The organism is Streptomyces roseus (assembly GCF_001044425.1).
GTDB lineage: Bacteria > Actinomycetota > Actinomycetes > Streptomycetales > Streptomycetaceae > Streptomyces > Streptomyces roseus.
The window spans coordinates 111,540-152,056 of record NZ_LFML01000016.1 but is presented as its reverse complement, the minus strand read 5'-3'; the positions used below and the strand labels follow the sequence as shown (position 1 = coordinate 152,056).

The 40,517-nt window shown below is 72.2% G+C and carries 33 protein-coding genes (1 of these 33 only partly in view); 29 read left to right on the top strand and 4 right to left on the bottom strand.

From position 1 onward, the window contains the following. Positions 1-915: DMT family transporter (locus ACS04_RS04880; RefSeq protein ID WP_078864417.1), on the bottom strand; the 915-nt coding region annotated here is incomplete at its 3' end. Positions 916-1,063: 148 nt separating this feature from the next. On the opposite strand from ACS04_RS04880, the gene ACS04_RS04875 reads away from it, so the two are divergent. The 6 genes from ACS04_RS04875 (at position 1,064) to ACS04_RS04850 (ending at position 8,962) form a co-directional block, all read left to right on the top strand. Then, entirely contained in the window at positions 1,064-1,522 is a 459-nt protein-coding gene (locus tag ACS04_RS04875) for an Lrp/AsnC family transcriptional regulator (protein WP_048475228.1), read from the top strand. Between the two features lie 249 nt (positions 1,523-1,771). Continuing rightward, positions 1,772-3,280: an aldehyde dehydrogenase family protein gene (locus ACS04_RS04870; RefSeq protein WP_048475227.1), complete on the top strand. Its 1,509-nt coding sequence runs from the start codon at positions 1,772-1,774 to the stop codon at positions 3,278-3,280. Then, positions 3,277-4,803 carry a GMC family oxidoreductase gene (locus ACS04_RS04865; protein ID WP_048475226.1) on the top strand — a complete coding sequence of 509 codons (1,527 nt, stop codon included), beginning with the start codon at positions 3,277-3,279 and terminating at the stop codon, positions 4,801-4,803. The genes ACS04_RS04870 and ACS04_RS04865 overlap by 4 nt, the downstream gene beginning before the upstream one ends. Then, positions 4,800-5,876: a quaternary amine ABC transporter ATP-binding protein gene (locus ACS04_RS04860; protein WP_048475225.1), complete on the top strand. Its 1,077-nt coding sequence runs from the start codon at positions 4,800-4,802 to the stop codon at positions 5,874-5,876. Before ACS04_RS04865 ends, ACS04_RS04860 begins: the two co-directional genes overlap by 4 nt. A gap of 73 nt (positions 5,877-5,949) precedes the next feature. Further along, positions 5,950-7,995, top strand: coding sequence for an ABC transporter permease subunit (locus ACS04_RS04855; RefSeq protein ID WP_048475224.1), 2,046 nt, complete (start codon positions 5,950-5,952; stop codon positions 7,993-7,995). A gap of 1 nt (position 7,996) precedes the next feature. Next, positions 7,997-8,962 (top strand): ABC transporter substrate-binding protein, encoded by a 966-nt coding sequence (locus ACS04_RS04850; protein ID WP_048475223.1) that lies wholly within the window; start codon positions 7,997-7,999, stop codon positions 8,960-8,962. Positions 8,963-9,010: 48 nt separating this feature from the next. Here ACS04_RS04850 and proC read toward each other — a convergent pair whose 3' ends face one another. Continuing rightward, on the bottom strand, positions 9,011-9,820 hold the full coding sequence (gene proC / locus ACS04_RS04845) for a pyrroline-5-carboxylate reductase (protein WP_048475222.1): 810 nt from the start codon (positions 9,818-9,820) through the stop codon (positions 9,011-9,013). Between the two features lie 55 nt (positions 9,821-9,875). Further along, the gene (proB, locus tag ACS04_RS04840) at positions 9,876-11,003 is read right to left on the bottom strand and encodes a glutamate 5-kinase (protein WP_048475251.1); all 1,128 of its coding nucleotides are present in this window, start codon (positions 11,001-11,003) and stop codon (positions 9,876-9,878) included. 259 nt (positions 11,004-11,262) lie between these two features. Here proB and ACS04_RS04835 point away from each other — a divergent pair, with 259 nt between their 5' ends. The 13 genes from ACS04_RS04835 to ACS04_RS04775 all read left to right on the top strand — a co-directional run bounded on the left by ACS04_RS04835 (position 11,263) and on the right by ACS04_RS04775 (position 26,734). Further along, positions 11,263-12,276 carry a pyridoxal-phosphate dependent enzyme gene (locus ACS04_RS04835; RefSeq protein WP_048475221.1) on the top strand — a complete coding sequence of 338 codons (1,014 nt, stop codon included), beginning with the start codon at positions 11,263-11,265 and terminating at the stop codon, positions 12,274-12,276. Positions 12,277-12,337: 61 nt separating this feature from the next. Then, positions 12,338-13,537, top strand: a complete 1,200-nt coding sequence (locus ACS04_RS35215; RefSeq protein WP_053080695.1) for an ATP-grasp domain-containing protein — start codon at positions 12,338-12,340, stop codon at positions 13,535-13,537. Then, positions 13,534-14,730: an MFS transporter gene (locus ACS04_RS04825; protein ID WP_048475220.1), complete on the top strand. Its 1,197-nt coding sequence runs from the start codon at positions 13,534-13,536 to the stop codon at positions 14,728-14,730. Before ACS04_RS35215 ends, ACS04_RS04825 begins: the two co-directional genes overlap by 4 nt. Next, on the top strand, positions 14,723-15,907 hold the full coding sequence (locus ACS04_RS35210; RefSeq protein ID WP_053080694.1) for an ATP-grasp domain-containing protein: 1,185 nt from the start codon (positions 14,723-14,725) through the stop codon (positions 15,905-15,907). The genes ACS04_RS04825 and ACS04_RS35210 overlap by 8 nt, the downstream gene beginning before the upstream one ends. Before the next feature lie 108 nt (positions 15,908-16,015). Further along, positions 16,016-17,023 (top strand): ATP-grasp domain-containing protein, encoded by a 1,008-nt coding sequence (locus tag ACS04_RS04815; protein WP_048475219.1) that lies wholly within the window; start codon positions 16,016-16,018, stop codon positions 17,021-17,023. Further along, positions 17,020-18,402: a hypothetical protein gene (locus ACS04_RS04810; protein ID WP_048475218.1), complete on the top strand. Its 1,383-nt coding sequence runs from the start codon at positions 17,020-17,022 to the stop codon at positions 18,400-18,402. Before ACS04_RS04815 ends, ACS04_RS04810 begins: the two co-directional genes overlap by 4 nt. Before the next feature lie 2 nt (positions 18,403-18,404). Next, the gene (gene hisG, locus ACS04_RS04805) at positions 18,405-19,247 is read left to right on the top strand and encodes an ATP phosphoribosyltransferase (protein WP_048475217.1); all 843 of its coding nucleotides are present in this window, start codon (positions 18,405-18,407) and stop codon (positions 19,245-19,247) included. A gap of 497 nt (positions 19,248-19,744) precedes the next feature. After that, positions 19,745-20,794, top strand: coding sequence for a substrate-binding domain-containing protein (locus ACS04_RS04800; RefSeq protein ID WP_107438533.1), 1,050 nt, complete (start codon positions 19,745-19,747; stop codon positions 20,792-20,794). A 129-nt stretch (positions 20,795-20,923) separates the two neighbouring features. After that, complete coding sequence (locus tag ACS04_RS04795; RefSeq protein ID WP_048475216.1) at positions 20,924-22,513, top strand: sugar ABC transporter ATP-binding protein; 1,590 nt, start codon at positions 20,924-20,926, stop codon at positions 22,511-22,513. Further along, positions 22,510-23,541: an ABC transporter permease gene (locus ACS04_RS04790; RefSeq protein ID WP_048475215.1), complete on the top strand. Its 1,032-nt coding sequence runs from the start codon at positions 22,510-22,512 to the stop codon at positions 23,539-23,541. Before ACS04_RS04795 ends, ACS04_RS04790 begins: the two co-directional genes overlap by 4 nt. 91 nt (positions 23,542-23,632) lie before the next feature. Continuing rightward, complete coding sequence (gene galT, locus ACS04_RS04785; RefSeq protein ID WP_048475214.1) at positions 23,633-24,682, top strand: galactose-1-phosphate uridylyltransferase; 1,050 nt, start codon at positions 23,633-23,635, stop codon at positions 24,680-24,682. Next, the gene (gene galK, locus ACS04_RS04780; RefSeq protein ID WP_048475213.1) at positions 24,679-25,821 is read left to right on the top strand and encodes a galactokinase; all 1,143 of its coding nucleotides are present in this window, start codon (positions 24,679-24,681) and stop codon (positions 25,819-25,821) included. Before galT ends, galK begins: the two co-directional genes overlap by 4 nt. A gap of 109 nt (positions 25,822-25,930) precedes the next feature. Beyond that, the gene (locus ACS04_RS04775; RefSeq protein WP_048475212.1) at positions 25,931-26,734 is read left to right on the top strand and encodes a DeoR/GlpR family DNA-binding transcription regulator; all 804 of its coding nucleotides are present in this window, start codon (positions 25,931-25,933) and stop codon (positions 26,732-26,734) included. A gap of 48 nt (positions 26,735-26,782) precedes the next feature. On the opposite strand, the gene ACS04_RS04770 is transcribed toward ACS04_RS04775, so the two are convergent. Next, positions 26,783-28,567, bottom strand: coding sequence for a PucR family transcriptional regulator (locus ACS04_RS04770; RefSeq protein WP_167352569.1), 1,785 nt, complete (start codon positions 28,565-28,567; stop codon positions 26,783-26,785). A 308-nt stretch (positions 28,568-28,875) separates the two neighbouring features. Between ACS04_RS04770 and dnaK the strand changes: the two genes are divergently transcribed. The 10 genes from dnaK to ACS04_RS04720 all read left to right on the top strand — a co-directional run. Further along, positions 28,876-30,792: a molecular chaperone DnaK gene (gene dnaK / locus ACS04_RS04765; RefSeq protein WP_048475211.1), complete on the top strand. Its 1,917-nt coding sequence runs from the start codon at positions 28,876-28,878 to the stop codon at positions 30,790-30,792. A 10-nt stretch (positions 30,793-30,802) separates the two neighbouring features. Next, on the top strand, positions 30,803-31,387 hold the full coding sequence (locus ACS04_RS04760; RefSeq protein WP_048475246.1) for a nucleotide exchange factor GrpE: 585 nt from the start codon (positions 30,803-30,805) through the stop codon (positions 31,385-31,387). 6 nt (positions 31,388-31,393) lie between these two features. Then, positions 31,394-32,323 carry a DnaJ C-terminal domain-containing protein gene (locus tag ACS04_RS04755; RefSeq protein ID WP_048475210.1) on the top strand — a complete coding sequence of 310 codons (930 nt, stop codon included), beginning with the start codon at positions 31,394-31,396 and terminating at the stop codon, positions 32,321-32,323. Then, the gene (locus ACS04_RS04750; protein ID WP_078864414.1) at positions 32,323-32,691 is read left to right on the top strand and encodes a chaperone modulator CbpM; all 369 of its coding nucleotides are present in this window, start codon (positions 32,323-32,325) and stop codon (positions 32,689-32,691) included. Before ACS04_RS04755 ends, ACS04_RS04750 begins: the two co-directional genes overlap by 1 nt. Continuing rightward, positions 32,682-35,321 carry an ATP-dependent chaperone ClpB gene (clpB, locus tag ACS04_RS04745; RefSeq protein ID WP_048475209.1) on the top strand — a complete coding sequence of 880 codons (2,640 nt, stop codon included), beginning with the start codon at positions 32,682-32,684 and terminating at the stop codon, positions 35,319-35,321. The genes ACS04_RS04750 and clpB overlap by 10 nt, the downstream gene beginning before the upstream one ends. Further along, positions 35,318-35,776 (top strand): thioredoxin, encoded by a 459-nt coding sequence (trxA, locus tag ACS04_RS04740; protein ID WP_048475208.1) that lies wholly within the window; start codon positions 35,318-35,320, stop codon positions 35,774-35,776. The genes clpB and trxA overlap by 4 nt, the downstream gene beginning before the upstream one ends. A 121-nt stretch (positions 35,777-35,897) precedes the next feature. Then, a complete protein-coding gene (locus tag ACS04_RS04735) occupies positions 35,898-36,161 on the top strand; it encodes a UBP-type zinc finger domain-containing protein (protein WP_048475207.1) in 264 nt (87 codons plus the stop codon). Beyond that, positions 36,161-37,915: an FAD-dependent oxidoreductase gene (locus ACS04_RS04730; RefSeq protein ID WP_048475206.1), complete on the top strand. Its 1,755-nt coding sequence runs from the start codon at positions 36,161-36,163 to the stop codon at positions 37,913-37,915. Before ACS04_RS04735 ends, ACS04_RS04730 begins: the two co-directional genes overlap by 1 nt. A gap of 11 nt (positions 37,916-37,926) precedes the next feature. After that, positions 37,927-39,060 (top strand): hypothetical protein, encoded by a 1,134-nt coding sequence (locus tag ACS04_RS04725; protein ID WP_048475205.1) that lies wholly within the window; start codon positions 37,927-37,929, stop codon positions 39,058-39,060. A gap of 51 nt (positions 39,061-39,111) precedes the next feature. Continuing rightward, positions 39,112-40,517, top strand: the 5' portion of a protein-coding gene (locus ACS04_RS04720) for an FUSC family protein (RefSeq protein WP_048475204.1). Its footprint extends 769 nt past the window's final position; the window shows 1,406 of its 2,175 coding nt (coding positions 1-1,406); the start codon lies at positions 39,112-39,114; its stop codon lies beyond the right edge, outside the window.

Here is a 40,517-nt window from a genome sequence, read left to right as displayed (position 1 = left end):
GGCGAGGGCCACGCCCGCGGTGATCAGGGGGACGCCGACGAGTACGGCCGCCGTCGGCGACTCGCCCAGCAGGGGGACGGCGAGCAGGACCACCGCGACCGGGCTCAGGCTGCCCATGGTGGAGCTGCGCTCGGCGCCGAGGCTGCGGATGGCGTACGCGTACAGCAGGCCGGCGCACAGGCCGACCCCCAGTCCCTGCACCACCAGGAACAGGGCGATGTCGCTCCCCGCGGCCGAGGCCATACCGGTGGGCAGCACGCCGGTCAGGACGAGGAGCGCCATCACCGTGAACGAGGGCAGGCACAGCAGGCCGATCGATCCGATCGGATCGAGGTCCATTTCCTTCAGCCCGACGGTGTACAGGGCCCACAGCCCGCTCGCGACGAGCAGGATCCCGGCCCCGGCCAGCACCTGCGCGTTCAGCGGGACGACGAAGCGCCAGACCAGGGCGACCACGCCGACCGCGATCAGCGCCAGTCCGACCGCCTGCGTGCCCCGGGGCAGGCCCTTGCCCGCGGCGGCCATCAGCGCGGAGACGAAGAGCGGGACCATTCCCGGGACGATGGAGCCGACGAAGGCCGCCGAGGTCAGGGAGCCGCCGTACATCGCGGCCAGGAAGAACGGCACCCCGGCTCCGCAGGCGATCTTGAGCGCGGTGGCCGGGCGGACGGCGGCGATCCGCCGCCGCCGGCGCCACAGCGCGGGAGCCAGGACGAGCAGCGGGACGCCGAAGCGCAGCAGGGCCGCGTCGGCCGGAAGCAGGGAGGAGGAGCTGAGCGCCCGGGCGCTGAGCGCGAAGGCGGCCCAGATGAGCACGGTCACGACCAGTGCCGCGGTGCCCTTCGCCCGGGCCGAGAGCCGTGGGCGGACCGCGGGCGGCAGTGCCGTCGCGGGTCCGGCGTTCGTGGTGACCAAGGGGCTCCTCCAGCCTCGGGGGCCGGATCCGGCCAAGGAGCAACGCTAGGGCTTCTGCCGGGGCAGCCGATTGCCAGTTCTGCCGCCCGGACATACGTTTGAGGCAGGATCTGCCAAGGATCTGCCCGACGAGAGCCGAGGAGCGGTGATGGACGCAGTCGATCTCCAGATCATCCGCGAATTGCAGGCCGACGGGCGGCTCTCCAACCAGGACCTCGCCGACCGGGTCCGGCTGTCCCCCTCGCCCTGCCTGCGGCGGGTGCGGCGGCTGGAGGAGGCCGGTCTGATCCGCGGCTACACGGCCATGGTCGACCAGGTCGCCTTCGGCCTGCCGATCACGGTGTTCGTACGGATCCGCCTGGACCGGCACACGAAGGAGGCGGTCGGCGTCTTCGAGGGGCACGTCGCGCTCATCGAGCACATCCAGGACTGCTACCTGATGGCCGGAAGCAGTGACTACCTGCTCCGCGTGGTCATCGAGAGCCTGGAGGCGTACGAATCCCTCGTGCGCAACCGGATCCACGCCATTCCCGGCATCGCCTCGATCGAGTCCAGCTTCGCCTTCGGCAGCGTGAAGCAGTCCCGGGTCTACCCCACCCCCACGTAACGGGCGCCCGCCGCCCCGTCGTCGCCGAAGGATCGGCGAGCACGCGCCCGAACTCCGCGCCGCCGTGGACCCTCTGTGCCCTCCCTCCGAGCGGCCTGCGTCACATGTACCTGTTTGTACCGCCTTTGAGCGTGAACAAGAACACTCTCCGCAATGCATTGCGCATGGATTTCGGGAGCCGGGGCAACCGGGCTGTTCGTGTCGGTGCCACCGGCAAGGGGGACCAGAGGACGAAAGGCAATACGCAACGTGACCGCAGCACAACAGAGCATCCATGTGGGCGGAGAGTGGCGCGCAGCCCTCTCCGGTGCCACGCGCGAGATCATCGACCCCGTCGACGCGACCGCCTTCGCGATCGTGGCCGAGGGCGGTGTCCAGGACACCGACGAAGCCGTGGCCGCGGCGCGTGCCGCGTTCGACGCCGGTGCCTGGCCGCGTACACCGGTTGCCGAGCGGGCTGCCCTGCTGCGCCGCGTCGCCGCCCTGCTGGAGCGCGACCGCGAGCGGATCGGCGCCCTGGAGAGCCAGGACGCGGGCAAGACGCTGGAAGAGGGCCGCGTCGACGTCGACTGCGTCCGCGACGCCTTCCTCTACTTCGCGGACCTCGTGGCCGGCGAGAGCGGCGGCCGCGTCGTCGACGCCGGTTCGGACGAGATCCGCAGCGTCGTCGTGCACGAGCCGGTCGGGGTCTGCGCCTTGATCACGCCGTGGAACTACCCGCTGCTCCAGGCCAGCTGGAAGATCGCGCCCGCCCTCGCCGCCGGCAACACGTTCGTGATCAAGCCCAGCGAGATCACCCCGCTGACCACCGTCGCGCTGATCGAGCTGCTCCTGGAGGCCGGACTGCCGCTCGGCGCAGCCAACATCGTCACCGGCCCCGGCGGCACGGTCGGCGCCCGGCTCGCCGAACACCCCGACGTCGACCTCATCTCGTTCACGGGCGGTCTCGTCAGCGGCACCAAGGTGGCGAAGGCGGCTGCCGACAGCGTGAAGAAGGTCGCCCTCGAACTGGGCGGCAAGAACCCCAACGTCGTCTTCGCCGACGCCTGTTCCACGCCCGAGGCGTTCGACACCGCCGTCGACCAGGCACTCAACGCCGCCTTCATCCACAGCGGCCAGGTCTGCTCCGCCGGGTCCCGCCTCATCGTCGAGGAGCCCCTGCGCGACCGGTTCGTCGCCGAGCTCGCCCGCCGGGCCCAGCTGATCCGGCTGGGGCGCGGCACCGACGAGGGCGTCGAGTGCGGACCGCTGGTCTCCGCCGCCCAGCTGGCGCGCACCGAGGAGTACGTGGCCTCCGCCCTTGCCGAGGGCGCGGTCCTGCGCGCGGGCGGCGAGAAGCCGGACGGTCCCGGCTATTTCTACCGGCCCACGGTCCTGGACCGCTGCCACCGCGGCATGCGCGTCGTCCGCGAGGAGGTCTTCGGCCCGGTCCTCACCGTGGAGACCTTCCGGACCGAGGAGGAGGCCGTCGCCCTCGCCAACGACACCGAGTTCGGCCTCGCCGGTGCGGTGTGGACCTCCGACGGCGACCGGGCCCGGCGGGTCGCGGCCGCGCTGCGCCACGGCACCGTCTGGATCAACGACTTCCACCCCTACCTGCCGCAGGCGGAGTGGGGCGGCTTCGGAAAGTCCGGCATCGGCCGCGAACTGGGCCCCGGCGGCCTCGGCGAGTACCGCGAGGCCAAGCACATCTACCAGAACCTCGCCCCGCGCCCCGTGCGTTGGTTCGCGGGCGAGGCGCAGAAGGACCAGGCATGAACGACCCGTACCTGTACGACTACGTCGTCGTCGGCGGCGGTACCGCCGGCTCCGTGATCGCCTCCCGGCTGACCGAGGACCCGGACGTCAGCGTCGCCGTCATCGAGGGCGGCCCCAGCGACGTCGGCCGCGACGACGTCCTCACCCTGCGCCGCTGGATGGGCCTGCTCGGCGGTGAGCTGGACTACGACTACCCCACCACCGAGCAGCCCCGGGGCAACTCGTTCATCCGGCACAGCCGTGCGCGCGTGCTGGGCGGCTGTTCCTCGCACAACACCCTCATCGCCTTCAAGCCGCTGCCCTCCGACTGGGACGAGTGGGCACAGGCGGGCGCCGAGGGATGGGACGCGGCGGCCATGGACCCGTACTTCGCCCGGCTGCGCAACAACATCGTCCCCGTGGACCAGGCCGACCGGAACGCCATCGCCCGGGACTTCGTCGACGCGGCGCAGCACGCGCTCGGCGTCCCGCGCGTCGAGGGCTTCAACAAGAGCCCCTTCCACGAGGGCGCCGGCTTCTTCGACCTGGCCTACCACCCGGAGAACAACAAGCGCTCCTCCGCCTCCGTCGCCTACCTGCACCCGTTCCTGGACCGGCCGAACCTGCACATAGCCCTGGAGACCTGGGCGTTCCGGCTGGAGCTGGAGGGCACCCGCGCCACCGGCGTGCACGTCCGCACCAAGGAGGGCGAGGAGCACGTCGTACGCGCCCGGCGCGAGGTCCTGGTGTGCGCCGGGGCCGTGGACACCCCGCGCCTGCTGCTGCACTCGGGCATCGGGCCGCGCGCCGACCTGGAGAAGCTGGGCATCCCCGTCGTGCACGACCTGCCGGGCGTGGGGGAGAACCTGCTCGACCACCCCGAGTCGGTCATCGTCTGGGAGACGCACGGACCGATCCCGGAGAACTCCGCGATGGACTCCGACGCCGGGCTGTTCGTCCGCCGGGACCCGGCCTCCGAGGGGCCTGACCTGATGTTCCACTTCTACCAGATCCCCTTCACCGACAACCCCGAGCGCCTGGGCTACGAACGGCCCGCGCACGGCGTGTCGATGACCCCGAACATCCCCAAGCCGCGCAGCCGCGGCCGGCTCTACCTGACGAGCGCCGACCCCCGGGACAAGCCCGCACTCGACTTCCGGTACTTCACCGACGAGGACGACTACGACGGCAGGACCCTCGTCGACGGCATCCGCATCGCCCGGAAGATAGCCCAGAGCGAGCCGCTGGCCGGATGGCTGAAGCGCGAGGTGTGCCCCGGGCCCGAGGTGACCTCCGACGAGGAGCTCAGCGCGTACGCGCGCCACGTCGCGCATACCGTCTACCACCCCGCCGGCACCTGCAAGATGGGCGCCGCCGACGACGAACTCGCCGTCGTCGCACCCGACCTGCGGATCCGGGGCCTCGACGGCATCCGGATCGCCGACGCGTCCGTTTTCCCCACCATGACCGCCGTGAACCCGATGATCGGCGTCCTCATGGTCGGCGAGAAATGCGCCGACCTGCTGGGAGGCACCACCCGATGAACGCTCCGCACACCCCCACCACCCCCGCGCAGTCCGTCTTCTCCGTACGGGACCTGTGGAAGGTCTTCGGCCCGAAGGCCGACCTCGTGCCCGCCGACCCGGAGCTCGCGGCCCTCGGCGCCGCCGAGCTGCGCGAGCGCACCGGCTGCACGGCCGCCGTCCGCGACGTCTCCTTCGACGTCAAGAAGGGCGAGGTCTTCGTCGTCATGGGCCTGTCGGGCTCGGGCAAGTCCACCCTCGTCCGCTGCCTGACCCGGCTCATCGAGCCGACCTCGGGCACGATCTCCATCGACGGCGAGGACGTCCTCTCCATGGACGGCGGCCGCCTGCGCGAGCTGCGCCGCCACCGGGCGTCGATGGTCTTCCAGCACTTCGGGCTGCTGCCGCACCGCACCGTGCTCGACAACATCGCGTACGGACTGGAGATCCAGGGCGTCGGGCGCGGTGAACGCCGCGAGCGGGCCGCCGAGTTCGCCGCCAAGGTCGGCCTGGACGGCATGGAGCAGCGCAGGCCGGGCCAGTTGTCCGGCGGTCAGCAGCAGCGCGTGGGTCTCGCCCGCGCCCTCGCCGTCGACCCCGAAGTCCTGCTGTTCGACGAGCCGTTCAGCGCGCTGGACCCGCTGATCCGGCGAGACATGCAGGAGGAGGTCGTACGCCTGCACCGGGAGGAGGGGCGCACGATGGTCTTCATCACGCACGACCTGAGCGAGGCCCTGAAGCTCGGCGACCGGATCGCGCTGATGCGCGACGGCCGGATCGTGCAGCTCGGGACGCCGGAGGAGATCGTGGGCGCCCCCGCCGACGACTACGTCAGGGACTTCGTCCGGGACGTGCCGCGCGAGCAGGTGCTGACCGTCCGCTCGGCGATGCGCCCCGCGCTCGGCGACGAGCACGAGAGCGGTCCCGCGCTCGGCCCCGGGGCCACCGTCCACGAGGCCATCGAGGCCGTCGCCCGTACGGGCGAGAACGCGCGGGTCGTCGAGGACGGCCGCTGCCTCGGCGTCGTCGACCAGGCCGGACTCCTCGGTGTCGTCGCCGGGGTACCGGTCGCGACCCGGAAGGCGGTGGCCTGATGTACGCCCATACCACCTGGCCGCCGCCGGGCGGCGCGAACGTCACCGCAGCCACCGCGGGACGGTGGGGCCGATGACCGCCACCGCCACCCCCACCCCTGCCACTTCCTCCACCACCCCCGACACGTCCGCCGCCCCGGCCACCGCCACCACCCCCGACACGTCCGCCGCCCCGGGCTCCGGCACCGCCGGCGACGCACGCCCCGGAACGCCGCGCGCCCTCGCGCGCCACCGCGGCCGGCTGATCGGCGCGGGCGTGGTCCTCGGCCTCGTCCTCGGATCCGTGCTCCTGGGCGGCGGCAGCTGGCCGGCCGCCCTCGGCGTCGACCTGTCCGGACCGCTGGAGCGCGTCGGCGACTGGATCGTCGACAACCGTGACGGCCACCCGCTCTTCCTCTACTTCCTCGGCCACGTCAGCAACGCGGTGGTCGTGTCCGTCCGCGCGGTGTACCTGCTGCTGCTCGCTCTCGGCTGGGCCGGCGTCACCGCCGCCGCCGGGCTGGTGGCCTGGCGCCTCGCGGGCGCCCGCCTGGCCCTGACCTCCGTCGCCGCGTTCGCCGTGTGCGCTGTGCTGGGCATGTGGGTGCCCACCATGCAGACGCTCGCCCTGATGGTGGTCGCCGTCGCCGCGTCCGTGCTCGTCGGAGGCCTCCTCGGGCTGGCCGCGGGCCTGTCGGACCGTATGCACCGCGTCCTGCGGCCGGTCCTGGACACCATGCAGGTGCTGCCGGCCTTCGCGTACCTCCTGCCCGTCGTGCTGGTCTTCGGCATCGGCGTGCCCGCCGCCGTCCTCGCGACCGTCGTCTACGCCGCTCCGCCGATGGCGCGCCTGACCGCCCTGGGACTGCGCGGCGCCGACGCCGGCGTCGTGGAGGCCGCCACCTCCCTCGGCGCCACCGGCCGCCAGCGGCTGCTGACGGCCCGGCTGCCCCTGGCCCGCAAGGAACTGCTGCTCGGCCTGAACCAGACGATCATGATGGCGCTGGGCATGGCCGTGATCGCGTCCGTCATCGGCGCGGGCGGCCTCGGCGACCGCGTCTACCAGGCGCTGGCCTCCGTCGACGTCGGCGCCGCGCTCGCCGCCGGTGTACCGATCGTGCTGCTGGCCATCGTCCTGGACCGGGTCACCGCCGCCGCAGGGGAGCGGCTCGGTGCGGCACCGGCCGCCCGGTCCCGGCTCGGCTGGACCCTCGCGCTCGCGGTGACCGCCGCCGTCGCCATCGCGGGACGCCTCGCCGACCGGCTTTCGTGGCCCGACGGGTGGACGGTGGACACCGCCGAACCCGTCAACCGCGCGGTCGACTGGATGACCGCCCACCTCTACTCCGGCGTGCCCGTCGTCGGCGGCACCGCCGACTGGGCCGCGCGGTTCACCGCATGGGTCCTCAACCCCCTGCGCGACGGACTCCAGTGGCTGCCCTGGTGGGCGGTCCTGCTGACCGTGGGCGCCCTCGCCCTGCTCATCGGCACCTGGCGCACCGCCGCGACGGCCGTCCTCGCCATGGCCGCCATCGGCGTGCTCGGCGTCTGGGGCCCGGCCCTCGACACGCTCTCCCAGGTACTGGCCGCCGTCGCCGTGACCCTGCTGCTCGGCTTCGCGCTCGGTGTCGCCGCCGCCCGCAGCACCCGCCTGGGACGCGCCCTGCGCCCGGTCCTCGACGTCTTCCAGACCATGCCGCAGTTCGTCTACCTCATCCCCGTGGTCGCCCTGTTCGGCGTGGGCCGCGCCCCGGCGGTCGCGGCCGCCGTGGTCTACGCGCTGCCCGCGGTGGTGCGGATCACCGCCCAGGGCGTGCGCGCGGTGGATCCCGCCGCCCTGGAGTCCTCGCGCTCGCTGGGCGCGACCGGACGCCAGCAACTGCTCCAGGTCCAGCTTCCGCTGGCCCGGCCCGCGCTGCTGCTGGCCGTCAACCAGGGCGTGGTGCTGGTCCTCGCCGTGGTCGTCATCGGCGGCCTCGTGGGCGGCGGTGCGCTCGGCTACGACGCGGTCTTCGGCCTCGCCCAGGGCGACCTGGCGACCGGTCTGGTCGCGGGCGCCGCGATCGTCTGCCTCGGCCTGATGCTCGACCGCGTCACCCAGCCCACGCAACGCCGCGACCCCGCCGGAAAGGGGGCCTGACATGGCTCGCACACGTCTCGCCGCACTCGCGGCGGCGGCCGCCGTCACGGCGACGGCCCTCACGGGCTGCGGCGCCGCCGACATGACCCGCCAGGCCTCCCCGTACGCCGACGCGAAGGGCTCCCGCACGGTGACCCTGTCCGTGCAGTCGTGGGTGGGCGCGCAGGCCAACGTGGCCGTCGCCCAGTACCTGCTGGAGCACGAGCTCGGCTACCGGGTGGACACCGTCCAGATCGACGAGGTGCCCGCCTGGGACGCGCTCAGCCAGGGCCGGGTCGACGCCATCCTGGAGGACTGGGGCCACCCCGACCAGGAGAAGCGGTACGTCGACGACAAGGCGACGATCAAGCCGGGCGGCGAGCTCGGGGTGACCGGCCACATCGGCTGGTTCGTGCCGACGTACTTCGCCGAGGCGCACCCGGACGTCACCGACTGGAAGAACCTGAACAAGTACGCGAACGACTTCCGTACGGCGGAGAGCGGCGGCAAGGGCCAGCTGATGGACGGCTCCCCCTCCTACGTGACGAACGACAAGGCGCTCGTGAAGAACCTGGGCCTGGACTACCAGGTGGTCTTCGCGGGCTCCGAGGCGGCGCAGATCACGCAGATCAAGCAGTTCGCCAAGGAGAAGAAGCCGTTCCTGAGCTACTGGTACAAGCCCCAGTGGCTGTTCGAGAAGGTCCCGATGACGGAGGTGAAGCTGCCCGAGCACCAGGAGGGCTGCGACGCCGACACGGAGAAGGTGGCCTGCGCGTATCCGCACACGCCGCTGCGCAAGTTCCTCAACGTCCGCTTCGCGGACGGCGGGGGCGACGCCGCCGCCTTCCTGAAGAAGTTCCGCTGGACGACCGACATGCAGAACGACGTCTCCCTGATGATCGCGGAGGAGAAGCTGGCCCCGCAGGAGGCGGCCGCCCGCTGGGTGAAGGAGAACGAGGCCACCTGGCGGACCTGGCTCCCGTCCTGAGACCGGACCGGCCCGCGCGGGCGGGCCCGCGTACGGGCCCGCCCGCGGTCACGCGTACGAGGTCGCCAGCTCGCCGCTGCGGTCGCGGGCGGCCTCCAGGGCCGCCATCAGGGCGGCCCGTACGCCGTGCCGCTCCAGCTCCCGCACCGCGCTGATGGTGGTCCCCGCCGGCGAGGTGACCGCCGCGCGCAGCTCGACCGGATGCGTACCGCAGTCGCGCAGCATGACGGAGGCGCCCACGGAGCTGCGGACGGCGAGCTCGTGCGCCTTGTCCCTCGGCAGCCCCAGCAGGACGCCCGCGTCGGTCATCGCCTCGACGAGGAAGTAGAAGTAGGCCGGTCCCGACCCCGACAGGGCGGTCGCGGCGTCCTGCTGGGACTCCGGCACGGTGAGGGTGTGGCCGACGCCGCGGAACAGCTCCGCGGCCTGCTCCACCTGCTGCTGCGAGGCGTGGCTGCCGCCGGAGAGCACGGTCATGCCCTCGTCGACCAGCACCGCCGTGTTCGGCATCGCCCGCACCACCGCGACACCGGCCGGGACCCGCTCCTCGAAGAAGGCCGTGGTGAGCCCGGCCGCCACGCTGATCAGCAGGGTCCCGGGGGCGATCGCGGGAGCGATCTCCGCCAGCAGCGCGCCCATGTCCTGCGGCTTTACGGCCAGGACCAGCACATCGGCCCAGGCGGCGGCCTCGGCGTTGCCCATCGGAGCCACCCCGTGGCGCGCCTCGATCTCGGCCGCCCGCGCCTTGCGCCGGCAGGTGACGCCGAGCGCCGGGGCCGGCCGGCCGGAGCGCACCAGACCCCCCAGGAGTGCCTCACCCATCTTGCCCGCGCCGAGCACGGCGACCTTGCAGGTCATGACTTGCTCCCTCGTGGTGGAAGTGACAAGAGAAGAAGGGGCCGGCAGGCCCGGTTCACCCCGTACCCGTCCCCGCGTACGCGTGCGGCGCGAACAGGGCCACGTCCTGCGCGCCGACGACCTCGGGATACGCCAGTGCCGCGGGCCCGTCCTGCGGTACGGGGAACCCGGCGAGCAGCCGGATCAGATCGCCGGACGCCAGCCGGGCGAGGCCGCGCGCCACGGGCCGGCCCGCGCCGTCGGCGAGGTCCACCGGGTCACCCGCGGTGAACTGCCCCTCGACGGCGGTGACTCCGCTCCACACCACCGGACCGCCGTGCTCCCGCACCTCCCGCACCGCATCGGCGTCCAGGACGATCCGGCCCTGCGGCGCCGTGGCGTGGGCGAGCCAGAACAGCTGCTCGGCGGGCCGCTGCGGGGCGGCGTGGAAGTACGTGCCGGTCCCCGCGCCCGCCAGGGCCCGTGCGGCCTGCCCGGCGGCGGCCAGCACCACGGGGATCCCGGCGCTCGCGGCGGTCATCGCCGCCTGGACCTTGGCCGCCATGCCTCCCGTACCGACTCCGGAGCGTCCGGGGGTGCCCGTACGGATCCCGGCGAGGTCGGCGGGGCCGCGGACCTCGGCGATCGGCCGGGCCGCGGGGGCCAGCGGATCCCCGTCGTACAGCGCCTCCACATCGGAGAGCAGGACGAGCAGGTCGGCTCCGATCAGCTCCGCGACCAGCGCCGCCAGCCGGTCGTTGTCCCCGAAGCGGACCTCGTGCGTGGCGACGACGTCGTTCTCGTTGACGACCGGAACGATCCCCAGGAGCATGAGCTTCTTCAGGGTGCGCCGGGCGTTGTGGTAGTGGTCGCGGCGGGTGATGTCCCCCGCCGTGAGGAGGACCTGCCCCACCTGGATGCCGTAGCGGCCGAACTCCGCACCGTACGTGCCCATGAGCAGCCCCTGGCCGACGCTGGCCGCTGCCTGCTGCTCGGACAGTTCGGTGGGCCGCGCGGTCAGGCCCAGTGGGGCGAGTCCCGCCGCGACGGCGCCGGACGAGACCAGGACGACGCTCTTGCCCTGCCGGTGCAGCCCGGCCAGGACCTCGACGAGGGCCGCCGGCCGGGCCGGATCGAGCCGTCCGGAGGCCGAGGTCAGCGAGGACGAGCCGATCTTGACCACGATCCGGTGGGCCCCCGCCACGTCCGCGCGCTCGGTGCGCGGATCGTCCGGAGCGGCTTCGGGTGTCACGGGAGCTCTCCTCTGGGGCGGCGGGACGGCCGGGCGGCGGCTGGGGTGCTCCGATTCAGCCATGATCCGTTCCCGTTTCGTTCCCGGTCACCGGGAATGATCCGGGATCGATCCGGTAGCCACCGGTCTCATTTTTGCTGGGCATCACCAGGCCCACAGCGAAAAGAGGAAGGAGGCAGGGAGTTCGGTGTTCTCGTCATTCACGGAGAAAATGGCACAACCGGATCTGATAGATCTCGGCGACGGCATATACGTCCTCCGGTTCGAGGTCATGAAGGTGACCTCGGTGTACCGGGCGGTCAAGGAGCTGCTGGCGCGCGGGGTGATCCGGCCCGGACAGACCCTCGTGGACAGCTCCAGCGGCATCTACGGCCACGCACTCGCCCTGGTCTGCCGGGAACTGGGACTGAAGTGCCACGTCTTCGCGTCCGTCGCGGTCGACGACGGGATCAAGACGCAGCTCAAGTACCTCGGTGCCACCTACGACCAGGTCGCCGGCGGCGGGGCCAACCTCCAGCACGACCAGGAGGCCCGCGTCCGGCTCGTCCACGACTACCTCCGGCGCAATCCGGACGCCTACTGGATGCAGCAGTACCACGACGACGTGCACTACGCCGGCTACGAGCACGTCGCGGAGCTGCTCCTCAAGGAGCTCGGCTGGGCCGAGATGACCCTGGTCGGCGGCGTCGGCACCGGTGCCTCGACCAGCGCGATGAGCCGCTTCCTGCGGGCGTCGTGCCCCAACGTCCGGGTGGCCGGGATCCAGCCGTTCGGCAGCCGTTCCTTCGGCTCCGAGAACTTCCCGCTCGACGGGTTCATCATCGCCGGGATCGGCAGCGGCATCCGCTTCGACAACATCGACTACAGCGCCTACGACGACATCCACTGGGTCGACTTCGACGTGTCGGCCGCGGGCTGCCGCCACCTGCTCTCCACCACGGGCGTCTTCGCCGGGCTCTCCGCCGGAGCCGGCTGGCAGGCCGCCCGGTACATCCGCTCGACCGAGCCCGGCGGCGGTCCCGTCGTCTTCATGGCCGCCGACCCCGGACACCGCTACGTCAAGCAGGTGTTCCCGCCCGACGGACCGCTCGTCGAGGACCCGGAGTACCGGCCCGTGGTCATTTCCGCACTGGAGGAGATGACCGGTCCCTGGTGCACGATGAACTGGGGCAGAAGACCGTACAGCGTCCAGGACGACCTGCCGGTGCTCGCCCTGCAGGGCTGAATCGCCCGCACGGCCGACCTGGATCGCCGAATTCCCCCGTAAAAGAATCCGAGGCCGCACCATGACCGATGTCGCCATCATCAATTATGGCGCCCAGCACCACTATCCGGCCATGCTCCACGAGCTGGCGAACGGGCTCCACGTCTTCAGCCACAACCCCCTCGCGCACACCGCCGGGCTCGGCTCCTACGAGCACGTCGAGGACTGCGAGTTCGTCCCGTACGCCGAGCTGCGCATCCGGCAGCTGGCACGGACCCGGCGCTTCAGCCACATCATCACCGACAACGAGTACGACCTCGAACGGGCCGCCCGCATCCGCGAGGACCTGGGCATTCCCGGCCAGTCGGCGCGCAGTGCACGCCAGTTCCGCGACAAGGTCGTCATGAAGCAGACCGCGGGACGCACGGTGGCCACCCCGCGCTACGCCCGGCTGGCGACGATCGTGGACCTCACCCGGTTCATCGCCGACAACGACTACCCGGTCGTCGTCAAGCCGGTGAGCCAGGGCGGCTCGCGCGACATCGTCGTCCTGCGCGACGAGGACGACCTGATGGCCTTCAGCCGCCGCCACTGGCGCGAGGACCTCATGGTCGAGGACTTCGTGGACGGCGAGATCTACCACGTCGACGCGATCCTGGCGCCCGGCTACCGGTTCGTGGCCTCCTCCCGGTACCTGCGCGACTGCCTCGGCGTCCTCTCCGGCCAGAACAACGGCTCCCTCCAGCTCGATCCGGCCGGCAAACTCTCCCGGCGGCTGGAGGAGTTCCTCGACCGGGTCCTGGACGCCTTCGACACCCCGGAGGTCGGCGCCTACCACCTGGAGGTGTTCCGCACGCCCGAGGACGAGTTCGTGCTCTGCGAGATCGCCTCGCGCGTCGGAGGCTCCCGCATCCCCGCCCTCACCCGCCTCACCTACGGCCTGGACCTGCACACCACCTGGCTCCGGCTCTCCTGCGGCCTGCCCGTGGACCCCGCGCCCAGCACCCCGCCGGCCCGATTGCACGGCTCCATCGGCATCGTCCCCCAGGGCCGCCCCGTGCGCGCCCCGCAGAGCCTGCCCTTCGACTGGGTCGAGCACTACCAGGTCAACGAGCAGCTCGCACCCGGCGCCGTGGCGCAGAACAGCACCTCCAACCTCTGTTTCGCCCTCGTCCGCGGAGCCGACACCGCCGAGGTGGAGCAGCGCCTGCTCCAGACCGAGGCATGGATCCTGGACAACCTGATCGAGGCCGACGAACCCGCCCGGCACCCCGCGCCGTGAACGCCTGGCGAGAGGCGTCCCCCACCGCGCGCCTCCTGCTGATCGCGGTGCTCTTCACCGGCCTGACCACCTTCATGTTCCTGCCGCTGCTGGCGATAGAGCTGACGGCGCAGGGCATACCGGCGGGCCGCACCGGCTTCCTCGTCGGTCTGCTCGCCTTCTCCGGCCAGGCGTTCTCGCTCCTGACCGGGCTGCTGGTCGACCGGTTCGGCGCCCACCGGGTGATGGCCGCCGGCTTCCTCCTGCGCGTCCTCGGCTACGTACTGCTCGGGCTCGGCGGCGCCGGTGCCGCGGCGCCGCTCGTGGCCGGGATCGTGGCCGTCGGGATCGGCGGCTCGCTGCTGGGCCTGTCGACCAAGACGCTGCTCGTCTCGCAGGAGGGCGCCGACCCGCGCACGATGCTCGCGCTGCGCTCGACGTTCGTGAACGTCGGCGTCGTGGCCGGTCCCGCGCTGGGCGCGGCGGTGTACCCGCTGGGGTTCGGCTGGATCCTGGCGGCCTGCGTGCTCTCCCACCTCGTCCTCGGCACCTGCCTGGTCCTGCGACGGTCCGTGACGGCCTCCCGGTCACGGGCCGCCGCGGGACGGGCCGCCGCCCCGGCGGCGGGCGGCGCCCCCGCCGCGCCGTGGACCCTGCGCCAATGGCTGCCCCTGTGCGGGCTCGGGGTCGCGTACTGGGCGATCTACAGCCAGCTCAACGTCCTGCTGCCGATCACCGCGAACGCGATGACCGGCAGCACCGCCGCGATCTCGGTGGTCTTCACGGCCAACGGGCTGCTCGTCGTGCTGTTCCAGTACACCCTGCTGCGCCACGTGTTCCGCCGCGCCACCGCCCGCACCCTGCTGGTCCTCGGCTTCCTCGCCTTCGCCTGCGCCTACGCCACGCTGATACCGCTGGCCGGGTGGTACTCGCTCCTCGCCTTCGTGGTGCCGGTCACGCTGGCGGAAATGCTGATCGGCCCCAGCCTCGACGAACAGGCCGTCAGCGCCGCCGCCACCCGCCGCACCGGACTCGCGCTCGGCACGATGAGCGCGGCCGGAGCCCTGGGCAGCCTCTTCGGCTCCAGCGCCGGCGGCTACCTGCTGCAGAGCGCGCGGGACGGCAGCGAGGTGTGGCTGCTGCTCGTCGCTTCCTCCCTCGCCGCCGCGGCGATCTGTCTCCTCCTACCGAAAGTGCGTACGCGCCATGTCTGACACACAGCCGACCGCCGTGCTGCTCAACCCCCGCAGCCACGTCCTGGCCGCGGCCGGGAAGCTGGGGATCGCCACCGTGACCGTCCCCGAACCCGGCAGGCCGCTGCCCGAGGACGGGGGCGGGGTGGCCTTCCACTCCCCGTGGACCACCGACCCCGAGGACCTGATCGAGCGGCTGCGCGCCCTGGACCTGCCCGCCCCCGTCAGCTGCTTCGGCTTCGGCGAACTCGGCTGCCGCGTCGCCGCGCTGGTCAACCGGCGCCTCGGCTGGCCCGGCAACCCGCCCGAAGCCATGGAGGCGTTCACGGACAAGGCGAAGCTGCGCTCGGTGGTCGGCGACCGGGCCGGCGCGCCCGTCGCGTACGTGCTGTGCACGGAGAAGAGCGGCATCCGTCCGGCCGTCGAAAGCATCGGCTACCCCTGCATCGTGAAGCCCGCCGGCGGCACCGGCAGCGCCGGGGTGCGCCGCCTCGCGGGGCCGGACGAGCTCGAAAGCCACCTCGCCACCCTGGACTTCACCTCCCCGCACATCGTCGAGGAGTTCCTCGTGGGGACCGAGTACAGCGTGGAGGCGACGAGCTCCCGCGCGGGCCACCGGATCCTCGCGATCACGGAGAAGGCGACCACCGGCGCCCCCGGATTCGTCGAGACCGGCCACACCCTGCCCGTACGGCTCGACCCGCAGGACGAGGCGGCCGTCGCCGCCCTGGTCACCGCGACCCTGGACGCGGCGGGCTACCGGTCGGGCCCCTCGCACACCGAGGTCATGCTCACGGCCAAGGGGCCCCGCCTCATCGAATCGCACGGCCGTCCCGGGGGCGACCGCCTCAGCGACATGCTCGACCTGGCGCTCGGCGAGGACGTCTTCGAACAGGCCATGGCGGACCTGCTCGGCCTGCCCGTCCCGAACGCCCCCACCCGCCACCGCGTCGCCGGGATCCGCTACGTCGGCTTCGACCGTACGGTGCCGCTCACCGTCACCGACGCGGAGATCGCGGCGGTCGCCGCCCTGCCCGGGGTCACCGAGGTCGCCATCGCCGTACCCGCCGGCCAACTACCCCCGGAGGTACACCGGTCCGGGGACCGGCACGGCTTCGTGGTCGCCCACGGCGCGGACCGCGAAGAACTGGAGAGCCGCCTCGCCCTCGCCGTGCGCACCCTCACCGCCGGCCGCTGAGCCCGCCCGTACCCGCTCTGCCCCGCCCGTACCCGCTCTGCCGCCGTACCCGCCCCGCCCCCGTACCTGTCCGCCCCCCAACACGTCAGCGCCCGAAAGGCACTTCCCATGTCGTACAAGATCCTGGTCCTCGTCTCCGAGGCGGCGAAGTTCCGCCTCGACAACCACTCGATCATTCCGAGTGCGCTCCACCGGGAGGGGCACGACGTCCACATCGGCGACATCGACACCCTCTGCCTGCACGACAACACCGTGGTCGTCGACCGGGTGCGGCTCAGCGAGGAGTACCTGACCGGCCACGACTTCCCGGCGCTGAGCGAGTCCTACGCCAGCGCCGAGGACTTCGACCTCGTCTGGGTCCTCACCGGCACCCACCCCGAGGCGCTGGCCGACTCCTTCCAGCTGCTCTGGCTGCTCAACCAGCGCGTCCCCTTCGTCAACGACGCCTCCGCCCTCTTCTACCTCAACTCCAAGATCACCCTGGGGGCGGCGGTCCCCGCGGAGCACCTGCCCGCCTCGTACGTCTCGAACGACTTCGAGTACCTCACCGAGCTGGTCGAGTCCGACGAGAACCGCACCTGGGTGCTCAAGCCGACCAACGAGGGCTGCGGCGCGGGCGTGTACTTCGTCAACAAGAACGAGCGCAACCGCCCCGCCCTGCTCCAGGCCGCCACCGGCAACGCCGTGCCGCGCTACGAGATGTACAGCCGCAACATCATCGGGCTCTCCAAGCGGTACACGGCCGTGCAGGAGTACATCCCCAACGTCCGCAGCAACGAGAAGCGCGTGATCATCGCCGGCGACGTCCCGGTCTGCGGGTTCCGCCGCTTCCACTTCGACAACGACGACCGCGCCAACGTCACGCTCGGCACCAAGTTCGAGGGCCTGACCCTGACCCCGGAGGAGGACGAGTTCGTACGCTCCCTCGGCAAGCGCATGATGGACCTCGGCATCTTCTACTCCGGCATCGACATGGCGTACCCGTACATCATGGAGTTCAACCTGGTGAACCCGGGCGGGCTCAACTACTCCTTCCGGGCCACCGGCGTCGACCAGTCCTCCGAGACCGTCAACGCCGTGCTCGCCGCCCTGCGCGCCGCCGGGAAGATCTCGTGAGCAACTGGTCCGCGCTCGACCCCCGGGCCACCGCGGCCTGGACGGAGTTCGCCGCCACCGGCGCCGCCGAAGCGGACAACGAACGGTTCCAGAAGCGGCTGCACCGCCCCGGCTGGATCCACGCGTACCCGCCCGTCGTCCTGCGCGGGGCCGCCGCCGACGAGGTCACCGAGCTCGGCCTGCGCCTGGCCGAACTCGTCTCGGACTTCCCCCGCCGCGTCTTCGGCGAGGACCTGGAGGCCTGGGCCGGCTACCTCGGCGTCCCCGCCGAGGACGCCGAGCTGATGATCAGCGCCCTGCGCCACCCGCGGACGGGCCGCGCGGCCACGGCCGTCATGCGGCCCGACCTCGTGGTGACCGACGACGGACTCCAGCTCGTCGAACTCAACGTCTCCACACCCATGGGCGGCATGAGCACGATCGCCCCGTACGCCGAAGCCGCCCTCGACTCGGACTTCGCCCGCTTCCTCGCGGCGCGCGGCCTCACCCCGGGGGCGCCGGCCACCACGCACGTCTGGCTGGACATGTTCGTCGGCCTCCTGCGCGAGCACGAGACGGAGCGGCCGCTCCACGTGTTCGAGGCGATCGCGAACCCCGCGGACTCCGACTCGGGCCGGCGCTTCTTCGTGGACATGATCCGGTCGGGCGGCTACGAGATCAGCTGCGGCCTCGTCACCGACCTCGAACTCGACGAGGACGGCGCCTCCTTCGACGGCAGACGCGTCGACGTGGTCGTCACCATGTACACCTGGCACGAGACGAAGAAGCACGTCCCGCCCGCCCTCACCCGCAGGCTGATGGAGCTCGACATTGCCGAGAAGCTCGACTTCATCGGCGCCCCGGCGACGGCCCTGCACGACAACAAGGGCAACCTGGCCCTGCTGACCGAGCCGGAGTTCGACCACCTCCTGAGCGAGGAGGAGCGGATTCTGGCGCGGGCGCACGTCCCCAAGACCTTCCGGCTGCGGGCGGACACCCTCGACCGCGCGCTCGCGGAACGCGAGGCGCTCATCTGCAAGCCGGCGTCGGCCTACGGGGGCAAGGACCTGGCCTTCGGATTCACCCACGACGACGGGCAGTGGCGGGCCCTGCTGGCGGAACGCCTCGCCGACCCGGCCGAGACGTACGTCCTCCAGCGCCGGCTGCGCCCCGCCGTCGTCGACGTGCCCGGAGCCGAGCCGGCCGGGCGCGAGGTGGTCCTGGCCCCCCTGGTCTTCGGCGGTCGCTTCGCCGGGACCTTCCTGCGCCAGGCCCCGCCGAGGTCCGCCTCGGCGATCAACGCCTCCAGCGGCGCGGAGGCGGCCGGAGTCCTGACGTTCGAGCCCTACCCCGCACCCTCGCACACCCCACCCTCGTCGTCCTCGTACAAGGAGCTTTGACGGTGCTCAGGATCGCGGTTCCCAACAAAGGCTCACTGTCGGAGCGCGCCTCGGCGATGCTGAAGGAGGCCGGCTACAGGCAGCGCAAGGAGGCCAAGGAGCTCGTCACGGTCGACCCGGGAAACCAGGTCGAGTTCTTCTACCTGCGCCCCCGCGACATCGCGGTGTACGTCAGCGCGGGGCGGCTCGACCTCGGCATCACCGGCCGCGACCTGCTGCTGGAGTCGGGCGCCAACGCCGAGGAGGTCCTGGCGCTGGGCTTCGCCCGCTCGACGTTCCGCTACGCGGTCAAGCCCGGCTCGGCACGGGGCGCGGCCGACTTCGACGGCATGACGATCGCCACCTCGTACGAGAACATCGTGGCCAAGCACCTGGCGAACAGCGGTATCCAGGCCACGGTCGTCCACCTCGACGGCGCCGTGGAGACCGCCGTCGAGCTGGGCGTGGCCCAGGTCGTGGCCGACGTGGTGGAGACCGGGACCTCGCTGCGCAACGCCGGTCTCGAAGTGGTCGGCGAGCCCATCATGGAATCGGAGGCCATCCTCGTCCGGCGCCCGGGCACGGACGATCCGAGGGCCCGGCCGTTCCTGCGGCGCCTCCAGGGCGTCCTGGTGGCCGGCTCCTACGTGATGATGGACTACGACTGCCGCGCCGAGCACCTGGAGGCCGCGGTCGCCCTCACCCCCGGGCTCGAAGCGCCCACCGTCTCCCCGCTGCACAACGAGGGCTGGGTGGCGGTCCGGGCGATGGTCCCGGCCAAGGAGGCCCAGCAGATCATGGACGACCTCTACGCCCTGGGCGCCCGCGCGATCCTCACCACGGCGATCCACGCCTGCCGCCTCTGAGTCCCTCGCCCCCGCCCCCGCCGCCCCGCCCCGCCGCCGCCGAACCGGCGGGGCGGGGCGCTCGCGTCGGCGGTCCGGACGGGGCATCACGGGGCACAGCAGCTTCGAACGTGTTCCGACGGATATCAACATGCTCCGGGTCTGCTTCCGGCGGCCGCGCGTCGTGTCGCGGATTCCGGTCACTGGCGGTCCAACCCCCTTGCGCCACCGCCGTACCGGGCCCAGCGTCGCGTTGGGGGTGGCGGGGTGCATCAATCCGAAACCTCCGGTTCGCCCTGTTGACTTATGGCGGAAACAGCGCTTGTCTCTGTTGCATCAAGTTTGAAAGCGGCCGACTGTGATGGATTTTCGGTGAACGAAGCGCCCGCAGGCGGCTCTTCGACCGAGGCCGGACCCCTGTCCGCACACGCTCCACAGCCCCGCCCCACCGCACGTGCCCTCCCGGGCGCCCGGACCCCCGGGCGCCCGGCGCGATCCGTCCAAGCGAAGGTATTGACATGCTCACTCAGCACCACCGCCGTCCGGTGGCCGCCGCGGCCCTGGGTCTGGCCGCGATGCTCGTCCTCTCCGCGTGCTCCAGCGGCCAGGAGACGACGAGCGGGGCCGCGGACGTGGGGAAGGTCGACGGGAAGATCTCCCTGACCTACCTGCAGAAGCAGGGCGACCAGGAGTACTTCATCGGCGAGGCCGCCGGCGCGAAGGCGAAGGCGAGCGAGCTCGGCATCGAACTGAAGGTGGTGAACCTGGGCAACGACGCCAACAAGACGGTGGGCGAGGCCCAGGCGGCCATATCGCAGAAGAGCAACGGGCTGATCGTGGTGGTGCCCGACCCGGCCGTGGGACCGCAGGTCGTGCAGCTGGCGAAGAGCAGCAAGGTGGCCCTCCTGACGTCGGACGACCAGATCTGCGCCACCGGCCCCGACCCCGCCGCCTGCGGGGCCGACGGCCTGGTCCCCCGTATCGGCTTCAGCGGTGGGCAGATGGGCGGCGAGGTGGGCAGGCGCGCCGCCGAGGAGTTCAAGAAGGCGGGCTGGAACGCGGCGGAGACGCGGACCATCTCGGCCTGGAAGCAGGACGTCACGGTGTGCACCGACCGGGTCAGCGCCGCGAAGAAGGCCTTCGCGGAGACCGCGGGCGTGGCGGTCCAGAACCTCGACGTACCCACCGACAACTCCCCGACGGGAGCGCAGGACAAGATCGCGGCGACGATCACCGCGAACGCCTCCGTGAAGCACTGGGTGGTCTGGGGCTGCAACGACGAGAACGTCCAGGGCGGCGTCACCGCGCTGGAGAACGCCGGGTTCACGGCTGACAACGTTATCGGCGTGGGTCTCGGGGCCTACCTCGCCTGCAAGAACTGGAGCTCCGGCAAGCCGTCCGGGATGAAGGCGGCGCTCTTCATCAACGGCAGGGACGTCGGCGCCCTGGCCGTGCAGACGATGTACGACAAGCTGAAGAACGGCAAGGAGTTCCCCAAGGAGGCCTTCGCCCCGACCAAGATGGTCGACGCCTCCAGCTGGAAGGACGCGGGAGTCGCCTGCAGCTGAGCCGGGCCCGCCGCCGCCCGGGTACGGCCCACGCCGCGGCGGGGCCGTACCCGCTCCGCCCCGCCCCGGCCGGCGCGGAGCGGCAGCGTCGCCGGAACGCCACCTGTCATCCCAGCTTGCGAGGCTCCCATGACCACAGCCGGGCCCCAGCCGCCCACCGCCCCCCACCACCCCGGCGAGGAGATCTCCGTCGAGAACGTCACCAAGCGCTTCGGCGCGGTGCAGGCGCTCAGCGGTGTCACGCTCTCCTTCCCCCCGGGCCGGGTGACCGCCCTCATGGGGGAGAACGGGGCGGGCAAGTCGACCCTCCTGAAGATCCTCACCGGAGACCACCAGCCCACCGAGGGCGCCATCCTGTGGGCCGGACGCCCGCGGAACTTCTCCTCGCCGCACGACGCCCGCAAGGCCGGGATCCGGATCATTCCCCAGGAGCCGGAGATCATCCCGCACGTCTCGGTCGCCGAGAACGTCTACGCCGGAGCCCTGCCGCGCACGGCCGGACGCCGTCTCGACCGGGCCGAGCTGCGCCGCCGCATCACCGCGGACCTGCTCCGGCTCGGTTTCGAGAAGGTCATCCACCCCGATCAGCTCGGGTCAGAACTCACCCCCGCACAGCGCCAGTTGGTGGAGATCCTGCGGGCGCTGACCGGCGACGCGAAGGTCATCGCCTTCGACGAGCCCACCTCCTCCCTGTCCGAGAACGAGGTTGAGGCCCTCTTCGGCCTGATCGAGCGGCTCCGAGGCCGGGGCATCGCCGTCATCTACGTCTCCCACCGCATGAAGGAGATCTTCCGCCTCGCCGACCGCATAGCCGTCCTGCGCGACGGCGCCCTCGCCGGTGTGCTGGAGGCCCGCGACACCGACGAGGGGGAAGTGGTCCGCCTGATGGTCGGCCGTGACCTCTCCTCCCTGTACGTCCGGCAGGACGTCGCCCGCGAGGAGGTGGTCCTGCGCCTGCAAGGCGTCACCACGGACGACGTCTTCGACATCGACCTCGACGTCCGCGCCGGAGAGGTGGTCGCCCTGGCCGGACTCATGGGCGCCGGCCGCTCCGAACTCGCCCTCGCCCTCGCCGGCGACCGGCCCCTGCGGGCGGGGCGCGTCAGCGTGAACGGCCGGACCCTGCGCCTGCGCAGCCCCAAGGACGCGATCCGGGCCGGCATCGGACTCGCCCCCGAGGAGCGCAAGGCCCAGGCGCTGTTCCTGCACCGCTCCGTCCGGGACAACACCTCGCTGGTGAGCCTGGACCGGATGCGCCGCTGGCGATTCGTCCGCAGCCGCCGCGAGAGGGCGGCGGCGCAGGACTACTCCGACCGGCTGCGGGTGCGTACGCCCTCGATCGAGCACGAAGTGCGCAAACTCTCGGGCGGCAACCAGCAGAAGGTCGTGCTCGCGCGGTGGCTGTTGCGCAAACCCGCGGTGCTGATCCTCGACGAGCCGACGCGCGGCATCGACATCGGCGCCAAGGCGGAGATCTACCGCATCATCGCCGACCTCGCCCGGGAGGGGGTGGCCCTCCTGGTGATCTCCTCCGAACTGCCCGAGGTGCTCGGGCTCGCCGACCGGGTCGTCGTCATGCAGAACGGCCGCATCACCGGTGAACTCAGCCGCTCGGAGGCCACCGAGGAAGCCGTCCTCCACCTCGCCATGGCCGACGACCTCGCCCCCGTCGCCGCAGACCGAACGCTCACCGACTCCGCCGATGGAGACGCACGATGACCACCACCCGCACGCCGGCGACCACCGACAGCGTCCCCGCTCCGGCGGGGAAGAGCAGAGGAACCCTGCTCTCCTCGCTCGGGGGCCAGAACCTGAGCCTCATCGGCGCCCTCGTCCTCGTACTGGCCCTGTTCGGCCTCCTGAACGACAACTACCTCAGCCTTTCCAACCTCCAAGTGATCGGCGAGGCCGCGACGATCACCGGGCTTCTCGCCGTCGTCCAGACCGTCGTGATCATCTGCGGGGGACTCGACATATCCGTCGGCTCGCAGGCGGGACTCGCCTCCGTGGTCAGCGCCATGGTCTTCACGTCCGGCGGATCGAACCCCTACCTCGGCATGGCCGCGGCGATCGGCGTGGGCCTCCTGGTCGGGGTGGTCAACGGCGTCTTCATCGTCTACGGCCGGGTCAACCCGACCATCGCGACCCTCGCCGGCCTGGCCGCGTACAAGGGCGTGGCCCAACTCGTCTCCGGCGGCCGCGCGCAGGGCTACGTGCTCAACGACCCCCTGTTCGTGTTCCTGGGCCGCGGGAAGATCGCCGGTGTTCCGGTGATGATCTGGATCCTGGCGGTCGTGGCGCTGGCGGTGCACGTCCTGTTGAAGTACACGGACATCGGCCGCAACGTCTACGCGATCGGCGGCAACGACACCGCGGCGCGTCTGGCGGGCATCGACATCAACAAGTACCTGGTGGCGGTCTACGCGCTCATCGGCGTGGTCGCGGCGGTCGCGGGCATCCTGCTGACGGCCCGGACCGGATCGGGACAGCCCGTCTCGGGCAGCGAAGGGCTCGAACTCAAGGCCGTCACGGCGGCCGCGCTGGGCGGATGCGCGCTCAAGGGCGGCAAGGGCGGCATCGGCGGCACGCTCTTGGCCGTGGCGCTGCTCGGCGCGCTGGAGAACGGCCTGACCGTCGAGGGCATCAACACCTTCTGGCAGAACGTCGCGCAGGGTGCCCTCCTCGTCGCCGCCGTCGTCATCCAGCAGCGCCGCAGCGGCGAACGCGCGGTCGGACTGCCTCACTGAGGCGCTGCGCGCGGGGAGCGCGCGGTCCGGTGTGTCCGACACGGCCGATCACAGCAAACGCATCGCACACTGCGAGAGACGGGCAGTTTCCGTGAAGAAGACCACGACGCATCTCGCGGACGGCCGCGAACTGATCTACTTCGACCTCGACGGGAGCCCCGGCCGCGACACGGTCGACCGGCGCCCGCCGCAGCGCCTCGACAGCAGCCCGGAGCTGCGCCTGGACCCGGCCACGGGGGACTGGGTCGCGATCGCCTCGCACCGGCAGGGGCGAACCCACCACCCCCCGACCGACGCGTGCCCCCTGTGCCCGTCGGGCGACGGGCACAGCAGCGAGATACCGGCGGCGGACTACGACGTGGCCGTCTTCGAGAACCGTTTCCCCTCCCTGGCGGGGCGCTCCGGACGCTGCGAGGTCGTCTGCTTCACCCCCGAGCACGGAGCGAGCTTCGCCGATCTGACCGAGGAACGGGCCCGCCTCGTACTCGACGCCTGGACGGACCGCACCGAACGGCTGTCCGCCCTTCCCGGTGTCGAGCAGGTGTACTGCTTCGAGAACCGGGGAGCGGAGATCGGGGTCACCCTCGCGCACCCGCACGGCCAGATCTACGCCTTCCCGTTCGCGGCGCCGCGGACCGCCAAGATGGTCGCCGCCGCCGCCAGGCACCGGTCCGCCACCGGGGCGAACCTCTTCGACGAGCTGCTCGCCGAGGCCCGCGCCACCCCCGCGCGCCTGGTCCTGGCCGCAGAGCACTGGACGGCGTTCGTCCCGTACGCCGCCCGCTGGCCCTACGAGGTGCACCTCTACCCCCATCGGCGCGTTCGCGACCTCACCGGACTCACCGAGGCGGCGCGCGCCGAGTTCCCCGGGATGTATCTGGAACTGCTGCGCAGGTTCGACCGGCTGTTCCGCCGGGAAGGCGAGGCCGCGCAGGCGACCCCCACCCCCTATGTGTCCGCCTGGCACCAGGCGCCGAAGACGAGCGGCCGGGAACTGGCCCTGCACCTGGAGCTGTTCACGGTCCGCCGGTCGGCGGACAAGCTCAAATTCCTCGCCGGGGTCGAATCCGGCATGGACTCCTTCGTCAACGACATCGCCCCCGAGGCCGCGGCCCGGCGGCTGCGCGAGGTCGCGTCATGAGCCCGTACGAGGACACCTTCCGGCGCGTCTACGGCGCCCGCCCCGAGGGGGTCTGGGCAGCGCCCGGCCGGGTCAACCTGATCGGCGAGCACACCGATTACAACGACGGTCTCGCGCTTCCCGTCGCCATCCCGCAGAACACCCTGGTCGCGGCCCGGCGGCGGCAGGACGGGCGGCTGCGGCTGCACAGCGCCCAGGGCGACGGCCCGGTCGTCGATCTCGACGTGGACCGCCTGACCCCCGGAACCGTCACCACCTGGGGCGCCTACCCGGCAGGCGTCGTCTGGGCGCTGCGTGAGGCCGGACTCCGGCCCGGCGGAGCCGACCTCCACATCGAGAGTGCCGTGCCCATCGGCGCGGGCCTCTCCTCCTCCGCCGCCCTGGAGTGCGCGGTGGCCTTCGCCTACAACGACCTCTACGGGCTGGGCCTGGGCGCACTCGACCTCGCCCTGATGGCCCAGCGGGCGGAGAACGGCTTCGCCGGCGTGCCCTGCGGGGCCATGGACCAGGTGGCCTCCGCCTGCTGCGCCTCCGGCGCGGCCCTGTACCTGGACTTCCGCACCGGGGTCCACCAGCAGGTCCCCTTTGCCCCGCAGGCGCGGGGACTGAGCCTGCTGGTCGTCGACACCCGCGTGAAGCACGACCTCGGGGACGGCGCGTACGCGGCCCTGCGGGCGGGGTGCGAGCGGGCCGCCCGCCTGCTCGGCGTACCGGCCCTGCGCGACCTCGGCCCGGTGGACCTGCCCCGTACCGTGAGCGAGCTCCCCGCAAACCTCGCGCGCCTGGTCCGGCACGTCGTGACGGACAACGCACGCGTCACCGCGGCCGTCGCCCATCTGCGGGCCGGGCAGCCCGCGGCGCTGGGGCCCATCCTCTCGGAGGGCCACGCCTCGCTGCGCGACGACTTCCGGATCTCCTGTGCGGAGAGCGATCTCGCGGTGGAGACCGCGCTCGCCCACGGAGCGCTCGGGGCGCGCATGACCGGCGGCGGTTTCGGCGGCTCGGTCATCGTGCTGGCGCGGGAGCACCGGACGGAGGCGATCGGCGCCGCCGTCACCGCCGCGTTCCGTTCGGCCGGGTACCAGGTCCCGCACCTGTTCCCGGTCTCCCCGGCCGCCGGCGCCCGGCGCATCACATGAGTGGCCGGTGAGGCCGGAGTTCGGCGACGTAGACTGTTCGTTTATGAGGAATGCCGTGTGAACGCGAGCGGAGCACACGGACGGTACGCACGGGAGCGGGGACGAGAACGTGGCCGAAGCAGCGCGCCTTGCACCCCAGCGGAGGGCTCTGATCCTCGACATCGTGCGCCGTGACGGCGCCGTGCGCGTGGCCGATCTCGTGGAACAACTGGGCGTCTCGGACATGACCGTTCGCCGCGATCTGGACGTCCTCGCCCGCAGCGGCGCCCTGTCGAAGGTGCACGGCGGCGCTATCAGGGCCTCCGACACCACGGGGGACGAGCCGCCCTTCGAGACGAAGGCCGGCCTGGAGTCGCGGGCCAAGGCGGCGGTGGCAGAGGCCGCTTCGGCCCTCGTGAAACCCGGCAGCGTCGTCGCCATCTCGGGCGGTACGACGTCCTACGCGGTGGCGGCCCGGCTCCGGGACGTCCCCGGCCTGACGGTGGTCACCAACTCCCTCCCGGTCGCCGAGCTGCTGCGGCCCAGGGGAGCGGAGCCCGGCGCCAACCCCACCCTGCTGCTGACCGGAGGGGCGCCCACCAAGTCGGCCTCCCTGGTCGGCCCTCTGGCGGACCAGGCGATCCGCACCCTCCAGGTGGACCTGCTCGTCATCGGCGCGCACGGGGTGTCCGAGCGCGCCGGCGCCACGACGCCCAACCTCGCGGAAGCCCAGACCAACCGCGCCCTGATCGACTGCGCCACCCAGGTGGCCGTGGTCGCGGACCACACCAAATGGGGCGTCGTGGGCCTCAGCCGCTTCATCGGCCTCTCCGAGATCGACTACTTCGTCTCCGACGACGGCCTCGACGCCGAGGCGCGCGGTGTCCTCAGCGACTCGGTGGGCCGGCTGATCCTGGGCACCACGCAACCGTGACGCTCGACCCGCCGCGGGGCCCCGTGTGCCGTGGCCGCACCGCTGCGGTCAGCGCCGCCCGCCCAGGATGATCTTCCAGACGCGCGTTGCCACCTGGAGGTTGAGCCGGGTGTCGACATCCGCCAGGTCCCGGTCGCTGATCTCACGGATGCGCTGGAGCCGGTAGCGCAGGGTGCTGCGGTGGACCGTCAGCGCGGCGGCCGCATCGTCGTAATTGCCCCCGCAGTCGAAGTAGCGCGAGAGCGTCTCCACCAGCTCCGTGTCGTGCCGTGTGTCGTAGTCGATCAGCCGGCCGAGCCACTCCCGCACGAAGTCCTCGAGCTCCCGGAGATCGTTTCCGGGCCCCAGAATCCGGTACAGCCCGAGGTCGTCGAAGAAGGTCGTCCCGCTGTGCTGGCGGGAGTTCTGCCGCACCTCCAGGGCCCGCAGCGCCTCCTCGTAAGCGCGGGGAATGCCGTCCGGGGAGTCGCAGCGGGTACTCACCCCGATCGCTCCGTCGGGCGTTCCCAGCTCATGGGCCAGCGCCGTGTACACGGCGTCGTCGTCGGGCCTGGATTCGGTCAGCAGGATGACCCGGTCGCCGCGGCGGGTGATCAGCGGCGGGGTGGCCGAGCCCGCCGTGGCCTGTTCGACGGCGCGGGTGAAGGAGCTGATCGCGGCGTTGCCCGGCCAGTGCACCACGACCACGTAGTGGGTACGTCGCAGGTCGTGCCCGCACGCTTTGGCCCGGGCGCGGGCGCTCGTCTCCTCGGCGCCCTCCAGCAGGTCGTCCATCAGCTGACGGTGCAGCCGTACTTCGGCTTCGCTGAGTTCGCGCAGACGCAGCAGTTCCCGGGCGAGCGACCACTGGGCGTGATCGAGTGCGAACACGGTGTGCTCATCGGCTGTCGCCTCGGGGTCCTCGAGGGCGAGTACGCCGAGGAGGTCGCCGCGTGGCCGGGCCAGGGCGATCAGCCGGCCCTTGATTTTGACTGGCCCCGCCTCGCGTCCGGCCTGCCGCAACATCTCTTCCTGGTCGGTCGAGGACCGCACCGGATAGGGGTCGGGCCGGCCGGGGCCGGCCCAGGACCTCAGGTTTCCGAACCGGTCCTCGACGAGTGCCGACAGTCCGGTGAGCTCGTACAGCGCCTGGGTGATGGCGTCCTCACCGCCGCCCCGGGCGGCGACACGAGCGAGCGTCTCGTGCACGGTCTGCCGCAGCCGAGACTCGGAGCGCACGGCGTCCAGCTGCCGCAGTGCGGTGTCGCGCTCGGTGCGCAGTCGGCTCAGTTCACCGGCGTACTCGGAATGCGACGCGCGCGTGACCGTCAGTGACAAGGCCGCCGAGGTGAGCCCCACCAGGGACCCCAGCAGGAAGCGCCCCTGCTCGTCGGGCTCGGAGCGGGAGGAGATCAGGAGGCAGCCGAGCAGGCCGCCGACCCCGCGCAGCCCGAACGCCCAGGTCCATGGTCGCTCCGGAAGGGATACGGGGCCGTCTGCCTCGCCGAACCCCTTCATCAGTGCGTCGTCGACCGGCGGCTTCACCGGTGCGTCGTCGACCGCCGGCGCTCCCGCCTCCTGGCCGGGGACGCGGGACAGGCCGGCGGCCGTGGCGAGGTATCCGGCTTCGGCGTGGTAGGGACCGAGGGCGCTGACGTGCCCCATGGCCAACCGGACGATCTCACTCTGCTGCACGCAGGCGAACAGGGTGTGGGACAGCACGAGCAGCCCCTGTGGGTCCAGTGCCGCGAGGGGGCGGGCGTCCCGGTCGGGGCCCGCAGCGGAGCTCGGGTGGCGGGTCACTCCCTGGTCGGCGACGCGAAGGGGCAGCCTCCGTGACGGATGGCTGGCCATAGATCACTCCGTTTCTCCCCCGGCCATCGGGGGCGATCGGGCGATTCCCGGGATCCGCGCCCGACGGGCCCCGCGCACCCAGCCTAGGCGGAAAGCGTGACGTTTGTCCGAATTGATCCTTGTTCTCCCGGGTCGAGCGGTTCCTCGATTTCCGACCTGCCGGGCGCAGGCGGAGCACGCTGTCGCCTTGCCACCCTGGTCTCGTCAGGGCTCGCCGGGACGACTCCAGCATGAGCAGCGCGGCTCGGAAGAGCAGCGGCCCGCGCAGCGGTCCTGCCGTCACCCGAGCGAGTCGGAAGGAGTTCCTCATGGCCAAGGCAGTAGGCATCGACCTGGGCACCACGAACTCGGTGATCGCCGTCTGGGAGGGCGGTGAGTCGACGGTCATACCCAACAGCGAGGGCAACCGCACGACGCCGTCCGTGGTGGCCTTCACCGACACCGGCGAGCGCCTGGTGGGCCAGCTGGCCCGCCGCCAGGCGATCCTCAACCCCCAGGGCACCATCTACTCGGCCAAGCGGTTCATCGGCCGGCGCTTCGACGAGGTCTCCGAAGAGGCCAAGGCCGTCGCGTACGAGGTGGTCGCGGGAGACGGCGGCGCCGCCCGCTTCAAGGTGCGCGACAAGCTCTACGCTCCCGAGGAGATCAGCGCGCAGGTGCTGCGCAAGCTGGCCGACGACGCCTCCAAGCAGCTGGGCGAGCGGGTCACGGAGGCGGTCATCACGGTGCCCGCCTACTTCAACGACGCCCAGCGCACCGCCACCAAGGACGCCGGACGGATCGCCGGCCTGGAGGTGCTGCGGATCATCAACGAGCCGACCGCGGCCGCCCTCGCCTACGGCATGGACAAGAAGGAGCACGAGACCGTGCTCGTCTTCGACCTGGGCGGCGGCACCTTCGACGTCAGCATCCTCGACGTCGGCGACGGCGTGGTCGAGGTACGGTCCACGGCCGGCGACGGCCACCTCGGCGGCGACGACTTCGACCGCCGGCTGGTCGACCAGCTCGCCGACGGGTTCCAGAAGGAGAACGGCATCGATCTGCGCCAGGACCCGCAAGCGCTGCAACGCCTCTTCGAGGCTGCCGAGAAGGCCAAGACCGAGCTCAGTTCGGTGACCCAAGCACAGGTCAGCCTGCCGTTCATCACGGCCGACGCCGCCGGGCCCAAGCACCTGACCACCACGATCATGCGATCCACGTTCGAACAGATCACCGCCGACCTGGTGGAGCGCTGCCTCGGCCCGGTGCGGCAGGCGATGGACGACGCCAAGGTCAGCGACAACGACATCGACGAGGTCATCCTCGTCGGCGGCTCCACCCGCATTCCCGCCGTGCAGGCGCTGGTGCGCAGGCTGACCGGCGGCAAGGACCCCAACATGAGCGTCAACCCCGACGAGGTCGTGGCGAAGGGCGCCGCGATCCAGGCCGGGGTCCTCAAGGGCGAGGTCAAGGACGTCCTGCTGCTCGACGTCACCCCCCTGTCGCTGGGCGTGGAGACGCGCGGCGGCGTGATGACGAAGATCATCGAGCGGAACACCACCATCCCGGTGCGCCGCACCGAGACCTTCTCCACCGCCGAGGACAACCAGCCCGCCGTCGACGTCGTCGTCCTCCAGGGCGAGCGCGAGCGGGCAGCCGACAACCGGGTCCTGGGCCGCTTCCAGCTCACCGACATCCGCCCCGCGCCGCGCGGAGAGGCGCAGATCGAGGTCACCTTCGACGTCGACGCCAACGGCATCCTCAACGTCACCGCGCGCGACAAGGACACCGGGAAGGAACAGGGCATCACCATCAGCGAGAGCTCCAACCTCGACAGCAGCGAGGTTGAGCGGATGGTCCAGGAGGCCGAGAGCAACCGCGGCCAGGACCAGGCCCTGCGCGAGGCGGTCGATGCGCGCAACGAACTGGACGCCATCGCCTACCAGGTCGAAAAGCGCCTGGACGAGCTCGGCGACGCCGCGCCCGCACATGAGAAGGCCCGCGCCGAGATGCTGGTGGCGGAGGCCCGCGAGGCCGTCAAGAACGAGGCCGGGGTGGACAAGGTCCGGCCGCTGGCGTCCGAACTCCAGCAGGTCTTCGCCGGACTCGCGGCCCACCAGGCCGGAGCCGCCGCAGGCGGTCCGACGGATGCCGGATCACCCGACGGATCCGCTGCCGGCGGGTCCGCGCCGGGCGGCGCCGGGGACGACGACGATGTGATCGACGCCGAGTTCGACAAGGGCTGAGGTGGCGGCCATGCCCATACCGCCCCGGGACCGAGAGCCCGACCCGACGCCGGAAGGCGCCGTACAGCCGCCGTTCGGGGACCTCGCGCAACCCGGGCCGCCGACGGTGGAAGCGGAGCCGGGGCCGGACGCCGCGACCGGCACCGCAGCCCCCGAGGACGAGTACGCGGCCGCGCTGCGCGAGGCCGAGGACCGCTGGCGGCGCGCCCTGGCCGACGCCGACAACCTGCGCAAACGCCATGTCAGGGAGCTGGAGCGGGTGGCCGCGGCCGAACGTGCCCGGACGGCTGCGGCCTTCCTGCCCGTCATCGACAACCTGGAACTGGCCCTGAGCCACGCCGGGGCCGACCCCGGTGCGATCGTCGAAGGCGTCCGCGCCGTGCGCGACCAGGCCGTCGACGTCCTGGAGCGGCTGGGCTATCCGCGCCACGCGGAGACGGGCGTGCCGTTCGACCCGGCCCGGCACGAGGTGGTCGCGGTGGTCCAGGATCCCGACGCCGAACCGAACACCGTGGTCCAGGTCGTGCGACCCGGTTACGGGGACGCCGAGGGGCAGCTGCGGCCCGCCGCCGTGACCGTCGCGAAGCGGGAGTGAGCGTCCATGGCACGCGACTTCTACGAGGTGCTCGGCGTTCCGCGCACCGCCGACCGGGACGAGATCCAGCGGGCCTATCGCGCCCTGGCCCGCAGGTACCACCCGGACGTCAACAAGGACCCGCAGGCGGAGGACCGGTTCAAGGAGGTCAACGAGGCCTTCAGCGTCCTGTCCGACCCGGAGCAGCGAGCCCGGTACGACCGCTTCGGCGAGGACTTCCGCCAGATCCCGGAGGACTGGGAGGAGCGGGTCGCCGCGGGCGCCGGCGGCGGCTCCGGGTGGCCCGGCGGCGGCGGTCCCCGCGTGCGGTACTCCACGTCGGGCTTCGGGGGCGAGGGGGTCGACGTCGAGGACCTGTTCGGCTCGCTGTTCGGCGGCGCCGGGCGGACCCGCGTGCCCGGCGCCGACCAGGAGGCCGAGCTGCCGCTCACCGTCGAGGAGGCGTACCGGGGCGGCCGTCGTACGGTCACCCTGGCCGGGCCCGGCGGGCAGCGGCGCTACCAGGTCGACGTCCCGCCCGGCACCACCGACGGCCAGCGCATCCGGCTGGCCGGTGAGGGCGGGCGCGGAAGCGGCGAGGACGCCCCCGCCGGGGACCTGTACCTGCGGGTGCGGATCCAGCCGCACCCCGAGTTCCGCCTCGAAGGCCGGAACGTCCACGTGAAGCTGCCGGTCACACCGTGGGAGGCGGCGCTGGGCGCGACCGTGCCGGTGCGCACGCCGAGCGGTGCCACGGCCAAGGTGACCGTGCCCGCCGGATCCTCCAGCGGGCGGCGCCTGCGGCTGCGCGGCGAGGGCATGCCGGGCCCGCGCGGCGTGAACGGAGACCTGTACGCGGAGCTGCGGATCATGGTGCCGCCCCGCCTGACCGACCGGGAGCGCGAGCTGATGGAAGAACTCGCCGCTGTCTCCTCCTTCGACCCCCGGAGGACCTGATGACCGACCGACCGGCCGAGGGCCGCCCGTCCGACACCCGCACGACCGAGGTGGGCGTGCAGTACGCGATCGTGCCCGTGCCCGGGCTCTCCCTGGACACCGTGGCCCGCCGCTCGGGCCTCCATCCCGACCTGATCCGTCGGTTCGTCGCCCTCGGACTGGTGGACGCCGCTCGTGACGCCTCCGGTCGGCTGGTGTTCGCCCCCGCGGCCCCGGCCGCCCTGGCCCGCGTCCAGCGGTTGCGCATCGGGCTGTGCCTGAACTACGCGTCCCTCGCTCTGGTGCTCGACCTGCTCGACCGCATCAGCTTGCTCGAAGCCGCGCTGCGGCGCGCAGGCGTGAGGAGTGATCTACCACCATGGACATGAACCGCCTGACCCAGAAGTCACAGGAAGCCCTGCAGGAAGCCCAGAGCATCGCCGGCCGCCTTGGCCACACCGAGGTCGACGGCGAACATCTGCTGCTCGCCCTCCTCGACCAGGAGGAGGGGCTGATCCCGCGGCTGCTGCAGCGGTCGGGCACCGAGCCGGAGGGGCTGCGCGCGGCCGTACGCGGGGAGCTCTCCCGCCGGCCCAAGGTGACCGGCCCGGGCGCGGCGCCCGGCCAGGTCTTCGTCACCCAGCGCCTGTCCCGGCTGCTGGACGAGGCGGAACGGGAGGCCAAACGCCTCAAGGACGAGTACGTGTCCACGGAACACCTGCTCCTGGCCCTGGCCGAGGAGGGCTCGGCGACCACCGCCGGACGCCTGCTCAAGGAGCACGGCGTCACGCGGGACTCCTTCCTCGGCGCGCTCACCCAGGTCCGCGGCAACCAGCGCGTGACCTCCGCCAACCCCGAGGTGGCCTACGAGGCCCTGGAGAAGTACGGCCGCGACCTGGTCGCCGAGGCCAAGTCCGGGCGGCTCGACCCGGTCATCGGCCGGGACGCCGAGATCCGCCGCGTCACCCAGATCCTCAGCCGAAAGTCCAAGAACAACCCCGTCCTGATCGGCGACCCCGGCGTCGGCAAGACCGCCATCGTCGAGGGTCTCGCCCAGCGCATCGTCCGCGGGGACGTGCCCGAAGGACTGCGTGACAAGGTCGTCTTCGCCCTCGACATGGGCTCCTTGGTCGCCGGCGCCAAGTACCGCGGTGAGTTCGAGGAACGCCTGAAGGCCGTCCTCAGCGAGGTCAAGGCCGCCCAGGGGCAGATCCTGCTCTTCGTCGACGAACTGCACACCGTCGTGGGGGCGGGCGCCGCCGAAGGGGCCATGGACGCGGGCAACATGCTCAAGCCGATGCTCGCGCGCGGCGAACTGCACATGATCGGCGCCACCACCCTGGACGAGTACCGCAAGTACATCGAGAAGGACGCCGCCCTCGAACGCCGCTTCCAGCAGGTCGTGGTCGACGAGCCGAGCGTCGAGGACACCATCTCGATCCTGCGCGGACTGCGCGAACGCCTGGAGGTCTTCCACGGCGTGAAGATCCAGGACACCTCCCTGGTTTCCGCGGCCACCCTCAGCCACCGCTACATCACCGACCGGTTCCTGCCCGACAAGGCCATCGACCTCGTCGACGAGGCCTGCGCCCGGCTGCGTACCGAGATCGACTCGATGCCCGCCGAACTCGACGAGATCACCCGTCGCGTGACCCGCCTGGAGATCGAGGAAGCCGCCCTGTCCAAGGAGAGCGACCCCGCCAGCAAGGCCCGCCTGGAGGAACTGCGCAAGGAACTGGCCGACCTGCGCGGCGAGGCCGACGCCAAACAGGCCCAGTGGGAGGCCGAACGGCAGGCCATCCGCCGCGTGCAGGAACTGCGCCAGGAACTGGAGCAGGTCCGCCACGACGCCGAGGAGGCCGAACGCGCCTACGACCTCAACCGCGCCGCCGAACTGCGCTACGGCCGCCTGCGGGACCTGGAGCGCCGGCTCGCCGCGGAGGAGGAGCAACTGGCCTCCAAACAAGGCGGTAACCGGCTGCTGCGCGAGGTCGTCACCGAGGAGGAGATCGCCGAGATCGTCGCCGCCTGGACCGGCATCCCCGTCACCCGCCTCCAGGAGGGCGAACGCGAGAAGCTGCTGCGCCTCGACGAGATCCTGCGCGAGCGCGTCGTCGGCCAGGACGAGGCCGTCAAGCTGGTGGCCGACGCCATCATCCGCGCCCGCTCCGGCATCCGCGACCCTCGCCGCCCCATCGGCTCGTTCGTCTTCCTCGGTCCCACCGGCGTCGGCAAGACCGAGCTGGCCAAGACCCTCGCCCGGGCCCTGTTCGACTCCGAGGAGAACATGGTCCGCCTCGACATGAGCGAGTACCAGGAGCGGCACACCGTCAGCCGGCTCATGGGCGCACCTCCCGGATACGTCGGCTACGAGGAGGGCGGCCAGCTCACCGAGGCCGTGCGCCGCAAGCCGTACTCGGTCGTGCTGTTCGACGAGATCGAGAAGGCGCACACCGATGTCTTCAACACCCTGCTGCAGGTCCTCGACGACGGGCGCATCACCGATGCCCAGGGCCGCACGGTGGACTTCCGCAACACCGTGATCATCATGACGTCCAACATCGGCTCCGAGCACCTCCTCGACGGAGCCACCGCCGAGGGGGAGATCAAGCCGGAGGCCCGGGCGCTGGTCATGGGCGAGCTGCGCGGGCACTTCCGGCCGGAGTTCCTCAACCGCGTCGACGACATCGTGCTGTTCAAGCCGCTCGGCGAGCGGCAGATCGAGCGGATCGTGGAGCTGCAGTTCGACGAACTGCGGCGGCGGCTCGCGGAACGCCGCATCACCGTCGAACTCACGTCGGCAGCACTTGAGTTGATCGCACATGAGGGCTACGACCCGGTATACGGGGCGCGGCCGCTGCGGCGCTACATCTCCCACGAGGTCGAGACACTGGTCGGGCGCGCCCTGCTGCGCGGCGACGTCCAGGACGGCGCGACCATCCGCGTCGACGCCGAACACGGAGAGCTGGCCGTCGTCTACGACCAGCCGGAGGACGCCCGGGAAGCGAGGGCGGCGTGAACACCACCCGGATGACGACGGTGACCTGCCCGAACTGCGGGCGCGCCAACCGGATCCCCGTGGCCGCCGAGGGGCGTCCCAAGTGCGGCCACTGCAAGCAGGCCCTGCCCTGGATCGTCGACGCGGGCGACGACGACTTCGCCGAGATCGCGGAACGCGCCACCCAGCCCGTCGTCGTCGACCTCTGGGCCACCTGGTGCGGCCCCTGCCGCATGGTCAGCCCCGCTCTCGAACAGGTCGCCCGCGACCTGGCCGGACGGATCAAGCTCGTCAAGGTCGACGTGGACCAGAACCCGCGGCTCAGCGGGCGGTTCGAGGTACAGGCGGTGCCGACCCTGCTCGTCCTGGACCGGGGCGAGACGGTCGCCCGACAGGCCGGAGCGGCGCCCGCGCACGTCCTGCGCTCCTGGGTCGAGCAGGCGATGGCGGGCCGGCAGACCGCCGGGGGAGGCTGAACACGATGGGCCGGCCACCGCCGGTCACCCACCGACCCGGCCCCGACGCGGCTGCGCCGACGGACGAGGAGACCGGCGCGGGCCGCGGCGGAGCGGTCCCCGCCACGCAAGGAGAGTTCTCATGGCCATGACCCCCGACCCGCACCTGGCGATGGTGCGCCCGGTGACACCGCGGACCCCGCAAGGGTGCGAGGAGTGCCTGAGGGTGGGTTCCCCGTGGGTGCACCTGCGGCTCTGCCTCACCTGCGGGCACATCGGCTGCTGCGACTCCTCGCCCCTCAAGCACGCGAGGCGCCACGCCGGCAGCATCGGTCACCCGATCGTGCAGTCGTTCGAGCCCGGAGAGGACTGGCGCTGGTGCTACGTCGACGAGGCCGTGGTCTGATGAGCACGGCCGAGCACGAGCAGAGTGCGGTCCGCGAGACACCGGACCTGCACGGGGCGTTCCCCCGCCTGACACCGGAGCAGCTCCAGGTCCTGGCCGCGCACGGAGAGCGGCGCGGGACCACCGCGGGCGAGGTGCTGTACCGCGAGGGCGAGCCGTTCCGGGAGTTCCTCGCGATCCTCAGCGGAACCGTCGAGATCGTCCAGGATCACGGCGGCCCCGAGGAGCGCACGGTGGCGGTGCACGGACCCGGCAGATTCCTGGGTGAGCTCGCCCTGCTGGAGGGCGAGGCGGCGTTCGACACCGCCGTGGTGCGCGAGGCCGGCGAGATCCTCGCCGTACCGGTGGAGCGGCAACGCGCCCTGGTCGGGCGCGATCCGGTCCTCGGCGACCTGATCCTCCGCGCCTACCTGGGGCGCAGGTACCTGCTCATCGGTCTCGGGGCCGGCTTCCGGATCCTGGGCTCCTGCTATTCGCCGGACACGCTGCGGCTGCGTGAGTTCGCCGCCCGCAACCGGCTTCCCCACCGCTGGGTGGACCTGGAGCAGGACAAGGAGGCGGAGGCGCTCCTGCGCCGGTTCGCCATCCGCCCCGAGGACACTCCGGTGGTCATCTGGAAGGGCGAGCGGGTGCTGCGCAACCCGAGCAACGCCGAACTCGCCCGGCTCATCGGGCTGCCCGCCCCCTCGCCGGAGGCGGACCACTGCGACGTGATGGTGGTGGGCGCGGGCCCCGCCGGGCTCGCCGCCGCCGTGTACGGGGCCTCCGACGGGCTCAGCACGATCACCGTCGAGGCCGTGGCCACCGGAGGCCAGGCCGGTACCTCGTCCCGCATCGAGAACTACCTCGGCTTCCCCTCGGGCATCTCCGGTGGCGAACTCATGGAACGCGCCGTGCTCCAGGCCCACAAGTTCGGCGCCCGGCTCATGGTGTCGGCCCAGGTCAGCGGGCTCACCCCGCAGGACGGCGAGTACCTGGTCACCTTCACGGACGGGGCCACGACCCGGGCCGGCGCCGTGGTGCTCGCCTCGGGCGTGTGGTACCGCCGGCTGGAGGTGCCCGGCATCGACCGGCTGGAGGGCATCAGCGTCTACTACGCGGCGACCGTCCACGAGGCCAGTCTCTGCCAGGCGGATCCGGTCGCCGTGGTCGGCGGCGGGAACTCCGCCGGGCAGGCGGCGCTGTTCCTCGCGAACCACGCGTCCAGGGTCCACCTCCTCGTCCGGGGCGGTGACCTCAACGCCGACATGTCGCGCTACCTGGTGGACCAGGTGGAACGGCATCCGAAGATCGAGGTGCTGCTCCGTACCGAGGTCAGGGAAGTCAGCGGGGAGCAGAAGCTGGAGTCGCTGATGGTGGAGGACAGCGCGAGCGGTGAGCGCCGGGAACTGCGGGCGGCGGCCCTGTTCGTGTTCATCGGAGCCCGGCCGCGCACCGACTGGCTCAGGGGCGTGGTGGCCCTGGACGAGAAGGGCTTCGTCCTCACCGGCGCCGACGCCCACGCCGCGGCCGACGCGAGCCGGTGGGACTCGCTCGGCCGTGGTCCGCTGCTCCTGGAGACCACCCTTCCCGGAGTCTTCGCCGCCGGCGACGTCAGGAGCGGCTCGGTCAAACGGGTGGCCTCGGCAGCCGGTGAGGGTGCCATCGCGATCCGCCTCGTACACGAGCACCGGGGGAACACGGGCAACCTCGTCCGCACCGCCGGACGTGAGGGGTCCCGTCCGGTGACGGGCCGACCCGTGTCCCGGAGCTGACGGGCCCGGTCATGCGGATGTCGCCCGAGGACATGACGGTCGTGGCTCTCCTGGCGGATCCGGACGCGCCCACGGAAATCGCGCAGCGCATGGCCCGGATGCTGCCCGCACGGCTCGCCGAGAAGTCAGGGCCGGGGCGACGGTTCGAGGTCGAGGTGGTCAGTGAGCCCTTCACCGCGGCGACGGAGGACGTGCCCACCTTGATGCGCCGCATCATCGACCGCGCAAGAGCGGAGGACTGGGACGTCGTCGTGGCCCTCACCGACCTTCCGCTGCACTCGAACGGACTCAAGCTCGTCGTGGATCTGAGCCACGAACACGGCCTGGCGCTGCTGTCCCTCCCCGCCCTGGGCGGCTTGCGCCTGCAGGCGAGGGCCCAACGGGTCGTGGAGGAAGCCGTGCTCGGCCTGGCGGACGCGCGGAGCGCCGGGGCCGGGGGAGCTCCGCGGAGCCGGGCCGACCTGGGGCCCTTCGCCAGTCGTCTCGCGCCCGTCCGCCGGGGCCCGATCGGCGAGCGGGAGACCGCCGATCTCCGGTACGTCGTCAGCGGGGCGCGCGGCAACGTGCGGGTGCTCCTCGGCATGGTCCGCGCCAACCGGCCCTGGCGGCTGGTGCCGGGCCTGTCGAAAGCCCTGGCCGCCGCACTCGCCACGGGAGCGGTCGCCACCGTGAACTCCACCGTCTGGACCCTGGCCGAGACCCTGAGCGCGCCGCGCCTCGTGATCGCCACGGTCGGCTCCGTCGCGCTCATGATCGGCTGGCTTATCGTGGACGCGGAGCTGTGGCACCGGTCGGCGGAGAGCTCGCCCGAGGCGAGGCAGCGGGCGCGGCTCTACAACGCCTCGACGGTCTTGACCGTGGGCATCGGGGTACTCGTCTGCTACGCGGGCCTGATGGTCGTCAACTGGGTGTGGGCGCTGTTCATCCTCAACGGCGAGGCGTTCGCTTCCGTGACTCGGACCCCCCTGCACGCCGCGGAGTACGTGAGGCTGTCCTGGTTCGTCGCCTCGGTCGCCACCGTGGGCGGCGCGCTGGGATCGGGCCTGGAGAGCGACGACGCGATCCGGGCAGCCGCCTACTCCAAGCGCGAACAGGAACGTCGCCACACGCTCCGGGACGACCCCGGTGACCAGCCCGCGAAGTGAGGCGGAGCGCTCGACGCGCCCCGGCAGGGCGCTCCGGCCAGGCGCGCACCCATGAGCTGGCTGCGGGCCCTCAGGGAGGTCGTGCGCTCCGGGCTCACGATCGAGGAGACGCGGCTGGAGCCCCTGCTCGCGCTCCGCACGGCCGCCGGGGTGGCCATCGTGGTCGGGCCGATGCTGTGGCTGGTTTCCCCCGCGTACGCCGCCTCCGCCGCCCTCGGTGCCTACTCCGCGGGTGCGGCCACCTTCCAGCGCACCTGGCGTCCCCGCAAGGTGATCGCCCTCGGCGCGGGCGCGGGCCTGGCCTTCAGCACCTTCGTCGGCTACCTGGCGGCGGGGCGACTCGTGACCTTCCTCCCGCTGCTGGCCGTCTGGGCCTTCGCCGCGGGAATGGCATGGGCCCTCGGGTCGACCGCCGGGATCGTCGCGGCGACGACGGTCGGCAGCCTGCTGGTGACCGTCACCCTGCCGACGAGCGTCGGGCGAGCCCTGGAACACGCCGGGGTCATCGCGCTCGGCGGAGTGGCGCAGGCCCTGCTCATCCTGCTGTTCCCGATCCGCCGCTGGGGGGCGCACCGCGACGCGCTCGCCGACGCCCTGGCCGCCGTCGCGGACCACGCCCGCCGGCTGCGCCACGACCCGGTCGCCCCGTTCGACCCGGCTCCCTTGATGACGGCCAGGGACGCGGCCGCCGTGACGCCGTCACAGGCCCGCACCCGCCCTGCGGTCCTGCACGGCCCGCGGGGCCTCGCCGAGCGCATTCTGCCGGTCCTCGCCGCGCTCGCCGACCCCGACGTCGGCGCCCCGGCGGAGGGACCCGGGCGGGACCGCGCTCGGGAACTGCTCGACGCGGCCGCCCACGTCCTGGACGCGGCCGCCCGCTCGATCCGCCGCGGCACTCCCGCCGAGGTGCCGCCCGGGAGCGCGGACGTCCTGCGCATCGACGAGGAGCACGAGGTGCTGGAGGGGCCCGCCCGGCAGGCCGCCGAACGGCTCGTGGAACTGCTCGCCGAGGCGCTGGAGATCGCCCGCAGCGGTGGTGCGCCCGACGAGGCCCCTGCGCCGTCCGGCCCCGCGCGCGCCCAGTTCCTGGTGCGCCCGACCATGTTGCGACTGCTCCCGGTCGTCGTCGAAGCGGTCCGCCATGAGTTGCGCCGGGACTCGCCCGTGTTCCGGCACGCCGTCCGCCTGGTGGCCGTCGCCACGCTCGGCTACCTCATCGCTTCCCGGCTGCCCGTGGGCCACGGCTACTGGGCGCCCATGGCCTCGGTGATGGTGATGCGGCCCGACTTCCACCTGACGTACGCGCGAGCGGTGGGACGGCTCGCCGGGACCCTGGCGGGGGTAGCGCTCGCCACCGGGATCGTGCAGGCCCTGGGCCCGGACGCCCATGTGTCCGGCGCGCTGGCGGTGGTCTCGGCGGCCCTGTCGTACACGCTGATCCGCACCGGCTACGCCTA

Excerpts from the sequence above, each read along its gene's own strand:
- proC (WP_048475222.1), bottom strand. The coding sequence starts at position 9,820 with ATGACCTGCAAGGTCGCCGTGCTCGGCGCGGGCAAGATGGGTGAGGCA.
- ACS04_RS04770 (WP_167352569.1), bottom strand. The coding sequence starts at position 28,567 with ATGGCCAGCCATCCGTCACGGAGGCTGCCCCTTCGCGTCGCCGACCAG.
- dnaK (WP_048475211.1), top strand. The coding sequence starts at position 28,876 with ATGGCCAAGGCAGTAGGCATCGACCTGGGCACCACGAACTCGGTGATC.
- ACS04_RS04795 (WP_048475216.1), top strand. The coding sequence starts at position 20,924 with ATGACCACAGCCGGGCCCCAGCCGCCCACCGCCCCCCACCACCCCGGC.
- ACS04_RS04725 (WP_048475205.1), top strand. The coding sequence starts at position 37,927 with ATGCGGATGTCGCCCGAGGACATGACGGTCGTGGCTCTCCTGGCGGAT.
- galK (WP_048475213.1), top strand. The coding sequence starts at position 24,679 with ATGAGCCCGTACGAGGACACCTTCCGGCGCGTCTACGGCGCCCGCCCC.
- ACS04_RS35215 (WP_053080695.1), top strand. The coding sequence starts at position 12,338 with ATGACCGATGTCGCCATCATCAATTATGGCGCCCAGCACCACTATCCG.
- ACS04_RS04735 (WP_048475207.1), top strand. The coding sequence starts at position 35,898 with ATGGCCATGACCCCCGACCCGCACCTGGCGATGGTGCGCCCGGTGACA.
- ACS04_RS04750 (WP_078864414.1), top strand. The coding sequence starts at position 32,323 with ATGACCGACCGACCGGCCGAGGGCCGCCCGTCCGACACCCGCACGACC.
- ACS04_RS04730 (WP_048475206.1), top strand. The coding sequence starts at position 36,161 with ATGAGCACGGCCGAGCACGAGCAGAGTGCGGTCCGCGAGACACCGGAC.
- ACS04_RS04875 (WP_048475228.1), top strand. The coding sequence starts at position 1,064 with ATGGACGCAGTCGATCTCCAGATCATCCGCGAATTGCAGGCCGACGGG.
- ACS04_RS04865 (WP_048475226.1), top strand. The coding sequence starts at position 3,277 with ATGAACGACCCGTACCTGTACGACTACGTCGTCGTCGGCGGCGGTACC.
- ACS04_RS04850 (WP_048475223.1), top strand. The coding sequence starts at position 7,997 with ATGGCTCGCACACGTCTCGCCGCACTCGCGGCGGCGGCCGCCGTCACG.
- ACS04_RS04755 (WP_048475210.1), top strand. The coding sequence starts at position 31,394 with ATGGCACGCGACTTCTACGAGGTGCTCGGCGTTCCGCGCACCGCCGAC.
- ACS04_RS04835 (WP_048475221.1), top strand. The coding sequence starts at position 11,263 with ATGGCACAACCGGATCTGATAGATCTCGGCGACGGCATATACGTCCTC.
- ACS04_RS04815 (WP_048475219.1), top strand. The coding sequence starts at position 16,016 with ATGTCGTACAAGATCCTGGTCCTCGTCTCCGAGGCGGCGAAGTTCCGC.
- ACS04_RS04760 (WP_048475246.1), top strand. The coding sequence starts at position 30,803 with ATGCCCATACCGCCCCGGGACCGAGAGCCCGACCCGACGCCGGAAGGC.
- ACS04_RS35210 (WP_053080694.1), top strand. The coding sequence starts at position 14,723 with ATGTCTGACACACAGCCGACCGCCGTGCTGCTCAACCCCCGCAGCCAC.
- ACS04_RS04855 (WP_048475224.1), top strand. The coding sequence starts at position 5,950 with ATGACCGCCACCGCCACCCCCACCCCTGCCACTTCCTCCACCACCCCC.
- clpB (WP_048475209.1), top strand. The coding sequence starts at position 32,682 with ATGGACATGAACCGCCTGACCCAGAAGTCACAGGAAGCCCTGCAGGAA.
- ACS04_RS04800 (WP_107438533.1), top strand. The coding sequence starts at position 19,745 with ATGCTCACTCAGCACCACCGCCGTCCGGTGGCCGCCGCGGCCCTGGGT.
- ACS04_RS04860 (WP_048475225.1), top strand. The coding sequence starts at position 4,800 with ATGAACGCTCCGCACACCCCCACCACCCCCGCGCAGTCCGTCTTCTCC.
- ACS04_RS04790 (WP_048475215.1), top strand. The coding sequence starts at position 22,510 with ATGACCACCACCCGCACGCCGGCGACCACCGACAGCGTCCCCGCTCCG.